General features: G+C 41.0%; 43 protein-coding genes. 30 read left to right on the forward strand and 13 right to left on the reverse strand.

Features of this window, described 5'->3' with window-relative positions; genetic code table 11:
- Positions 1 to 123: 123 nt before the first annotated feature.
- Positions 124 to 1,284 carry a serine hydrolase domain-containing protein gene (locus AB4135_RS18855; RefSeq protein WP_371994987.1) on the reverse strand — a complete coding sequence of 387 codons (1,161 nt, stop codon included), beginning with the start codon at positions 1,282 to 1,284 and terminating at the stop codon, positions 124 to 126.
- 362 nt (positions 1,285 to 1,646) lie between these two features.
- Here AB4135_RS18855 and serC point away from each other — a divergent pair, with 362 nt between their 5' ends.
- Positions 1,647 to 2,738 carry a 3-phosphoserine/phosphohydroxythreonine transaminase gene (serC, locus tag AB4135_RS18860; protein WP_371994988.1) on the forward strand — a complete coding sequence of 364 codons (1,092 nt, stop codon included), beginning with the start codon at positions 1,647 to 1,649 and terminating at the stop codon, positions 2,736 to 2,738.
- Positions 2,739 to 2,798: 60 nt separating this feature from the next.
- Here serC and AB4135_RS18865 read toward each other — a convergent pair whose 3' ends face one another.
- Complete coding sequence (locus AB4135_RS18865) at positions 2,799 to 3,989, reverse strand: amino acid aminotransferase (protein ID WP_371994989.1); 1,191 nt, start codon at positions 3,987 to 3,989, stop codon at positions 2,799 to 2,801.
- A gap of 428 nt (positions 3,990 to 4,417) precedes the next feature.
- Here AB4135_RS18865 and aroA point away from each other — a divergent pair, with 428 nt between their 5' ends.
- From aroA to AB4135_RS18935, 14 genes are all read left to right on the forward strand, one after another.
- Positions 4,418 to 5,698, forward strand: coding sequence for a 3-phosphoshikimate 1-carboxyvinyltransferase (gene aroA, locus AB4135_RS18870; RefSeq protein WP_371994990.1), 1,281 nt, complete (start codon positions 4,418 to 4,420; stop codon positions 5,696 to 5,698).
- Positions 5,699 to 5,878: 180 nt separating this feature from the next.
- Positions 5,879 to 6,571 (forward strand): (d)CMP kinase, encoded by a 693-nt coding sequence (gene cmk / locus AB4135_RS18875; RefSeq protein ID WP_371994991.1) that lies wholly within the window; start codon positions 5,879 to 5,881, stop codon positions 6,569 to 6,571.
- 97 nt (positions 6,572 to 6,668) lie between these two features.
- On the forward strand, positions 6,669 to 8,336 hold the full coding sequence (gene rpsA / locus AB4135_RS18880) for a 30S ribosomal protein S1 (protein ID WP_020912589.1): 1,668 nt from the start codon (positions 6,669 to 6,671) through the stop codon (positions 8,334 to 8,336).
- 72 nt (positions 8,337 to 8,408) lie between these two features.
- Entirely contained in the window at positions 8,409 to 8,696 is a 288-nt protein-coding gene (gene ihfB / locus AB4135_RS18885) for an integration host factor subunit beta (protein ID WP_044555860.1), read from the forward strand.
- Positions 8,697 to 8,818: 122 nt separating this feature from the next.
- Positions 8,819 to 9,127: a LapA family protein gene (locus tag AB4135_RS18890; RefSeq protein WP_371994992.1), complete on the forward strand. Its 309-nt coding sequence runs from the start codon at positions 8,819 to 8,821 to the stop codon at positions 9,125 to 9,127.
- 1 nt (position 9,128) lies between these two features.
- On the forward strand, positions 9,129 to 10,289 hold the full coding sequence (gene lapB, locus AB4135_RS18895) for a lipopolysaccharide assembly protein LapB (protein ID WP_371994993.1): 1,161 nt from the start codon (positions 9,129 to 9,131) through the stop codon (positions 10,287 to 10,289).
- Between the two features lie 63 nt (positions 10,290 to 10,352).
- Positions 10,353 to 11,048 (forward strand): orotidine-5'-phosphate decarboxylase, encoded by a 696-nt coding sequence (gene pyrF, locus AB4135_RS18900; protein ID WP_371994994.1) that lies wholly within the window; start codon positions 10,353 to 10,355, stop codon positions 11,046 to 11,048.
- Between the two features lie 95 nt (positions 11,049 to 11,143).
- On the forward strand, positions 11,144 to 11,956 hold the full coding sequence (locus AB4135_RS18905) for an SDR family oxidoreductase (protein WP_371994995.1): 813 nt from the start codon (positions 11,144 to 11,146) through the stop codon (positions 11,954 to 11,956).
- A gap of 17 nt (positions 11,957 to 11,973) precedes the next feature.
- Entirely contained in the window at positions 11,974 to 12,516 is a 543-nt protein-coding gene (locus AB4135_RS18910; RefSeq protein WP_371994996.1) for a DUF2058 domain-containing protein, read from the forward strand.
- A gap of 357 nt (positions 12,517 to 12,873) precedes the next feature.
- Positions 12,874 to 13,791, forward strand: a complete 918-nt coding sequence (locus AB4135_RS18915) for a hypothetical protein (protein ID WP_371994997.1) — start codon at positions 12,874 to 12,876, stop codon at positions 13,789 to 13,791.
- Entirely contained in the window at positions 13,784 to 15,460 is a 1,677-nt protein-coding gene (locus AB4135_RS18920; RefSeq protein WP_371994998.1) for an FAD-dependent oxidoreductase, read from the forward strand. The genes AB4135_RS18915 and AB4135_RS18920 overlap by 8 nt, the downstream gene beginning before the upstream one ends.
- A gap of 196 nt (positions 15,461 to 15,656) precedes the next feature.
- The gene (locus AB4135_RS18925) at positions 15,657 to 16,823 is read left to right on the forward strand and encodes a sterol desaturase family protein (RefSeq protein ID WP_371994999.1); all 1,167 of its coding nucleotides are present in this window, start codon (positions 15,657 to 15,659) and stop codon (positions 16,821 to 16,823) included.
- A gap of 107 nt (positions 16,824 to 16,930) precedes the next feature.
- A complete protein-coding gene (locus tag AB4135_RS18930) occupies positions 16,931 to 17,302 on the forward strand; it encodes an SIMPL domain-containing protein (RefSeq protein ID WP_371995000.1) in 372 nt (123 codons plus the stop codon).
- A gap of 24 nt (positions 17,303 to 17,326) precedes the next feature.
- Positions 17,327 to 17,593: a hypothetical protein gene (locus AB4135_RS18935; protein WP_371995001.1), complete on the forward strand. Its 267-nt coding sequence runs from the start codon at positions 17,327 to 17,329 to the stop codon at positions 17,591 to 17,593.
- Between the two features lie 435 nt (positions 17,594 to 18,028).
- Here AB4135_RS18935 and AB4135_RS18940 read toward each other — a convergent pair whose 3' ends face one another.
- The gene (locus tag AB4135_RS18940) at positions 18,029 to 18,670 is read right to left on the reverse strand and encodes a hypothetical protein (protein WP_371995002.1); all 642 of its coding nucleotides are present in this window, start codon (positions 18,668 to 18,670) and stop codon (positions 18,029 to 18,031) included.
- Positions 18,671 to 19,158: 488 nt separating this feature from the next.
- Between AB4135_RS18940 and AB4135_RS18945 the strand changes: the two genes are divergently transcribed.
- Positions 19,159 to 20,919, forward strand: coding sequence for an acyl-CoA dehydrogenase family protein (locus tag AB4135_RS18945; protein WP_371995003.1), 1,761 nt, complete (start codon positions 19,159 to 19,161; stop codon positions 20,917 to 20,919).
- Positions 20,920 to 21,033: 114 nt separating this feature from the next.
- Here AB4135_RS18945 and dacB read toward each other — a convergent pair whose 3' ends face one another.
- Complete coding sequence (gene dacB / locus AB4135_RS18950; RefSeq protein ID WP_371995004.1) at positions 21,034 to 22,479, reverse strand: D-alanyl-D-alanine carboxypeptidase/D-alanyl-D-alanine-endopeptidase; 1,446 nt, start codon at positions 22,477 to 22,479, stop codon at positions 21,034 to 21,036.
- On the reverse strand, positions 22,457 to 22,633 hold the full coding sequence (locus AB4135_RS18955) for a hypothetical protein (RefSeq protein ID WP_371995005.1): 177 nt from the start codon (positions 22,631 to 22,633) through the stop codon (positions 22,457 to 22,459). Before AB4135_RS18955 ends, dacB begins: the two co-directional genes overlap by 23 nt.
- Positions 22,634 to 22,883: 250 nt before the next feature.
- On the opposite strand from AB4135_RS18955, the gene AB4135_RS18960 reads away from it, so the two are divergent.
- The 4 genes from AB4135_RS18960 to AB4135_RS18975 all read left to right on the forward strand — a co-directional run bounded on the left by AB4135_RS18960 (position 22,884) and on the right by AB4135_RS18975 (position 25,761).
- Positions 22,884 to 23,216, forward strand: coding sequence for a DUF1904 family protein (locus AB4135_RS18960; RefSeq protein ID WP_371995006.1), 333 nt, complete (start codon positions 22,884 to 22,886; stop codon positions 23,214 to 23,216).
- 10 nt (positions 23,217 to 23,226) lie between these two features.
- On the forward strand, positions 23,227 to 24,540 hold the full coding sequence (gene pssA, locus AB4135_RS18965) for a CDP-diacylglycerol--serine O-phosphatidyltransferase (protein ID WP_371995007.1): 1,314 nt from the start codon (positions 23,227 to 23,229) through the stop codon (positions 24,538 to 24,540).
- A gap of 88 nt (positions 24,541 to 24,628) precedes the next feature.
- Entirely contained in the window at positions 24,629 to 25,390 is a 762-nt protein-coding gene (locus AB4135_RS18970) for a tRNA-uridine aminocarboxypropyltransferase (RefSeq protein WP_371995008.1), read from the forward strand.
- Between the two features lie 101 nt (positions 25,391 to 25,491).
- Positions 25,492 to 25,761 carry a hypothetical protein gene (locus tag AB4135_RS18975; protein WP_371995009.1) on the forward strand — a complete coding sequence of 90 codons (270 nt, stop codon included), beginning with the start codon at positions 25,492 to 25,494 and terminating at the stop codon, positions 25,759 to 25,761.
- An 18-nt stretch (positions 25,762 to 25,779) separates the two neighbouring features.
- Here AB4135_RS18975 and AB4135_RS18980 read toward each other — a convergent pair whose 3' ends face one another.
- Positions 25,780 to 26,019, reverse strand: coding sequence for a response regulator transcription factor (locus AB4135_RS18980; RefSeq protein WP_371995010.1), 240 nt, complete (start codon positions 26,017 to 26,019; stop codon positions 25,780 to 25,782).
- Between the two features lie 463 nt (positions 26,020 to 26,482).
- On the opposite strand from AB4135_RS18980, the gene AB4135_RS18985 reads away from it, so the two are divergent.
- From AB4135_RS18985 to AB4135_RS18995, 3 genes are all read left to right on the forward strand, one after another.
- Entirely contained in the window at positions 26,483 to 27,178 is a 696-nt protein-coding gene (locus AB4135_RS18985) for an RluA family pseudouridine synthase (protein WP_371995011.1), read from the forward strand.
- Between the two features lie 288 nt (positions 27,179 to 27,466).
- Positions 27,467 to 30,046: a M1 family aminopeptidase gene (locus tag AB4135_RS18990; RefSeq protein WP_371995012.1), complete on the forward strand. Its 2,580-nt coding sequence runs from the start codon at positions 27,467 to 27,469 to the stop codon at positions 30,044 to 30,046.
- Positions 30,047 to 30,436: 390 nt separating this feature from the next.
- Positions 30,437 to 32,431 carry a bifunctional UDP-sugar hydrolase/5'-nucleotidase gene (locus AB4135_RS18995; protein ID WP_371995013.1) on the forward strand — a complete coding sequence of 665 codons (1,995 nt, stop codon included), beginning with the start codon at positions 30,437 to 30,439 and terminating at the stop codon, positions 32,429 to 32,431.
- Between the two features lie 122 nt (positions 32,432 to 32,553).
- On the opposite strand, the gene AB4135_RS19000 is transcribed toward AB4135_RS18995, so the two are convergent.
- Positions 32,554 to 33,597 carry a tyrosine-type recombinase/integrase gene (locus AB4135_RS19000; RefSeq protein ID WP_371995014.1) on the reverse strand — a complete coding sequence of 348 codons (1,044 nt, stop codon included), beginning with the start codon at positions 33,595 to 33,597 and terminating at the stop codon, positions 32,554 to 32,556.
- Positions 33,598 to 34,005: 408 nt separating this feature from the next.
- On the opposite strand from AB4135_RS19000, the gene AB4135_RS19005 reads away from it, so the two are divergent.
- Entirely contained in the window at positions 34,006 to 34,512 is a 507-nt protein-coding gene (locus tag AB4135_RS19005) for a hypothetical protein (RefSeq protein ID WP_371995015.1), read from the forward strand.
- Between the two features lie 111 nt (positions 34,513 to 34,623).
- Here the strand turns inward: AB4135_RS19005 and AB4135_RS19010 are convergent, their stop codons facing one another.
- Positions 34,624 to 35,649 (reverse strand): phosphotransferase, encoded by a 1,026-nt coding sequence (locus tag AB4135_RS19010; protein WP_371995016.1) that lies wholly within the window; start codon positions 35,647 to 35,649, stop codon positions 34,624 to 34,626.
- 127 nt (positions 35,650 to 35,776) lie between these two features.
- Here AB4135_RS19010 and AB4135_RS19015 point away from each other — a divergent pair, with 127 nt between their 5' ends.
- The gene (locus AB4135_RS19015; protein WP_371995017.1) at positions 35,777 to 36,166 is read left to right on the forward strand and encodes a glycine zipper family protein; all 390 of its coding nucleotides are present in this window, start codon (positions 35,777 to 35,779) and stop codon (positions 36,164 to 36,166) included.
- 61 nt (positions 36,167 to 36,227) lie between these two features.
- Here AB4135_RS19015 and AB4135_RS19020 read toward each other — a convergent pair whose 3' ends face one another.
- The 3 genes from AB4135_RS19020 to AB4135_RS19030 form a co-directional block, all read right to left on the reverse strand.
- On the reverse strand, positions 36,228 to 36,725 hold the full coding sequence (locus tag AB4135_RS19020) for a DUF6702 family protein (RefSeq protein ID WP_371995018.1): 498 nt from the start codon (positions 36,723 to 36,725) through the stop codon (positions 36,228 to 36,230).
- Between the two features lie 3 nt (positions 36,726 to 36,728).
- On the reverse strand, positions 36,729 to 39,182 hold the full coding sequence (locus tag AB4135_RS19025) for a M1 family metallopeptidase (RefSeq protein WP_371995019.1): 2,454 nt from the start codon (positions 39,180 to 39,182) through the stop codon (positions 36,729 to 36,731).
- 347 nt (positions 39,183 to 39,529) lie between these two features.
- The gene (locus AB4135_RS19030) at positions 39,530 to 40,411 is read right to left on the reverse strand and encodes a hypothetical protein (protein ID WP_371995020.1); all 882 of its coding nucleotides are present in this window, start codon (positions 40,409 to 40,411) and stop codon (positions 39,530 to 39,532) included.
- 434 nt (positions 40,412 to 40,845) lie between these two features.
- Here AB4135_RS19030 and AB4135_RS19035 point away from each other — a divergent pair, with 434 nt between their 5' ends.
- The 4 genes from AB4135_RS19035 (at position 40,846) to AB4135_RS19050 (ending at position 43,563) form a co-directional block, all read left to right on the forward strand.
- The gene (locus AB4135_RS19035) at positions 40,846 to 41,397 is read left to right on the forward strand and encodes an N-acetyltransferase family protein (protein WP_371995021.1); all 552 of its coding nucleotides are present in this window, start codon (positions 40,846 to 40,848) and stop codon (positions 41,395 to 41,397) included.
- Positions 41,398 to 41,417: 20 nt separating this feature from the next.
- Positions 41,418 to 42,758 carry an NAD(P)/FAD-dependent oxidoreductase gene (locus AB4135_RS19040; RefSeq protein WP_371995022.1) on the forward strand — a complete coding sequence of 447 codons (1,341 nt, stop codon included), beginning with the start codon at positions 41,418 to 41,420 and terminating at the stop codon, positions 42,756 to 42,758.
- 68 nt (positions 42,759 to 42,826) lie between these two features.
- Positions 42,827 to 43,102: a hypothetical protein gene (locus AB4135_RS19045; RefSeq protein ID WP_371995023.1), complete on the forward strand. Its 276-nt coding sequence runs from the start codon at positions 42,827 to 42,829 to the stop codon at positions 43,100 to 43,102.
- 131 nt (positions 43,103 to 43,233) lie between these two features.
- The gene (locus tag AB4135_RS19050; protein ID WP_371995024.1) at positions 43,234 to 43,563 is read left to right on the forward strand and encodes a hypothetical protein; all 330 of its coding nucleotides are present in this window, start codon (positions 43,234 to 43,236) and stop codon (positions 43,561 to 43,563) included.
- Positions 43,564 to 44,014: 451 nt separating this feature from the next.
- Here the strand turns inward: AB4135_RS19050 and gap are convergent, their stop codons facing one another.
- Together gap and AB4135_RS19060 are read right to left on the reverse strand one after the other, a co-directional pair.
- Positions 44,015 to 45,025, reverse strand: coding sequence for a type I glyceraldehyde-3-phosphate dehydrogenase (gene gap / locus AB4135_RS19055; protein WP_371995025.1), 1,011 nt, complete (start codon positions 45,023 to 45,025; stop codon positions 44,015 to 44,017).
- A 216-nt stretch (positions 45,026 to 45,241) separates the two neighbouring features.
- On the reverse strand, positions 45,242 to 46,078 hold the full coding sequence (locus AB4135_RS19060) for a DUF2989 domain-containing protein (RefSeq protein WP_371995026.1): 837 nt from the start codon (positions 46,076 to 46,078) through the stop codon (positions 45,242 to 45,244).
- 220 nt (positions 46,079 to 46,298) lie between these two features.
- On the opposite strand from AB4135_RS19060, the gene AB4135_RS19065 reads away from it, so the two are divergent.
- Positions 46,299 to 47,735 carry a glyceraldehyde-3-phosphate dehydrogenase gene (locus tag AB4135_RS19065; RefSeq protein ID WP_220738477.1) on the forward strand — a complete coding sequence of 479 codons (1,437 nt, stop codon included), beginning with the start codon at positions 46,299 to 46,301 and terminating at the stop codon, positions 47,733 to 47,735.
- Positions 47,736 to 48,331: the final 596 nt, after the last annotated feature.

The following is a 48,331-nucleotide window of genomic DNA, read 5'->3' on the forward strand; positions in this document are numbered from 1 at the left end:
TGCTGCGTTGCATTATCTTAAAAGGGAATAACCATTTCTTCCACAATGCGCCTTGAATTGAAAGCCCTGAGAAAGCTCTGAATTGATCACATTTTTAATGGAATTGGTATAAAACAGGAAACACTATTGTTTGCCGAGTTTATCTGCTTGTTTGAAAACATCACGCCAGTACTGAGAACTTAGCTTTGCAATGACTCTTGACTCGCCATTTAAAAGCATAGCCATTCCGATATTTAACTCTGGAGAGTAGGAAATTTCTGCAACGTAACCCGCGACCCATCCAGCATGATAGATTAAAGGTCGACCTTCAAATTCATAAACACGCCAACCCTTTCCGTAATGTGCGCTATCAAGATAGGCGCGCCAATCTCTGCGTCGCAACTCTCGAGTGGTTTTAATGCCAGGTGTAGTGACATCCTTAAGCACGCTCTCTGATATTACACTTGGGTTTTGCCCAAGATTTGCCATAAGCCATTTGGACATGTCGTTAATGCTGGCGTTGACACCAGCAGCAGGTGCGAGTTGATAGTAGTTCGCTTTAACTTTTACTTTTTTGAAACCAGATTTTGTTTTTACATGAGGTTCAGCTCTGTTTTTCGTATTTTGAAAAGCGTCGTAGCCTACCGATGCCGTTCCCATTTTTAGCGGCGTAAAAATTCTTCGTTTTAAAAGTTCCGCATAGTCTTGATGGGTTTGTGTTTCTATCGCAGTTTGAATAAACGAAAAGGCTACATTTTGGTAGCCATAGCAGACGCCAGGGCTACACATTGGTGTAAGTTCATCAAACTTGGAGATAATTTTAGGCATTTTTACATTAGCATTTATTAAGTTGTCATAGCTGTTGGGCCATAGACCCGTACTATGTCCAATAATATGGCCTAGATTGATCTGTTTTGCTGCTTGCTTATCAGCAAGGTCAAACTCAGGAATATAGCTTATAACCGGTTGCTTCCAATCGAGTTTGTGTTCTTGGACTAGCATTGAAGCAAGTGTTCCAGCGAAAGTCTTAGACACTGATGCGAGTCTAAATACTGTTTCCGAGTTTACATTTTTACTCCCACCTTTAGTGCGCTTTCCGTATGTACTTAACTTAAGTATTGTGTCTCCCTCAACGATAACAAATGCACCACCTGGTACCTTATTGGCTTTCATTTTACTGTGGAAATTGTGTTTGAAATTATCGGCAAGGACTTTGTATTCAGAGGTACTAGCAAAAGCTGCAGTGTTTGGTAACAAGGTAGCAATCGACAGAGAGCTGAATAATAAAAAGGGTCTTAAAAACATGTATGGATCCAATGAAAAATTATAATCATTCTTATATGGCTATTGTTGAGCATAAGGTTCCACAATACTAGTGGCTGTCTGTCGTTTAAGGCTAGTTTTTGTTCAAATGAAATGACTTTAGTATTTTTAATATAAAAGAGGCTGTAAAGCTCCTGTAAAAAGCAATAATACGAATTTTAAAATGGGCAGCTAAAGTAAGGCGTTTAAATTATTACCTCATTACTCAATACAGCAATTTTACAAAACAGTGATTTATTAAAGTGAAACGACTTTTTCGTGTTAGCCACCAGATCGTTACGATATACTAAGAAAAGAATCTAAAAAACCATGTATATACCGATCGATCATAAAAGGACAATACTGTGAGCGCTACTTTTAATTTCTGTGCTGGACCTGCCATGTTACCTCAACCAGTTATGCAAAAAGCACAAAGTGAGTTGTTAGACTGGAATAATATGGGAACCTCGGTGATGGAGATTAGCCACCGAAGTAAAGAGTTTATAGCGCTAACGACTCAAGCTGAAGCAGACCTACGACAGCTAATGGATATACCCTCAAATTATCATGTGCTCTTTATGCATGGCGGTGGGCGAGGTCAGTTTTCAGCTATTGCCAATAACTTTCTTGGAGATAACGGACAAGCGCTTTACCTTGTTGATGGCAGTTGGTCTTCAGCAGCAGTCGAAGAAGCTAAAAAACTGGCTGGTGAAGATAATATCGACACCATTAATATTGTCGAAAAAAGTAATGGCTTAAACAGCGTTTCTATACCTGAGTTATCAACTATCGATAAAGATTATCGATACCTACATTATTGCCCGAACGAGACTGTAGATGGTATAGAGATCTTTGAGACTATTAATAGCCCATGGCCAGTTATCGCTGATATGTCATCAAATATCTTGTCGCGAAAAATGGACGTAAGCCAGTTTGGCCTTATCTATGCTGGTGCACAAAAAAATATTGGCCCATCAGGTTTGAGTATTGTCATTGTCCGAGATGATATGTTGGCGCTTCCGAGCTTGCCGCAGTCTTCTATCATGGATTATAAGCTGGCAGTTAAACATGGTTCTATGTATAACACTCCGCCTACTTTTGCATGGTATCTAGCTGCAGAGGTTTTTGCTTGGTTAAAAGTGAGTGGTGGAGTAGAGGCTGTAGAACAAATTAATATTGAGAAAGCTAAGCGTCTGTATCACTGCATAGACGATCTTGATTTTTATGCTAGTGGCGTTGCTAGCGGTAATCGCTCTCGTATGAATGTCACTTTCCAGCTTGTTAATACTGAGCTTGATAACCTATTTTTGGAAGAAGCTAAACAGGCTGGATTGGTGGCACTAAAAGGGCACCGTAGTGTAGGCGGAATGCGCGCGAGTATTTACAATGCCATGCCTATTGAAGGTGTCATAGAATTAGTGACGTTCATGCAGGCTTTTGCTAAAAAACATAGCTAACGCGTAAATTAAAATATAAAAAGCCGCTATCAAAAGCGGCTTTTTAATGGCTTTTAAAGCTTAGAGTACTTTAGCAATCGATTTTGCTAAGTAATCAACATTCCCTGTTCCTATGCCTGCAATGCTTATACGGCTAGAGTCGACCATATAGATGCTGTAATCACTTTGAAGCTGCGCAACCTGCTTAGGGGTTATCCCTAAGAACGAGAACATGCCTTTTTGCTCAGTGATGAAGTCGAAATTACGAGTCACGCCTATCTCTTTTAGCTTATTAACTAACATGGCACGGTTGCCGTTAATGCGATCGCGCATCACTGTTAACTCATCCAGCCATTCTTGTTTTAGCTCATTTGAGCCTAGAATAGTTTCAACTATCGCGGCGCCATGGGCAGGCGGCATCGAATAGATACAACGCACAACATAAAGTAACACTGAGAAAGCAACATCACTAGCGGCAGCATCTTTACCTATGATGCTACAGGCACCTATTCGTTCGCGATAAAGGCCGAAATTTTTTGAGCAAGAACTGCATAAGATCATGTTGTCGACAGTCGTAGCCATTTTGCGAACGCCGTATGCGTCTTCATCTACACCGTCCCCAAAACCTTGATAGGCCATATCAATTAGTGGGGTAAAACCTTGCTCGGCGGTAAGTTCGATAATCTCATCCCATTGTTGTTGGTTAAGATCCATTCCGCTTGGGTTATGGCAACAAGCATGCAGCAGTACCACATCATCACTGCCTATTTTAGATAGTGCAGCTTTCATCTCTGCAAATTTTAGCGATTTAGTGTCGTAATCATAATAAGGGTAGGTTTTAACAGTGATCCCAGCCGCTTCAAATAAGCCTGTATGGTTTGCCCATGTTGGATCGCTAACCCAAAGTACAGAGTTTGGATTACAGCGCTTAATAAAGTCAGCTGCCACTCTTAGTGCACCTGTGCCGCCTGGAGTAGACACCGTTCGTACTCTGTTAGCAAGAACAGCTTGGTTTTCTGCACCAAAAGCCAGTTCAGACATTAGGCGATTAAAGTCAGCAGAACCCGTTGGGCCGATGTAAACTTTTGTTGACTCAGTGTCTAAACGATACTTCTCTGCTTTCTTTACACAGGTAAGAATAGGGGTGTGACCTGATTCGTCTTTATATACCCCGACACCAAGATCAACTTTCTGTGTATGATTGTCTTCACGGTATTTAGTCAGTAATCCTAAAATTGGATCTGCAGGCATAGCGGTCAGTTTGTTGAACATAGCTCCATCTACCTCTTTGTTTATTGGCCTACTTTCTATAGCAAATAATGCCAATTTATTCAGTTATTCTTATATGCTCTAGAGTAACGTAATTTTGTAGTTATTTAATAGTGATCATCATGAATTTCGTTTAGTTAAAAATTGGCAATAATATATTCCAATACGTCTTTTTTTGAGCAGATGTGTCATTTTCATCCCTGATAAATGCTTATTTCTACCACTTGAATAACTAATAAGCCTTAAAGGTGAGTTTTTAGCAAAAAAGTGTTGAATACTTCGCAGCAATCAGTAAATTTGTAACTACGAAGTTCAAACAATCGCTAAACCGCTGTCATTTTGTCGTGGTGACCTAACAAGCATTTAGCATGAACGTCTACTGTTAACCCGCAGGTGAGTTTGACTCCTGCAGTAAATTAAAGAAGTTATCAATGAATCAATTACGTTTAGAGCCTATCGAAAAAGTAAACGGGACCATTAATATCCCAGGATCTAAAAGCATTTCTAACCGCGCGCTGTTACTTGCAACGTTAGCCGAAGGGACCACGACATTAACAAACTTGCTCGATTCTGACGATATCCGCTATATGTTGGCATCACTCAAGCAATTAGGCGTGAACTATCGTTTATCAAATAACAACACAGTTTGTGAAGTTGATGGGCTAGCTGGCACGCTTAGCAGTGATGTTGCACAAACATTATTTTTGGGCAATGCAGGCACTGCTATGCGTCCACTTTGCGCAGCACTTACATTAGGCAATGGAGAGTTTACCTTAACTGGTGAACCTCGAATGGAAGAGCGTCCCATTGGCGATCTGGTCGACTCATTACGCCAACTTGGCGCTGATGTTAGCTACTTAAAAAATGATGGTTTTCCGCCATTAACCATTAAAGCTACGGGCTTGAGTGGTGGTGATGTTGAAATAGCCGGTGACCTCTCTAGTCAGTTCTTAACAGCTTTGCTAATGGTTGCACCGCTAGCGAAAGGTGATGTCAATATTAACATTAAGGGCGAACTAGTATCTAAGCCTTACATTGATATTACTTTAGCGTTAATGGCGCAGTTTGGTGTAAACGTTACCAATAATAATTACACCTCTTTTGAAATCAAAACTGGCCAACGCTATACCAGTCCTGGAAAACTATTGGTAGAAGGTGATGCGTCTTCAGCTTCTTATTTTCTTGCGGCAGGTGCAATTAAGGGCGGCGAAGTCAAAGTGACCGGTGTAGGCAAACTCAGTATTCAAGGTGATGTAAAGTTTGCTGATGTATTAGCGCAGATGGGCGCCGACATAGAGTGGGGCGATGATTACATCATTGCGCGAGGATCGAAATTAAACGCTGTTGATCTTGATTTGAACCACATTCCGGACGCCGCGATGACGATTGCAACAGCGGCACTTTTTGCAACCGGTACCACCCATATTCGTAATATTTATAACTGGCGCATTAAAGAAACCGATCGCTTAGCGGCGATGGCGACTGAATTACGTAAGGTAGGAGCTATTGTTGATGAAGGACATGACTACATTAGTGTGACGCCGCCAGCCAAACCGCATACCGCAAATATTGATACTTATAATGATCATCGAATGGCGATGTGCTTTTCAATGTTAGCCTTTGCTGATTGTGGCATAACGATTAATGAACCTGAGTGTACCTCTAAAACTTTCCCTGATTACTTTAATCAGTTTAACGCGCTTGCAAAATAAAATACCTCCTTTAGTACATTAGGTTATATGGTTCAGGTTTTTGTCATAAATCTGAACCATATCTTAATGAGATCTCCGTTTATTTGAATTAGATGCCGCTTTCTCGCGTTACATGGTTTATAATGCGCGCGCTCATTTTCGGTTATATCAAGGAAGATTGAATTTCTTGTGGAGGATTTTATGTTAGAACGGGCTCCTGTTGTCACTGTTGACGGCCCTAGCGGTGCGGGAAAAGGTACTATTAGTCAATTACTTGCTGAGAAGTTAGGTTACAAGTTGTTAGATAGTGGTGCAATTTATCGCGTATTAGCATTAGCTGCTATTCATCACAACGTAGAACTTGATAATGAAGAATCGCTAACATTACTAGCAGCACATTTGGACGTGCAATTTATTACTGGTAATGAAAGCAAAGGCATTAAAGTGGTGCTAGAAGGCGAAGATGTATCAACGACGATACGCAGCCAAGAGTGCTCAAATGCTGCATCAAAAGTAGCGGCTTTCCCGCGTGTTAGAGAAGCATTGCTGCGTCGTCAGCGTGCTTTTGCTGAATCACCAGGCTTGATAGCTGATGGGCGTGATATGGGAACGGTTGTTTTCCCTGCAACGCCAGCAAAACTTTTTTTGACTGCCAGTGCAGAGGAAAGGGCGCAAAGACGCTATAATCAGTTGCAGGACAATGGCTTCGATGTTAAAATCGATCAGCTTTTGTCTGAGATAAAAGAGCGTGATGATCGCGATATGAATCGCAGCGTCGCTCCTTTGGTGCCAGCCGAAGACGCACTTGTTATCGATACGACGAACATTTCTATTGAAGATGTGTTAGCTATGGCGCTGACTCATATTCATAAAAGTTTTCAAGTACCTGCGTAAGCAGGTATTTAACTATTTGCTCCAAGGATGAGGCAAATTATTATACTGACTCCGCGTCCAGGATGGGCTGTGGTTTATTAAAGAAAGTAACTTAAACATGACTGAATCTTTTGCTGATCTATTTGAACAATCCCTTGAAACTTTGGAGTTCCGTCCAGGTTCTATCGTAACTGGTGTAGTTGTACGCATCGAAAACGGTACTGTACTTGTTGACGCAGGTCTTAAGTCTGAAAGCCCAATCCCAGCTGAACAGTTCAAGAACGCTTCTGGTGAACTTGAAATTTCTGTTGGCGATACCGTGCACGTTGCTCTTGACTCTGTTGAAGATGGCTTCGGTGAGACTCAACTGTCTCGCGAAAAAGCTAAGCGTCACGAAGCTTGGATCGTTCTAGAAAAAGCGTACGAAGATGCTGAAACTGTAATCGGTATCATCAATGGTAAGGTTAAAGGCGGTTTCACTGTTGAATTAAACGGTATCCGTGCATTCCTACCAGGTTCTCTAGTTGACGTTCGCCCAGTTCGCGATACCGCTCACCTAGAAAACAAAGAATTAGAATTCAAAGTTATCAAGCTTGACCAGAAGCGCAACAACGTTGTTGTTTCTCGTCGTGCAGTTATCGAATCTGAAAGCAGCGCAGAGCGTGATGCTCTTCTTGAGAACCTTCAAGAAGGTCAATCAGTTAAAGGTATCGTTAAGAACCTTACTGACTACGGTGCATTCGTTGATCTTGGTGGTGTTGACGGTCTTCTACATATCACAGATATGGCTTGGAAGCGTGTTAAGCACCCATCAGAAATCGTTAATGTTGGTGACGAAATCAACGTTAAAGTTCTTAAGTACGACCGTGAGCGCACACGTGTATCACTAGGTCTTAAGCAACTTGGCGAAGATCCATGGTTAGAAATCAGCAAGCGCTACCCAGAAAACACACGTTTGACTGGTCGCGTTACTAACCTAACTGACTACGGTTGTTTCGTTGAAATCGAAGAAGGCGTTGAAGGTCTTGTTCACGTTTCTGAAATGGATTGGACTAACAAGAACATCCACCCATCAAAGGTTGTTAACCTAGGTGATGAAGTAGAAGTTCTAGTTCTAGACATCGATGAAGAGCGTCGTCGTATTTCTCTAGGTCTTAAGCAATGTAAGACTAACCCATGGGATGACTTCGCAGAGCGTTTCAACAAGGGCGACAAAGTTTCTGGTAAGATCAAGTCAATTACTGACTTCGGTATCTTCATCGGTCTTGACGGCGGCATCGACGGTCTAGTTCACCTTTCTGATATCTCTTGGAATGGTACTGGCGAAGACGCAGTTGCTGAATACAAGAAAGGCGACGAAATCAACGCAGTTGTTCTTTCTGTTGACCCAGAGCGCGAGCGTATCAGCTTAGGCGTTAAGCAAACTGAAGACGATCCATTCAATGCATACCTTGCTGATAAGAAGAAAGGTGTTGTTGTAAATGGTGTTGTTACTGCAGTTGACGCAAAAGGTGTTACAATTGAACTAGCTGAGACTGTTGAAGGTTACCTTCGCGTTTCAGATATCTCTCGTGAGCGCATCGAAGATGCATCAACAGTTTACTCTGTAGGTGATAAAGTCGAGTCTAAGTTCATGGGTGTAGATCGTAAGAACCGCACCATCAGCCTTTCTATCCGTGCTAAGGATGAAGCTGAAGAGAAAGAAGCAATGGCTAGCTTGAACAAGCAGGAAGACGCTGTCATGAGCAGTGCGATGGCTGAAGCGTTCAAAGCAGCTCGTAAATAATCGCCTTGAAGTTCAGGGGTGCATGCACCCCTAAAAGGTGACTGTGTTTGGCTTGATAATAGAGGGTATAGGATGACAAAATCCGAACTGATCGAAAAACTTGCCACTAGGCAGTCGCAGCTGTCTGCGAAGGAAGTGGAAAGCGCTATTAAAGAAATGTTGGAGCAAATGGCTGATACATTAGAGGGTGGAGATCGTATCGAAATCCGTGGCTTTGGTAGTTTCTCACTTCATTATCGTGCACCGCGCACTGGCCGTAACCCAAAGACTGGTACTTCAGTCGACTTGGAAGGCAAGTACGTTCCGCACTTTAAGCCAGGCAAAGAACTGCGCGAACGTGTTGACGCGGTCAACGCGTAATTTACACTGTAATAAAAGCCTCCCTCGGGAGGCTTTTTTATATCTAAAACTTAGGTAACACTAGCTAGTTCACTCTTTTTCTTAGATAATCAAAGCTTACCAACACGTGTATGGAGCTTAACGTGAAGTCATTCATAATTGCCGTTTTAGTCGCCGCATTTTTTTTCTTAGCGCTTATCTTCGGTGCCCGTAACGAACAAATTGTTAATATTAGCTATTTTGTTGCACAGGGTGAGTTTAGATTGCCTGTTGTGCTTGCATGCGTATTCTTAGCAGGCTTTTTAGTGAGCTGGGTGTTCGCGATGTACCATATCGCCGGACTTAAACTGGCTATAAGGCGTTTAAAGAAGCAAGTTGCAGCTAATGAAACTTTAACGGACGACAAGGCCAACTCCGTGACGGAAAGTGCAACAAAAGAAGTAGACGCGTAATATGTTAGAGATTTTATTTCTGTTGCTACCGATTGCCGCCGGATATGGCTGGTACATGGGGCGCAGAAGTGTCAGACAGAAACAGACAAATCAAAGAAAACAGCTCAGTAGAGACTATTTCACTGGCTTGAATTTTCTACTGTCTAACGAATCTGACAAAGCGGTTGACCTGTTTATATCTATGTTGGATGTAGATGATGAAACCATAGATACTCACCTTTCTTTAGGTTCCCTTTTTAGAAAGCGCGGTGAAGTTGACCGCTCGATTCGAATCCACCAGAACCTTATCGCCAGACCTAGCTTAACCACAGAGCAAAGAGATATCGCGATGATGGAACTGGGTAAAGATTACCTTGCAGCCGGGTTTTACGATCGCGCAGAAGAGATTTTTATAAACCTTGTTAATCAGGAAGATCATAGCGAAGAGGCTGAAACTCAGCTTATTGCCATTTATCAAGTCACCAAAGACTGGCAAAAAGCGATTGATATTATCAAAAAGCTAAAACGTAAACGTCAGCAAGTGCTAAAACACGACAGTGCCCACTTTTATTGTGAACTTGCAGCAGAATCTACTGACGACGCAATAAAATTAAAACGGTTATTATCGGCGAACAAAATTGATCCGAGTTGTGGCCGGGCACAACTAACACTCGCCGAGCTTTACTTGAAGCTTGAAGACTTTAAGTCTTGTAAGCAGTATATAGAGAAACTGCTCAATACTGATATCGACCTTTTTCCTGATAGCCTTCCCATTGCTAAGCAAGTTTACTTACTGACTAATGACAACGTTGGCTACCAAGAATTACTTCGAGAAGCGATAGAGAAGGGCGCCGGCGCAAGTATCGCTGTAACGCTAGCCCAGCACATGATTTCTCAAGGAAATGAGAAAGATGCAGAGAAACTAATTTTAGAAGGCTTAATAAGACACCCAACGATGAAGAGCTTTCAGCATCTGATGAAGATGCATGTTAAGCAAGCTGAAGATGGCCAAGCTAAAAAAAGTTTATCAATGTTAGAGCAATTAGTTGAGCAGCAAATTAAGTTTCGCCCAGGATATCGCTGCAGCGAATGTGGCTTCCCATCTCATAGACTGTATTGGCATTGCCCCTCTTGTAAAAGTTGGGGAAGTATAAAAAGAGTACGAGGGCTAGACGGAGAATAGTTACTCTTTTGTCACCCTAAAACATATTAATAGTATTAAAAACGCAAAGTGATTGGAGAAAAAATGACGAACAAACCTATTTTGGTAGCATTAGATTACGACAATAGAAACGATGCTTTGCAGCTGATCGATAAGCTTGACCCTGATATGTGCCGTCTTAAAATTGGCAAAGAGATGTTTACCTTGTTTGGCCCTCAAATCGTGACCGATATTCATAGCCGCGGCTTTGACCTGTTTTTAGATTTGAAATTTCACGATATCCCCAACACGGTTGCGAAAGCCGTTTCAGCTGCAGCAGAGCTGGGGGTTTGGATGACAAACGTTCACGCTTCAGGCGGGTTGGCGATGATGGACGCGGCTAAAAGGGCGTTAGAACAATATGGTGATAAGGCGCCATTACTTATTGCTGTCACGGTCTTAACATCAATGAGCAATGATGAGTTAACATTACTGGGTATTAACGTACCCGCATCAGAACATGTACTGCGTTTAGCAGCATTAACTCAACAAGCTGGGTTAGATGGTGTGGTTTGCTCTGCTCAAGAAGCTAATTTATTGAAAGCTAGATTCGGCCAACAATTTAAATTGATCACCCCAGGGATAAGACCTGTTGGTAGTGATAAGGGCGATCAGCACCGAGTGATGACGCCGCCGCAAGCTCTGGCCGCGGGGTCGGACTATTTAGTTATAGGCCGTCCAATCACGAAAGCTGCTGACCCACTAAAAGCTTTGCAAGATATACATCAATCAATTGTATAACTGTTTAGATTAAATGCTTTAAAAACAGAGTGTACTGCTATAAGTTAGAAATTAATGACTAATTTAAAATTGATGTAGCAACCGGAGTGCACTTTATGTTTGATTATCAGGGAAAAAATATTGTCGTTGTTGGTGGCACTAGTGGTATCAATCTTGGTATTGCGTTAAGTTTTGCAAAAGCTGGCGCGAATGTGGCTGTTGCTAGTAGAAGCAAAGATAAAGTCGATGCTGCGGTGGCACAACTGGCGAGCGTAAACCCTGACGGCAACCATATTGGCGCTTGTTTTGACGTACGAGATTTAGACGCTTTATCACTCGGCTTTGAATATATTGCCGCAGCGTTTGGTACTGTCGATGTACTCGTTAGCGGAGCCGCAGGAAACTTTCCAGCGAGTGCTGAAAAGCTGTCTGAAAATGGCTTTAAATCAGTAATGGATATCGATCTACTCGGTAGCTTTCAAGTTTTAAAGCAAGCCTTGCCTTTATTGAAAGGCAAAGGCGGTGCGATTATCCAGATCTCTGCGCCTCAAGCTTTTGTCCCAATGCCGATGCAGGTACATGTTTGTGCTGCCAAAGCGGGGGTAGACATGTTAACCAAAACGCTGGCGATTGAATGGGGTTACAAAGGTATTAGAATTAATTCGATTGTACCGGGCCCTATAGCAGGCACAGAAGGATTTGATCGGTTAGCACCAACACAAGCGTTACAGGAACATGTTGCTAAAGGTGTACCACTGAGACGCAATGGTAGCTGCGAAGATATTGCGAATGCCGCGTTGTTTTTAGCCTCCGATATGGCGTCCTATATAACAGGTGCCGTATTACCTGTTGATGGCGGCTGGTCTCTCGGTGGTGCAGGCGCCGCAATCGCAGAAATTGGTCAATTAGCGAAACAAAAACAAAGTTGAATTAGAGAATATTAGATATGGCAAACCCTTTTCAGGAACAGCTGCTTAAAGCTGGTTTGGTTAGTAAGCAAAAAGTAAGAGACACTAAAACTCAAAAACGTCGAGACAAGAAAGCAAAAGTCGATGACGGTAGCGAAGCGCTTAAGAAAGAGATCGCGGCTAAGAAGCAAGCGCAAATCGATAAAGATAAGCAGTTAAATGAGCAGCGATTTAATGAAGCCTCAGAAAAAGGTCTTGTTAGAGGCTTAGTTACTGAGTTTAAAAAGTTTGCTATTACCCCGCCAAAAGAAGCTGATATTAAATTTAACTACACTTTTGAGAAGAAAATTTATTCTCTTTATGTCGATAAAAAAATGCAAAGTGAGCTGTTAAAAGGACACTTGGGGATAGTAAGACATGAAGATATCAGTTACTTGGTGCCTCACAAACTTGTACAGCGAGTCAATCTATTAGTTCCGGCGTGGGTTGGTTATTTGTGGGCCCAGGAAGATAACGTTGAAACAGTAGAAGAGGATGATCCTTACGCTGATTACGTTATTCCTGATGATCTTATGTGGTAATCAGTTCGATAGCTTAGTTAAGAGTTTTAACTATTAAAGCCGCAAACATTAGTTTGCGGCTTTTTTGTGAAAATCTGGATGACCATCTGCAGTCAACGGTGAGGGACAAGGTCCGCTCTATCTTACGCCTCACAAATAGCCTCGCGATTTCCTTTATTAAATAAAGCTATTTCACTTCTAAACTTGGTCGCAAATCATCATTAAACGTAACTGACTAATTATTATGAATAATGACAGGGAGTCATATCGTAGTTTCCCTGCTCATTAAGCGTCAACGTTTGAGCTGCTGAGTTGCTATTTATAGCGCTTTGATGCCTGCGTTGACTTCATATTGATTAAATTAAAGGACGTACTCGCATGAAAAGGAATACAAATAATCTAGGTTACTATCAAGAAGGTGTATCAAGAGTTGGGCAGTATGATGTGGAAGAAATTTCTAATCCGTTAACACGAGATAAACAGATAAATCAGCGTGTTGTCAAAGATATACAACAGCTACTCCTTAATATTTACGCTAAGGGTCAAACCCATAGAGAGCAACTCCAGCTAAGCACATTTTGTAACGCAAACGTACATAAGTCTTCGATGGACTCCGATCATCTGTGGCTAATCTTTAATAAGGGAGGTTTATGTGCTTACGCGTCAGGTCGCTATATCTACACAGCCTCTGCAGAGCAAGTATACGTGTTCAAGGCTTGTATGATCTCCGCAGAAATCGAAAATAGAGCTGAACTTTATTCGTGGCTTTATGCACGTCAAATTATTCGTGGTGTTTTATGTTATTGGAATAATAGCCAGAACATAGGTAGGCCGCTGCCATTTATTACCCGTACGCTTAATCCTGTTGTTGCGCAAACTCTCTATCATATCGGATCAAATATGTATCCAGGATTAGATGGTAGTTCAATTAATGACACTGTACGGTCACGTTATCGAGCTTTTGAAGCAGTGATCAATGAAGCCATTCAAGACGACGGTATTCTTGTTAATTCGTTTATGAAACATAGTGATTACAGCTTAAAGCAGACGAAAGGTAAATCCTTGCGCTCAAAAATACACAACCTTTGTCGAACGCTTGGTGATTCTGACGGTGTCGCGATTACCGGAGAGATTAATTTTGAACAATGGCTTATTGATCATCTCTACGACAAGAGTGCTATTGACCAAACAAACATTAAGGACATCAATCTAATTCAATTGTTACAAAGTTCAGCCGTTGAAAAGGTCAGTCAGATTTCTAAGCTGGAAGTTGAAGAGGGTGGCGACTATGTATAGTAATAATAAAGCCGCTACAGGGACCGCAGATCTGTTCTCATTGATCACAAAGCAGCTACAGCAACTGACGAAAGGACAAGTTACTTGCTTGGATGCGCAAAAAGCGTTGAATCGATATGGCGCAAATACCATGGCGATATCACGCTGTATTGGCGGTGCCTTTATTGTACGGCAAATTAGTGCAGATCATGACCAAGCTGTTGAAGTGGCCAATATTGGTCACATAGTAAAAGTCGCCAATAAATACGGTACTCCACTGCAAGTTATTAGCAGCGGCCAAAATTGGGGATACGGATCCGCAATGGCTACCGATGATAGCAGGGCGCATTTTATCTTAGATTTATCTGAGCTAAAGCGAATAGAACTTGATGAGCAACTGGGAATAGTTCGGTTACAACCCGGCGTTACTCAACAAAACCTTAGAGACTATTTAGATAATTGCAATGGTGCATTCATGGTGCCAGTTACTGGCGCTGGTCCAAGTTGTAGTATTGTTGGCAATGCGCTTGAGCGAGGCTACGGCATCACTCCACACGCGGACCATTTTGCTGCTGTGACAAGTATACAAGCGGTGCTAGCTGACGGCTCTTACTATCGTTCGGCTATCGCCTCGTTAGATCTTACAGAACAAAACACCGTTGATATGGCTTATAAATGGGGCCTAGGTCCTTACTTGGATGGCATATTTACCCAAAGTAATCTTGGTATTGTTACGTCGATGAGCATTAGGCTGGCACATGAACCTGAGGTGGTTGAGTCATTTTATCTATTTTGCGCTGAAGAGTCAGATCTAGAGCGGGTGTTTCCGCTCGTGCAACAGCTACTAAGAGACTTTGCCGCTGTTGTTGGCTCTATCAACATACTGGATAGCCGCAGAATGTTATCAATGATGGTTACCAACGCTGATGGACTATCACTGGCTAGGCAAACCGATGTCGATCGCTTAATGCAAGAATACAAAGTGAGCCAATGGACCTGTATTGGCAGTTTGTATGGAAGCGCAAGGGTGGTTAAAGCGGTTAAAAAAGAGATTAAGCACAAACTTAAGGGCAATACAGCAGTTAAACGTTCACTATTTGTCTCCGCCCGAGAGATCGCCTTAGCGAGTCATTTTATTTCTCTACTGCCTGATAACCTGTTCGCAGGGCCAAGACGACAACTGGCAACACTGAAGAAAACGACTCAGATAATGCGCGGCATTCCAAATGAAGTTGCTTTGCCATTAGCATATTGGCGTAACCCAGATAAACCTACACCATTACATGGGCTAAACCCGGCCAAAGATAATTGCGGACTGCTTTGGTATGCACCGTTGATCCCAGCAACAGAAGGTAAAATCCGCGAGTTTATTGATATGGTGCGAATGATTTGCCTTAAATTCGACATTGAGCCGTTAATCACCCTGACAGCGTTAAAGCATGACTGTATCGACAGTACGGTTCCGCTGCTGTTTAATCGAGCGGATCCGGCTGCTATACGCGCGGCGAAGTTATGCTTAGATGAATTATTCACTAGCGGATGCAAGTTAGGCTTCGTGCCATACCGGTTGAATGTAGAGCAACAGCGCCGTTTACTGTCAGTCGAGGAGCCGCATTGGACTATCGTGGATAAAATTAAAAATGCTTTAGATCCAAACAATATTATCGCTCCACGGCGATATAACCCTTAACTCTCGTCAAGCGTAATTAAAGTTGGGTCTTGTCGGGAATCAGTGATGTTTTAAACCTGATAAGGCCCAAGCAGGTCAGCGACTATAGTCAGCGTATAATTCATGTTGCTTGTTATTTTTCTTCAAGTCGTTTAAGTTTCCCCCAGTTTACTTATAGCAAGGAATGCACACTCTCAAAGGAGAGTGACGATAAACGATGACAACTCAATATCAATATGAAGCAAGAAAAGTCAATAAAGACCCAAGTAAAGAATTTCGTTTAGGTGAAGGTCGTATAAGTGGTTATTTATCTTTGGTTCTTGGAATATTAAACCTACTTGCGGTACTCGCTTATTTATACCCCTCCTATCTAACAACGACTGAGCTACGACAAGTGTATGATGCTGGTCAGTTACAGACAATATTAAAATACAGTATGTATTTTGCGCTGTTTTTAGGAACTGTTAGTTTTATCTCTCATCGAGCCAGAAGCCGTTATTTGGGTGTTGCCGGTAGTGTGTGTACTTTAGTCGCTTTCGCTTTGGGAGGTTATAAGGTACCCGTTGGCGCTGTAGAACCAAAAGCATTGTCGCTGGGAGTAGACTGGCTTATTTTAGCCTTTCTAGGCTCGGCTGCAGTATTTATGCTATTGGAAAAGCTATTACCTAAGTACCGCGAACAACTTATTTTACGACCGGAGTGGAATGTCGATCTGTTCTATTTTAGTTTTAACCATTTGGCAATTTCTGCCATTTTAATCTTTGCCAATAATCATGCCGAGCACTTTAGCTGGGCAGTCAGTCCACAGTTGCAGCAAACAATTCAGACGGCGCCGATTGCTTTACAAGTCGCCATCATTATTTTGTGTGCCGATTTTGTATTGTACTGGGAGCATAGGCTTTACCATGAGATCAAACTATTATGGCCAATCCATGCTGTACATCATTCAATTGAAAACTTAGATTGGTTAGCGGGTTCCAGAGGCCATTTTGTGCAAGTATTCTCGGAGCGGGCGATGGTGATGGTGCCGCTTTATCTACTTGGCGCAGATCCGACAGCACTTAATATTTATGTCACCTTTGCCGCATTACAAGCAGTCATGATCCACTGTAATACCTCACTGCCTTTTGGCCCTTTGAAGTACGTTTTTGTGACGCCGCAGTTTCACCACTGGCACCACAGTTCGGAAAAGCCTGCCATAGATACTAATTACTCGGCGCATACTGTGTTATGCGATCGAATCTTTGGTACTTATCATCTGCCTAAAAAGCACTGGCCAGCCCATTATGGCACCACGGTGAGACTGCCCAGAACGATTGTTAAGCAAACGTTATACCCCATTAGTGCCAATCTAAAACGTTGGATCCGTCATCGCTCAGACTAGCAAATCAGCAGTGTTTACCCTGGGAAATGGCTATTTTGTATGGCTAACTAGACAGAATATCTACCGCAACGTTAGAGTTTTTAAAAATAACAAAAAAGGACGTTAAGATGAAAATCATACTGATCGTATTGATAAGTTTACTGCCATTATTTGCTAAAGCTTCGCCGCTACCTGACTTTCCGTTTGTCATCGTAAATGAAAAAATTGAAAAAGAAATAAAGCCTGATATCGGCACAATCCATTTTAGTTTCATGGCTTTTAATCAAGAATCGATATTAGCAATGGAAGCGTTGAGCCGCTCAACGGCTCAAGTTTTAGCATTACTGAAAAAATATAAAATACCGCAGTCTCAATTATCGTCATCGCAGGTCTATAAATCAGCAAAACGAGCGCATAGAGAGGGTGCTTATAAATTAGAGATCTTGGGCTACACCGTTACACAGGCGTTAACGTTAGAGTTAGTGGATCTTAGCTTTTAACCTGAGCTGATGGTAGAGCTGTTAATGATTGATGGCCTCGAGGATATTCAATCGGATTTTAAATCAACCAAAGAAACCGAGTTTAAGGCTAACTTACTTGCTGAAGTGAGTGTAAAAGCAAGAAAAAAAGCCGATGCCTTGGCGAAAGGGCAGTCTAGACTGGTCAAGTCTGTTTATGGGATCACAACTCAAAATTCCTTCAGCAGTAGTTTTGATGGTTTTTCTTTAAGCAATAGAGGGTACTTATACCCGTTCTACTTGAAGATGCTCGTTTCAGAGGCATTGTGCTAGTTCAATTCTAGGCGCATTAATGTAGAAATGGTTATTCCCTTTTAAGTGAGTGCAACAACGAAGTGGGCTGGCACAAGGCCTTCTGCGATGGGTTTTAATGGGCTTTACTCGGTGTTATTGATTTTACTAAGGGAGCGACCATTAATGGCAATCAATGCCTTGATTAAAGCCCATTAAACTCCCACTGAATCCTGCATCTTCAGGTAGCACGGGTATATACAGGGCTGGCAGTACAAACAAAATGCAGATTGTAACGACCATTCCAGAGACTATTACCATCCATCAAACAATATTAGCGATATACGAACTGAAATAAAGCAGACAAATAGTGGGTATATTGTGCAGGTGGATTAGGCTTACTTATATGCTAAGTAAACCTAATCATCATTAGCGGCTAGGGATGTGCTAGCTCTGGTTTATAGCGCTGGCTTACCGTTATAGCTCGTAGCTATAGGAAATACTGAGCTTGTTATCAGTGCGGTAGTTATCTTCTGAATATGACCCCATGAGTCTGATACTGTGTTTAGGGGTAAATTTATAACTTGCTCCTGCACCTAGCCAATAACTTGAATAGTCATTTGAGCCAATTGAGCCACCCGCATAAGTAACTACCGACCACTGAGCGTCAATAGGGCGAATGGCAAAAGCACCTAAATAGGCGCCGGTACTGTTATCGTTGTCTTTCTTACCGTCAACAAAGCTAACACCAGCCATTGGAAATACCATCCATTTGCCCGTATCTACGCCCATTAATGACAATGATACATAAGTACCAAGATTATACGTCGTGCGTTCTTCATGGCCATTGAGATAAGCATTTAATATCCCTTTTTCAAATAACCATGAACCGCCCAACTGCCATTCACTCGCGTCAGCATTGATCTGTCCCCGCAGCATCCTGGTTTCATCTAACCCAATGGAACCGTTAATAGTCAGCTCGCCATCATAGCCGGCACCCATTTTTGTCATTATCCGTGTCGGGTCGTCTAGGTGTTTTTCTGTTTGGGTCTCAGCCGCATAAACTGACATAGAGCTCAGTAGTGCTGTAATAGCGATATAAGTGGGTATTAGTTTCATTGTGTTCCATTTGGATTGCCAAACCTCTGCTAATGCGCCGTGTACAAGCGATTGAAAAGTTTGTTTTGTGATTTCGACTTGTTTACCTAAAAGCGTAACTGGATGACTTTAGCGATTTGGTAATAAATGCATAGATGAAAGATTGACCGGTAAGTTCAATGCTATGTATTTGGTTATGGCTGCAGGGTAATGGTATTGCTAGAGACTAACAACTAGGGGATCTTCCAGTTACTGTCGTTATGATAGATAGAACCACTTGGAGACTTTTACGCTGCTCGTACTTGTTGCAGTGTCATCTAATCACAATGTTTTTGGATTTGAAGTGTAATAAAGGGGTTTTTATTCTTAATTTGCCCTGGAGTAAAGTCGCCATTAATTGGCCAATATTAAACCAAATAACTCATTTTTTTATCGTTAAAAGCTTTCTTTTTTTGCGTTATCTGTTAGATTTGAAACAACTGTTTTAATCTATCGTTTAAGAGTGCAATATGAATCCCTACAATGCCCCATTAGCAGAAATGCGCTTTCTACTTGAAAATGTATTTGATGCACCTAAAACTTGGTCTGAACTACCTGCGATGGCAGAGTCCGTAGATATAGATACCGCCGCAGCGATTTTAGATGAAGCAGATAAAATCAGTAGAGAACTAATCCATCCTATAAACCGCAGCGGTGATGAGCAAGGTGTTCGTCATCAAGCTGATAAGGTGATCACACCTGATGGCTATAAAGCGGTATATGACCAGTATGCTGAAGGCGGATGGGTCGGTTTGTGTGGTGACCCTGAACTTGGTGGCATGGGAATGCCAAAAATGCTCGGCGTGTTAGTCGATGAAATGGCCTACAGTGCCTGTAATGCTTTTACGCTTTATGGCTCGTTAACTGCAGGTGCAGCCTTGGCTATTCACGCGCATGGCACTGAAGCGATTAAACAGCAGTATTTGCCGATGATGTATAGCGGAGAATGGGCTGGAGCGATGGATATGACAGAGCCTCAAGCAGGTTCAGATCTGCGCAATATTCGCACTAAAGCGGTGCCAAACGAAAGCGGTAGTTACAATATCACGGGTAGTAAAATCTTTATTACCGGTGGCGATCATGATTTAACAGAAAATGTTATCCACCTAGTGTTGGCAAAACTGCCAAATACCAATGGTATCTCGCTGTTTTTGGTGCCTAAGATAAAAGTCAATGATGACAATAGTCTAGGCGAAAATAATGGCGTTACTGTGGGCTCTATTGAACACAAGATGGGCCTTAAAGGTTCTGCAACCTGTGTAATGAACTTTGATGACGCAGAAGGTTATCTCATTGGTAAGCCGAACCGCGGCTTGGTTTGCATGTTCACTATGATGAATTATGAACGACTAGCCATTGGGATCCAGGGCTTAGGCACTTCTCAAGCGGCTTATCAAATGGCCGCTGATTACGCCAAAGAGCGAGTGCAGGGTGTTGCGGCAGGAGGCTCGCCAACGGACGCGACCAGTGATCCTATCCTAGTCCATGGTGATGTCAGACGTATGTTGTTAACGGTAAGAACGTTAACTGAAGCTGGACGAGCACTCTCTGTTTATACCGGTCAACAATTAGATTTAGCTAAATATTCGGATAATGCTGAGCAGAAGGCAAAAGCCAGTCGTTATGTAGGTTTACTGACCCCCGTTTCAAAAGCATTTTTAAGCGATCGAGGCTTAGATGCAGCGATTATGGCGCAGCAAGTCTTTGGTGGCCATGGTTATATTCGTGAAACAGGTATTGAGCAACTAGTCCGTGACACTCGTATCGCTCAGATCTACGAAGGAACCAATGGCATACAAGCAATTGATTTCTTAGGTCGTAAGGTAACTGGCGACAATCTCAGCGCACTCACTGAATTTTTAGCAGAGCAAACGACCAATATTACCCAGTTCGATAACGTGTCTGCAGATGATAAAGCAGCAGTATTGCAGTTGTTTGAAAAACTAATCAATGTAGCCAATGGCGTCAATGAAGTAAAACTGACACAGCCAGCGTTAATCAATGCCTGCGCAGTGGATTTCCTCGATGCGTTCGGCTATAGCCTATACGGTTATTTTTGGCTGGCGATGACAAATGCGGCGCATGATCATGAAGACGATAATTTTAAGCAGCAAAAGAAACACCTAAGTCGCTTCTATTTTGATAAATTGTTAGCGAAAGCGGATTACCATCTATCACAAGTCGCTGCGGGTGATGCCTCTATCATGGACATTGACGAGTCTCTATTTTAAATCGAGTTTAACGAATTAAGTTAAAAAGCCAGCATTTAATTTATTTGAACGCTGGCTTTTTTGTATCGGTTAAACGAGTAACGATTAAATCAGAAGGGAACGATTGTCAAAAAATTACTGCTCGATAAGCTGTCGTAGCACGGAAACATCAAAGCTAGCTGTGGCAGTTTGCTCCTTGTCAGGGCTTACACCATTTTGTAACACAACAAAAGTCGCAGTAAGTTGACCGGCTTGCTTAATGAACCCAGCCATATTTGATACGCCTAACATCGACCCTGTCTTTGCTATAACCTTTCCTTTGAGAGTGGGGGATGTGTAGCCTCTTCGGTATCTAAGTGTACCGCTTTCTCCCGCAACAGGCAGTGAGGTTAAAATGTTTGCGTAGGCAGGTTTATCTTTAATTAATGCTAATACTTCAGCAAGCTGATTTGCACTTAGCAAGTTATAGCGGGACAAACCTGAACCATCGACTATATGAGCGCTTGTTAAGTCCACCCCTTGTTGGCTGAGAATAAGCTTCATCGCAGCGCTACCATTAGAAAATGTCCCTGGTGCACCATAAATTTGTTGCCCTAAACGCTTTAGAAGGCTGTCTGCGATTAAGTTATCTGACTTTAATAACATAGTCGCAATCAGCTCTGTTAACGGCTCAGATTGATGCTGGGCAATTGCTAGTGATTGAGAAGGGAACTGATTGCTGAGTAGAACTTGACCGCCAAGTTTAATATTACTGCGGTTAACGGATTGAGTCAGTTTATCTTGAGCGAAGCGAGCGGGATCAGTAATGGCAATGTTTAGCTTTAGAGGTTTACTCCCCGGGTAACAGCCATCTAATCTGAAATGGTTATTTTCAAGGCGAGCCAAGGTCAAATTGCAAATAGGCTGTTGCAAGTTTTTATCAAATACAGCTCTGCTTTCTATTATTACCGGTTCGCTACCAACGATCTTAACCTCCCCAGCATCATCAGCAAGCTTGGGTATAAATTGTGCTTTAAAGCAGTTTTCGTTAATGACGTAACTTGAAACTGGTGCGGAGTAACAGATCCCTAAATCATCCCAAACTCTTCCTGGTGCATGTTGTAGCTCGTACTGGTCGCCAACAAGGTAGATATTACCGGTAATAAGCGCTAGCCCCTGTTGTTGCAACTGAGCAAACAAACTCTCAATATCTAGGGATGTGAGTGTTGGGTCGCCTGAGAATACAATGTAAACGTCGCCGTCTATCCTGCCATTCTTTATCGCCGTCTTGGCAAACACTTTTGTTTGATACCTGAATTCACTACCTAGCGCTGCAGTCGCTGTAACTGCGGTTAGAAGCTTCATGGTGCTAGCAGGAATAAACAGTTTGTCAGAATTCTGCTGCTGCCTGACGCTGTTTTGATGATTACTGTAGCTAATTGCCGTAAGCGCGCTGGTGTCTGGCAATTTGAGCTTGATATCACTGGCTATAACGTTACTTGATAACGTAAGCATTACGGCCGACGTAAATATATTTCCGAGGTTCAATAGGGTTTCCTTAGCTGAAAAACGAACAGCATTAATCAGGCTTATCTGAGTCATCTTTTTCCATCAAACGATAAAGCTTTAGCGTTACAAATAACACTAAACCAAAGAAAAGCGGCAACATGAGTAACCCTAACTTTGCTTTAAAGTGAAATATAGCCCAAGCACCTAACAAAACGGCTAAAAGAGTCAATAAAGATTTTAAATTCATCATGATCTCGGTGGTATTAAGTAGGTTTAAATTGTACCAAAAGAACATTATAGATGTTGTGATCACTCAGTTAATTGCACAATTAGCAGACTAATGTTCACTACCATTAAGTATTAGTTTTGGCTAAAAAATTACCTAAACAGCAATCTAGATGCTGTTTTATGCGTACTACAGCGTTATTCAGTAGAAAATACTTGCCGAAAGCGTGTTAAATCGGTAATTTCTATGCCCTTATCTAAGAGGATTCTTGATGCCGCATATTAGAGTTTATGGAATGTCCCAAAGTGTAGTTGCCAACTTAAGCGATACACTCATTGACGTTCTAGCTGAAATTTGCCAGGTGAAGGCTGAATCATTCATTATCGATTGGATTAATAGTCAAAGCTATAGACGCGGTAAAAGCGTAAACGATATAGCTCAAATCGAAGTGTTATGGTTCGCTAAAGATCCCGAAACACGCCATCGTGCTGAAAGGGCTATTCGTGAAGCTGTTACTTGTGCTTATCCGGAGCTTAAACATACCGTCGTTATGTTTAGAGAATTAACGCCTAGCACTTATTATAAAGATGGTAAGCATTATTAAGGAGAGAGCCTTGCTGAGTCAGCTAGGTGGTATACCGTTACAATCTGAATCCCTACAGTGGTTGTTGACGCCTAAAGCGTTAAGAGCAGAACTGTTAAAGCGTATTGAAAGCGCTACCCATTCGGTTTACATCGCAGCACTTTATCTTGAAGATGATGAAGCGGGTAGGGAAGTACTCAGTGCTTTAATGGCTGCCAAGCAGCGTAACCCTAAGCTTGATATTAAAGTGTTAGTAGACTTTCACAGAGCTAGACGTGGGTTAATTGGGCACAAAGGCGACAGCGGTAACTACTTCATGTATCGCAAAGTCAACGAAGCGGCTGAGCATCAGATAGATATACTCGGCGTTCCAGTGAAATCTCGCGAGTTTATGGGTGTGCTTCACTTAAAAGGCTTCATTGTCGATGATGCTGTTATTTTTAGTGGCGCAAGTCTCAACAATATCTACCTTCATCAAAATGATAAGTATCGTTTTGACCGTTATCATGTGATTGAGTCTGCTGAACTTGCTCGTAGTATGCGCGAGATGATCTTGACGTACTTAGTCAACGATGTCGCTGTCAGTTCATTAACTCAACCCAAAGATGCAGAACGGTTACCGACTAAAGTTGAAGTCAGTAGTTTAAAGCATCGTCTGTCCAAAGCAGAGTATAAGTTTGCGTCGACTAAGATAGGCAACCGTGTTACGCCACTTGTTGGCTTGGGTCGAAAGAAAAACCTTTTAAATAAAGTTGTGGTTGCGATGGTAGAGGAGTCAGAAGATGCACTATTTATCTGCACACCTTACTTTAATCCTCCCTACATATTAGTTAGGGCTCTTGCTAAGCATTTACGCAATGGCAAACGTATTGATATCGTGGTCGGCGATAAGACCTCTAACGATTTTTATATACCGCCTGAAGAGGAGTTCTCAACCATTGGTGCATTGCCTTATATGTACGAGCAATCGCTCCGAAAATTTGCTAAACGTCAGCAATGGGCAATTGAAAATGGTCAACTCAATATTCATCTCTGGAAAGATGGTCGTAACAGTTACCATTTAAAAGGGGTGAGTGCTGATGGTAAACGCCACCTCATAACCGGCAGTAATCTTAACCCTAGAGCTTGGGCATTAGATCTCGAAAATGGATTGTTAATCCAAGATGATAATGAAAGCTGGAAGCGTCAGTTCGAAGAGGAGCAAGCGCATATACTTGAACATACAGAAAGGCTGTACCATTATTCTCAAATCGAAACTTTGCATAACTATCCTGCACCGGTTCGAAAAATAATGAAGCGTATTAAACGTCTAAAAGCAGACTTTCTATTAAGACGTATACTGTAAGCAAGATGCATTAATACTGATAAAAGCCTACCTGTGAGTAGGCTTTTTCTTTATCAGTCTCTACTGAAACCGGATAAATATCTAATACATGACTCTAGCAAAACATGCCATTCATCGTTTATATGAATACCGTAAAGCCATCTCTTCTAAGCCGTTCACCGCTAGAGGAAAAAACGTTGTGCGCTGTCAATCTTGTCTACTAGCAGAACAATTTTGTACTTGTTGCAACCGCATGCAAGTTAATAGTGAATTGGCATTTATGCTAATCATGTATGACGATGAAGTGCTAAAGCCCAGTAATAGTGGCCGTCTAATTGCCGATATCATACCGGATACCCATGCGTTCATTTGGTCGAGAAACGAACCCAATAGAAAAATGTTGTCGATAATTAACGATCCTAAATATCAAGCATTTGTGATCTTTCCGGAAGAGTATGCGGTTGAGAACCAACGGGTAGTTAGCCAGATTGATAAAACGGACTTGTTGAGTGACAAAATACCATTACTTATTGTACTGGATGGCAGCTGGCGAGAAGCAATAAAGATGTTTCGCAAGAGCAGCTACCTACATCAGTTACCTTTACTGTCTTTTACACCAGAGTCGACGGCGAGTTATGCGTTAAGAAAAGGCGCTAGAGAGTTTCAACTTGGCACTGCAGAGGTGGCCGCCCTTGCATTAAGTGCCGCAGGAGAGCCGGCAAATAGCCGGGTATTAGAAGCTTGGTTTGAGCTGTTTGTGGAGTCCTCTTTGCACGGAAGGAGCCGTAATCGGCGTGATGGTGCAATACTGAATGAACTTCACAACCGATTTAAAGATGCACATATGCGCTCATTAGCGGCAGATAAGTAGTTGCTACGTCCAGCTTAAATCACTTTAGCTAATATCAAAACATTGAATTTATTGTGTTTTACGATATGCTTTAACTTAGAACAGCAAATTGGGCGGCGACTATGGCGAAATGTAGCACAACAGGGGGCAAACCGATCGCCAAGATCCATGCATCATTCAACCTTGCTATTTTATTATTTGTCGTAGTGTTGAGTATGCTTTACTCAAGTGCTTTCACCCTTTTTAATCACCACCTTGTTGATGCTAAAGAAGGGCAATTCATTATCGCTAAAAGTCGTTACAGTGCTGGTTTAGTGTGTAGAGAAAGAGGATGGGAGTTCTGTGCTACTTGGGCAAATACAACTCGGATCCCAGGTAGTCGCATCGCTTAATGACTCTAGATTGATAGACTACAGTTCAGCACTTTTCCCCATTAAAAATGCAAGTTCGGCTACATTGTTAACTTGCATTTTTTGCATCACTTTCTGACGATGCAACTCCAGGGTTCTTTGCGCCACATTGAGTTCCGCCGCAATCACTTTATTTAGCTTGCCTTGTAGTACTTTTTCCATGACTTCCATTTCCCTAGGCGTCAGTGTAGCGAGCTTTTTATCTAACATCTCTTGAACCACATACCGTTGTAGCATCATTATTAAGTAGCTCAAAATATTCTAGGGAGCATGATCGTTTATTTGCTGATGTTAAGCAATATTCAGATTTTGACGATACCATTGCAAGTATTGGTTTTAGAATAGACTTCTAAAGTACTGGAAATAAATTACCCCATAGAAGGCGCAGGGAAGCGCATTCGACCAATTCATTTATCATCTGATGTGTTTTCTCCATACTTGCCAATGAATATTCTAAGTCGTTTTATACACATATTTGCTTGCTTATGCATTTTTGTTAGAAAAATCTCGGGATTACATTTTTAATACTGACTTTTTATGCGAAATTGTGACTGGTCGTCCTATTGCGTTAATACTAACGCTGTTAGGGGCAATATGGGTCATAGCAATGACGACTTACCAGTTAAACTATTACTTCTGTCGTTGAATCGCAAAGCATGCTGTATGATTGCTGCAAACTCAGTTGTTAGATGTGGTTTCAAAAATGCCGACAGTGGTTGATGATTTTATAGCACCTCCTTGTTTTGAAGAGATAACCATTCTTTATCAAGATGAACACTTACTACTGATCAACAAACCTTCTGGTTTATTATCCTTATCAGGCAAAAACCCAGCAAACCTTGATTCAGTTCATTACCGTTTAGTAAAAGATTTTCCGGGTTGCTCTTTAGTACACCGATTGGACTTTGGTACATCAGGCATAATGGTCATCGCGCTGAATAAACAGATTAATGCGCTACTGTGTCGGCAATTTAGTGAGCGCAGCGTGCTTAAGCGCTATACGGCTTTACTACTTGGGGAGTTACGTGAAACTACAGGAATTATAAGTGCCGCTATTGCCAAAGATAAACCTAATTTTCCATTGATGAAGTTATGTGAGCAAGAAGGTAAGGCCGCTCGCTCTGTTTACAATGTTCTGGCTATAGAGGGCTTTCAAGCAGACAGCTCAAACAAAGCGGTTACGGTTACCCGAGTAGAGTTAACCCCCAAAACAGGAAGAACCCATCAACTTAGGATCCACAGCCAATATATTGGTCACCCCATTATAGGCTGTGATCTATATGGTTCCTCTTATTCGCACCAGCTAGCACCGCGATTAATGTTACATGCTACCCGTCTAGAGTTCGACCATCCGATTACAGGCGTAAAAGTGCTTGGTTTTAGTCCATGCCCTTTTTGACAGGTATTATTGCCTTTTGGCATTAATCGCACCTCATTTAACCTTTATTGAATAACTTTATACTACTCCCTTAGTGCTAGTCATGAATTGTTACAACATGCTTTAACTCACCGCATGTTGTTGCTCACGTTGCTGTTAAATATTTGTTATCTTACTTGGGTAAAGCGTCCCCGCGGGTAAAAGTGTTAAACATTTTTACGCGAGTATCGCTACTCTCTTTGGCAAAAATCGATGCAGACAAACGCATGGAAGCTCGATTTAGCGCAAAACAAGAAAATAGGAATTTACATGTATAGAGTCGTCACGGCCTCTTTGGTCACACTTTCTTGTGTAACTAGCTTTAATACTCATTCTAACGAATACGTATTAAGTAAAGTTGCCGAGCCTATCACGCAGTCGGTGAAGCTTAATCTAGACCCACAAAAAGATAATTTCTCAGGTAGCACCTCAATAGAACTTATTGTTAAAGAGCCCACACAGCAACTGCAGTTAAACGGCTTAGAATATACTGCCAGCAATATCTTGTTAGCGGGTAGCAAAGACTGCCAAATGGCAGCAACTATGCAAGACACTGGCATAGTGTTATTTGATTGTAAGCATGTCATTGAACCTGGTAAATACCAGCTTTCTATGGATTTTACCGCACCCTATAATAGGCAGTCTGTTGGTCTTTATAAGACAATTGATGGTGGTCAGCCATATCTATTTACTCAGTTTGAAATGAGTGATGCGCGCCGTGCGTTTCCAAGTTTTGATGAACCAGGCTATAAAATTCCTTATCAAGTGACCATTACAGCGCCGAGCACTGAAAAAGTTTATAGCAATACCCCAGAGCTATCCGTTGAAGAAAAGAATGGTTTAACCACTCATGTATTTAAACAAACTAAACCTTTGTCGTCTTACCTCATAGCGTTTGCAATTGGACAATTTGAAGAGATAGAAGTTAAAGGCATGAAGGTCCCTGGTAGAGTGATTACGACTAAGGGTAAAATTGAGTTAGCGCAATACGCCGCTAAGAAGATGCCTGAAGTGTTGTCGGCGCTAGAGGACTACTTTGGTGTTGATTACCCTTATGAAAAACTAGATACCGTCGCAGTGCCTGAGTTTCCGTTCGGTGCGATGGAAAATGCCGGCTTAGTTACCTACAGAGAAGATATTCTGTTAGTCGATGAAAAAAATGCCAGTCAAAACAGTAAAGAACGCGCAGTATCGATAATTGCTCATGAGCTAGCACACCAATGGTATGGCAACTTAGTTACCATGCAGTGGTGGAATGATCTTTGGTTAAACGAAGCATTCGCCAGCTGGATGGCAGCAAAAATTACCCATCAAATTCACCCAGAGTTTGAATCTGACCTTTCTCTTTCGAAAAACTATGTGATGGCGATGGATGCAAGGGTTTCAACAAAGCCTATTCGTAAGCCTATTAAAACTGAAGCGGACATCATGGACGGTTTAGGCTTAGCTTATAGCAAAGGTGAAGCCGTGCTTGATATGGTTGAAAACTATATCGGCGAAAAAGAGTTTAAGGCTGGTATACGTCAGTACATTAAAGATCATGCTTTTAAGAATACTGAGGCGGACGATTTATGGAATGCACTTTCTAAGTCTTCAGGTAAGGATGTCGGTGCGGTATTAGGTACATTCATTGAGCAATCTTCTTATCCTTTAATTAAAGTAGGCGTTAAAGACAATAAGCTAACATTAACACAAAGCCGATTTGTAACTGCTGGAACTGAAGCAAAAGATCAAACATGGACAGTGCCGGTTTCTATCAAGTATGGTAAAGGTGACAAGGTTGAACATAAAACGGTTTTGCTAACGAAAGAAAGCCAGACTGTAGCGCTTGCCTTTGCACCTGATTGGATTTACCCAGATTCTGATGCCATGGGTTACTATCGCTGGCTATTGGAAGAGGCACAGATGCAATCTCTACTCGCCAATGCTAAAACACAGTTAACCCCAAGAGAGCGTAAAGCATTAATCTCATCTGCTGATGCATTACTTGATGCTGGTTTTGTTTCTGGTGGCGAACTACTTAATATCCTCGGTGAGTTCATTGACGATCAACATCCAGAAATAGTTTCAACTGCTTTAGGCTACCTTCAGTCCCAAAAGCGTACATTTATTGATGAAAGCAACAAAGCACAGTGGGCAAACTTTATCTCTAAGCGAGCCAGTAGTGCGATTGAGAAATATGGCGTACAAGCAAAAGCCAATGAAAAAACTGCAATTAGCAAACTTCGTCCTACTCTGATCAACTTATTGGCATTTGAAGCTAAAGACCAAGATATTATTGCAACAGCGACTAAGCAAGCTAAGGCCTATATTGCAGGAAACAATCAAGTTGATCCTTATCTTATCGGTACTTATCTTACTGTCGCAGTATATTACGGTGATGAGCAGTTGCTAAACCTTGTTAAGAGTGAGTTTGAGAAGACTAAAGATCCACAAAAACGTACTCGTTTAATGAATGCTTTAGGTTATGCTCCTACAGAAAAGCTCCAAGATGATATGCTCGCTTACTCATTGACAGATAAGATCAATGCTCCAGATTTGAGATATGTTTTGTCTGGACAATCTTATACTGAAGCGCGTCGATTACGCTTTAGAAATTGGGTTTATGCTAATTACTCAACGATAAAAGAAAAGCTGCCTCCATTTGCGGTTGCAAATATACCTTATTATACGGGGTCTGGTTGTGAGTTAAGCTCACTGGAAACGACCGATAAGTTTTTTGCACCTAAATTAAAGGCAAACCCAGAATTTAAGCGAACACTTGCCAAGTTAGATGAGAGCGTTCGCAACTGCGTAAGTCTAAAGCAACGTGAACAAGCAAGTGTTGCTCGTTACCTAAAGCAATTCTAAAATAAAACGCTTCGAAAAAAGCCAGCTAAAATGCTGGTTTTTTTTATAACATTTATAACACTATATGGAATTAGTAGTATTTTTATTGCTCACAAATAAGTAACTAATCCAGGCGTACTTTAAAACAATATTTCAACAGGAGTACGATTTTTCACATTTCAAAGTATCTGGTTAATCGACTAAATAAATCAACTACTGCTGCAGTGAGTTTCCATATTTCTAAAGTTATTCTACTGTTAGCTCTTTATACTTATTGTTGATATAAAATCTTTAGCAACTGTAACTAAGCTGTTGTATATGTTGGTTTTACAATGCGTTAACCACAGTGGTTTCTCTATATGACTTCTGCTATTTTGTCGGCGGGTCCTATATAAAAGAAGAAAACAAACAATGAAACTACAAAAAACACTCGTAGCAGTAGCCTTACTAGCGGCGCTTTCTGCCTGTTCAAATGATGATGACAACAATCAGACTGACGATGGATTCAATCTAACGATTGCACACATCAATGACACCCATTCAAATTTCGATCCGGTAAAATCTAGCTTTACCATGGGCAAAGATGGCGAGGTTGTCTTCAATGAATTCGGCGGTTACCCGAGACTACTTGAAGCTGCTAATGAGATTAAAGAAGATACTAGCCAACCATTGCTGTTTTTACATGGTGGCGATGCTTGGCAAGGTACCGCATATTTTAAACTGAATGAAGGAACTGCTAACGCCGATCTACTATCGCAAATGGGATTGGACGCAATGGCGCTAGGCAATCATGAATTTGATTTAGACACCACGAAACTTGCAGACTTTATCGATAGTGTTAACTTTCCAGTACTGGCCAACAACATGGATGCTGGATTAGACTCTGCACTGAGTGGCTCTGATAACCTCAAACCTTTCCAACTTTTTGCATTTGATGGTGTTACCAAACGTAAAATTAGTGAAGTGACTGACGCAAAAGAAAATGAGCAAATTGTTGCTGTTATCGGTGTCGTACTTGAAGACATGCCTACTATTGCTACTGGTACGGGTGATGTTAAGTTTGAAAATGAAATAGCGTTTACTCAGGTCACTATTGACGCACTAAAAGCACAGGGCGTAAATAAAATTGTTGTGCTTTCTCACATTGGCAATGCGCGTGATATCACGTTAGCAGAAGGTACGACTGGAATCGACGTTATTGTTGGCGGCCATTCTCATACATTATTAGGCGATTTTACTGACTTAGGTCATGGTGATAATGGTGTATATGCTCAACTGGTAAAACAAAAAGATGAAGTAGGGCAAACATGTATTGTTCAAGCGGGACAATACGCACAGGCTATTGGCAAGGTTGATGTAAAGTTCGACAGTAATGGTAAGCTTTTGTCTTGCGCTGGTCAAAATACGTTGCTGACTAATGAAGAGTTTTACAAAGACGGCAAACGTGAAGAAAGCGATCTGCTTACTGGCGCCGATCATGAAAAAGTCGAAGGCTTCATTGATGAAACTGCACTTATCGATAATGTCGACGAAAATGATGAAATGCGCGTACATATTGATGCGACTTATAAACCTGCGCTAGAAGAAGCTTATGGTGAGGTTGTTGCAAATGCTCCGAAAGAGATAAACCATGAGCGCCGCCCTGGTGATGGCGGAACAGATATTCACGGTTCTGATGTAGCACCATTAATCGCTGAAGGCATGGTCTATTGGGCAAACCAGAGTAATGTAAATTCAGTGATTGGTAAAAAAGTACAGATTGGTTTGGTTGGCGCTGGTGGTGTACGAACTGACATCTCATCTGGCGAGTTTAGGGAAGGACATGCAAGTCTTGAGTTGCTACCATTTTCAAACTACCTATCGGTGCTAACGATCAATGGTGAGGTGCTGATTAAACTACTAACTTCGACAATTGAAGCGACTCTGCCCGTTGGTAGTCATGCCGGTAAATTCCCTTATGTAGGTGGCATGCGCTATACCTTTACCGAAGAGGTCAAAAATACCAGTGGTAATATCAGTTCAATTGATATTAATACCGGAACCGAGATTGAACCGCATTGGGAAGCGATTAACAGTACGACTGACTATGTTGTAATCGTAAACAATTATAATGCAAGCGGTAACGACGGTTGGAATGCATTGGGTGACGCTCAACTTCAGGCAACTGATCGTGTCGATCTAGTTAAAACAGCGACAGGTTATAAAGCTTATAAAGTTGACCACTTAACTTATAATTCAACTGAAAATACCTATAGCGTTGTATACGCAGATAGTGCACCAAGTTGTGATGATAATGGCACTGATATCTGTAATACGGATGCGCTTTCCTTCATAGATTATGCTGAAGAAAAGGTTGTTTTAGAACCGCTATCTTTTGAATCTACAACAGTAGTTTATAAAGACTAAATACGTTTATATAATAACTTTATAGTTTAATAAATAGTAAAAGGGCACTCTAAAAGAGTGCCTTTTTTTATTTAAAGTAACAACAGCTTTGCGATTAAAAAGTACTAAAAATAAATAGTGCTCTAATCATTAGGTTTTAAATAATGATTCAACGATCTTGGGTCCGTATGGCCTGTACGCCCCATAATGTAAAGGTGATCTTTATTATTTTCATGTAGTTGCGTTACACAACCGCTCCTCAAACTATGAGCTCCATAGAACATTGGATCTAAATCCGCTTTATTACAGTAGCGTTTTATTAACTGATAAATATCATCACCGCGTAAAAAACCTTTGCCTGAGTGAGCATCTATTACTTGGTAATCTCTGATATATTTTCCATCTCGACTTAATGATCTAAATAAGTGACCTTCCTTTATTTTTGCAGCATCAAGCCATTCTTTTACCGGTTCATAAGCTGAAAATGTTTCATCTTTTGGGAGCACTTTCCACTCTCTTTGACCTTGTTGATTGCTTTTAGAGTAAGGGAGTCTGACTTTAAGTTTGTCCCTAAAAAAACTTAAATGGTTTACTTTTATATTCGCTAATTCCGAACGCCTAAATCCACCTTGAAACCCTAATAGGATAATGGCTTTGTCACGTTTTTTAGTCAAAGTCTGACTTTGACTTTCAATAGCTTGAATTAGTAATTCAAGTTCATCATACATGATCGGTTGTTGGTCATAGTCTGAAACTATTCGATTGTGATTACGCGTAAGTCCACGCATCACTCGGATAACCAAAGGGTGTTCAGTTGGCGAGGTTATACCAGATTGAATATGATAAAAACGTATCGCGGCTAATCGACTATTGATTGTTTGAGTCGATAGCTGGTGGCCACTTCTTGCTTGATAAAAATCTTTTTGATGACCGATAAATGAAATAACCGTTCTGGGATCGGCAGGGTTTGCGCTTAGCCCATGGGTTTCACAATAAGCTTTAAAAATGCCAAAGCTTGAACGATAAACCCGTCGAGTGTTGTCAGAAATTTCGTAACGAGTTTCTTTGGCTGCACTTTCAAAGTCATTAAGTATTGATATAGGAAGTTCTGCTTCTTGGTAAAAGCCATTGTCACTGTTTGTGCTCTCTACCTTATTGGAAATGGGGTTAATATGCCTGCGACTCATTTCCTAGATTTCCTCAATCGATATCGTTCATTTATGAATTTAGGGTAAATATAAGCAAGATAGTTTATCCATTTATAACGATATCTACCAGTGATAATCGTCATTATCACTGGTAGAGGTTAAGTTATAAACAAATTCGAACAAAACGACTAGGTTTAGGTGGAGTAATCAACATTGTGAGCTAGCGGCAAAAAATTTTGCCCTCGAAGAAGCTATTTTATATTAAGGTGTTATTTTGCGAAGTTAAGGTCACTGTACTTCTATGCAGACTAACCCAACCATTAATATGGTTATACCATTTTTATGTCGTCTAAAAGAATCACTGCAAACACTTGTTTATCTATGGGTTATTCAATATCATCTCTATATTAATGGTGATACCATACTTTAAAAATAGTGGCTAAGCTGATGGATAATACGAAGCAAGAGTGGCAATACCATAGTAATAAACCGACAAAGGGGCGTAAGCTGTTACTGCTTCAAAGAGATGAAATCGTTATTGCGTTCCCGCTGATCTTTAGACTTATACCCAGAGACCAAATTTTAAAGAGAGTAGAATGGTTTGAAAGTGGTGCGGAGTCAGAAACAAAATTTTTGAAAGTATCAGAGTTACTTTCATTAGTGACTCGAAAGAGAAAGCAAAATTCGGATCCAAGGGTAGAGTTAGAACAGCTCAATTTATGTTTAAACCAAATGTTTAGCGACTATGGCTGGCGCATGGTCAGGAAGGAGTTAGCACAAGTTAAAAAGCGCAAAAAGAAATCACACATAGAATTAAGTAATGATCTCATTCATAGGCTCAAAGCCTTTATGTCGATAAAACAACTAGACAGTTTTGATCAAGCGTTAGATTTTTTGCTGAGCGAGTGTGAGTCATTACAGATTGATGCCAGCAAAGAGGGCGAAACAACTTAAGTTAAACCTGTAGAGAAACATCCTTTAACTATCTTTTTGTATTGTAGCCTCTAGATAGTTAAAGAATACGTACTTTGGTTTGCGGAATAATTTTGTTGTAAAACGGTCAGCTTAACCACTATGGATTTTGTTAAGTGCAGCCATTGTTCGGCTTTGGCTAAAGTTGGTGCGCTTGGTATGTGTCGGCGCCCAACCTGCAAGAAATCGTTCAAAGTCAGCCCATGCTATATCTATTAATTCACGCCATTCATATTCAATATCTTTGAAACTATGTTTGTTGTTTAATGTTAAGAGTGTTGCATTTAATTCCTTAAAATAAACGTCGATTAAGTCGTCGAAATTCTGCTCTAGACTTGTTTCATCTAGACAACTACCCAGCAAATAAATAACGTCTTTCATGCCGCATCCGCCACCTACATATTGAAAATCAACCGCTGCTACTTCTGATAAATCATCAGAAAAACAGAAGTTTGCAATTTTGGCATCACCATGGACCAAAGTCTTAAACCGACAGTTATTAAGCTTCGCATCGAGTAGAGCTGCTGAACGTTTAAGGTCACTTTCCTCCATCGCGTCATACTCAGTAAGACGAGTATCTAAATACCAGTAAGTGCCAATCGGCCATAGATTTTTCGGCCAATCCTCAGAAACTTTAGACTGCAAATTAAGTGCATGAAATCTCGCCAGCCATTGTAGACAAGTACCTGCAACGTTAACCGATGCATTTGAAAGTCTTATTGGGTAACCCTCTGCATCTAAATCTGACATAACGATTATTTTAGAATTTGGGGATGCATTATCGAGGTTTTCCTGGGCAATAAACTTGGGAACTGCACAAGTCGGTTTAATATTATTTGCCCAATATTGATAAAACTCCGCCTCAACATTATAGGAGGTTAGCTTTCGTTGATGTGCTAGAGCTCCATTCCAGCCGCGTGGGTGTTGTTGGTTAGCCGGCGGTGAGATATGTTTTACAATAAAGCGACCGAAATAGCGATTCGATTTATCTGTATTTTCATAGCGGCCAATTTCACCATAACCTGACCAAAGTGATTGGATTATTTCAATTTTTTCAAACTGAGTTGTTGCCAAAAGCGTAGACAATCTTTCTTCGAGTTTTACTGCATTTTGTGTCAATTTAACAACCTAATCTAAACCTTTGTACCATAATTGATAATACTGGTACTTTTACGGGTGTGATGTGTTTTTGCATTCTGTTAGCGTACTTGTCAATTATTGAATTAGAACAGCTAAGGTGCACTCAATGAATAAAAGCATGCTCATGGTTATTTTACTACTGGTTTCATCAAATGTTACGGCAAATATTATTGTAGATAAAACAGGAGTAGATGAGAAAGATTATATCTATGATCTGCACCAATGCACTGAATTATCGACCCAAGTTCAAAAAACGGATAGCAGTAGTAGCGCGCTAGGTAGCGCTGCAAAAGGAGCAGCAATTGGTTCAGCGGGAAAAGCAATCGCCGGTGGTTCCGGAACTGACGGTGCCAAACAAGGTGCAGCGATAGGGCTTGGGCTTGGAGTGCTGTCTAACGGTAGAAGTCGACGCAATGATGCTGCAAAATTTGAAGCTGAACAGCAACAAGTGGTTAAAAACTGTATGGTAAATCGTGGTTATGTCGTGCTGAATTAGTTTGATTTTCTGCAAGTTTACAAAAGGGCTAACACTTTTTAAGAGTTAGCCCTTTTGTATGTTACTCAGCTAATGATACATTAAGCCATTGATCGCTATCGTTGAATAGTAAAGACTGTAGCTCACCTTTGCCTTCAATATTGACTAAATTTAACTGAGATGGCCAAAGTTCTTGTAGGGCTCCGTTTGAAATGGAAAGTTCAGTGACTTGCTTTGGTATTGCCGTTTCTTGGTAGATCCAAATGTACTTGCCATCAAGCTCTAATCCAACAAACTTAAGTGGTAGCTGTTTTGAATCATTAATCTCAATTGCAAATTGAGTCTGTACATATTCCGCAAAGCTATTCTGGGTTGCTTTACTACTTAAAATATCTGCACTGGGATCAAAAAGATCTCTTACCGCATGCTCGGCATCATGTAGATAAAACTTGTGCATCACCTCTATATTATCGACTCTATGATTAAAACTAACGGTAGTGGTAGCCATCTTCTGCTGGTGTGCACAGACTGCAGTCGAGATTAACCCCATGAAAATAAGTATGATTATTTTTACCTTCATCGCTTATCCAGCCTTTCCGGAATTAGACTCTTCATCTTCTTCAGTTTTAAGTTCTGTTTTAATATCCTGCATAATATCGCGTTTAACTTTTGCCTTACTTTTCTCTTTTTTATAGGCTTCAATTCTTGATGGAATAATCCTGCGTGGGAAGTAGTTGTTGTTTATATCAACATCCGCTGTTTGCCAACTAGGATCGATTTCAACTTCTCTTAGGACTTTGTCTGATACGATGAGTTTATTAACTGACTTCGGACTTCTACGCCAGATCTCTGCAGGAATGTTTAGCTGTTCGACACTGCCATCTTCATAGGTTAATTGCAGCAAAATAGGCATCACTAGTCCACCTAAGTTAGAGAATTCAAGTACGTAATAATTTTTATCTTCTTTAATTGCTCTTTGTATTACATCACGTTCCCAAGGTTCTAACTTCTTAATAAACTTGTTGTATTTATTCCGCTCTTTGTTGGTAACTGTATATTCATCGTTAGATTCATAAAAATCAGTCACATCTGGGTTTAGATCTATCCAGCTTTTAAGCCCTTGCTCTTTGTTTCTTTCTATCGCGATAGGAGTCGGTTTATCTTGCTCCATCTGGCGTTCACGAGCAAAATCGATATCAGGATTCTTAGTATTCATTCTAAGCTTGTAGACTTTGTCGATTGAGATATCAACATGATCCGTGCTGTAAAACCAGCCTCTCCAAAACCAATCCAGATCGACACCAGATGCTTCTTCCATGGTTCTAAAAAAGTCAGATGGAGTAGGGCGTTTATACTTCCAGCGATTGGCATACTCTTTAAATGCGAAATCAAACAGCTCTCGTCCAAGTACAACTTCCCTTAAAATGTCTAATGCCACAGCGGGTTTGGTGTAAGCATTTGGACCGAGCTTTAATACACTATCAGACTGAGTCATTACCGGAACTTGCACTGTTGATTTCATATATTCAACGATGTCGCGCGGCTCTCTAGCCCAATGAGATTCGGTTTCCCATTCTCTTTTTGCTACCGAGTCTAAAAAGCTATTTAGCCCTTCGTCCATCCATGTCCACTGCCTTTCATCTGAGTTTACGATCATCGGAAAGTAAATATGGCCAATTTCATGGATAACGACACCTATTAGAAAACGCTTTTCCGACAATGTATAGGTTCGGCTACCATCTTCTTGTAATTCGGTGCGAGGACCGTTGAAGGTGATCATTGGATATTCCATTCCGCCAACGGGTCCGTTAATAGATTGAGCGGTTGGATATGGGTAATCAAAAGAATACTTTGAGTACACCTCCATGGTATGGATGATAGATTCTGTTGAGTATTTCTTCCAAAGATCACCACCTTCCTTTGGATAAAAAGACATCGCCATGACTAAAGGCCTTTCAGCAGATTGCTGTTGGTAACCTTTAGCATCCCACATGAATTTTCTAGAGGAAGCCCATGCAAAATCACGGACATTTTCAGCTTCAAAATGCCAGGTTTTGGTACTATTCGTTGCCGCTAACTCATTCTCTAAAGCTTCAGCTTCGGTCACAATGAAAACCGGCCTTTTGCTGGTTTTGGATTTTTCAAAACGTTTGCGCTGGGTTTTATTTAATACTGAACTCGCATTGGTTAATTCACCAGTAGCCGCAACAATATGGTCGGCTGGTACTGTTATTTCAACATCGTAATCACCGAACTCCAAGGTGAATTCACCGCTGCCTAAGAAAGCTTTATTTGTCCAAGCTTCATAATCGGTATATGCATGTAATCTAGGAAACCATTGTGCAAGTTGAAATATGTCATTGCCGCCGTCACGCTTATCGTCAGGGAAGTGCTCGTAACCACTGCGACCGCCGACTGCTTTTTGATCGGTAATATTAAAAGCATAATTGAGTTCAAATTCTACTTCTTTACCGGGTTTTAGTGGTTCAAGAAGATCAATTCTCATATTCGTGCCAACTATTGTGACACGAAGAGGAGTGCCATCAACTGTCACGTCACCTATTTGATATCCGACTTCATTGTCAGCTAAAAACTGTTGACCACGTAATGTTTTTAAACTGATTTTAGTCGGTTTACCATTAACACTACTAGCCAGTTCAGATGGACTTGAGAAAGTACGTGTTCGAGTAGCGATAGAGTCCGCTTTATAGTAGTTCTGATCAAGTTGTAGCCAAAGGTACTTTAGCGTGTCAGGAGAGTTGTTGGTGTAAGTGACGGTTTGTTCAGCTTCAAGGCGCCTTTTGTCTTCATTCAGCGAGGCCTTAATTTGATAATCGACTTGTTGCTGCCAGTACTGATTCCCAGGTTCGCCCGCTGCATTGCGATATACGTTTGGCGTCGGTAGGTCTACATCTAGCTGGCGAAACTTATCTTCAAAATCACCCTTAGATTGTTTTATCGCTGAGGCTTGTACTGGCAAAGCTAAACCAGCTATTACTGCGCACAGTAATATTGATGAATTGTTGTTCTTATTCACTGGATACATCTCTTATTATTGCAAAGACATTGCGTCATTGCTTATTTTAATTAGGTAGTTTTATAAAATTATACAATAGACTCGATACACTAAGTTAACCTTGTTACTACAAGGTTTTTCGAGTGAATGGTTTTAGGATCTAGCGCTACAATGGCTTTCAAAAGGAAATTTGTTGCGACGCTCGTATTGATACCAGCATATTATTTCGCTAAACAACTAATATGTAGCGTCTTCCTTAAACTTAAAATACTAGCTATTAACAAAGGTTTACAATTTATACTTTTACCTTTTGACCTGTAAACTTGCGACTAATCATTTATACACATGCTGGTTGGTTTTAAATTAGATCAAAGTGGAAAAGCTGGAGACTGGCACACTTTCACCTCAAAATAATACCCATATGGTTTGGACATATCGGGACTTATCTCAAGAATTTCATAATCATTAAGCTCAACAATATGAGCATTATTAGAGATAGCGCAGCGTGACTTGCCATCCGCTTCTAATTGATAAGCAAAGTGAGCAATCAACTCCCTTGTTTTTTGAGAATAGAGTGCCCGTAATTGCAATGATTTATTAACACTGGTGTTAATCTCTTGCTCCAAGGCGTCTAAGGTTGAGTTGCTTGAATTTTGTTTTTCGTTGTTATTAGTACTGATTTCATCATCAGTGATTTTCTGCTCTGGCGCATCGGTCTCACCCAAAGAGTCAAGAATAATCTTCTCAAGATCTGCCTCCTTGGTTGAAGGCTGCTGGATACTGAGCAATTTCGGGTTATCAAGGTTTTCCTCTATAACAGAATCTACATCGCTTAAAAGTGCTAAGTGATAAAGCAAAATACTGGATAGAATTAGGCGAAGAAACATCGTCCATTTCTGATAATGTTGCAAATTAGTCAGGTTAAAGCCGTCGACACCGAAGGGTTTTAATAACAACAGAGTGAACAGGTAAAAAGGCACAAAAATTTGAAGCAGTAAAAGTGCAATAATGCTGATTGCCAATGTCCATGCGGGGAGATAAAGCAAAATAGCGAAGTTATGGGTATAGCTAAAATGACTCGAAGAAACACCAACAACTTCATTTACTACGGATGCGGCTCCAGCTAACGCAAAGTTAGCGATGACGGCGTAGAACAGTAGTAACACAGCTTTTCCTGCAAGAGAGTGCCAAACTCGGGCAAATAGAGGCCAGAATTCAGCGAGTAGCCCAACTACAGTAATGGCTGCCACTATGGCTAAACTATTGCTGAAACATAATAAAAGAAAAGCAAAAAGATAAAGTTTTTGAACAAAGCTAAGCTTACTAATAAAAGTAAGTAAGCCGTCATATACTCGATTGTTCATGTTTATAATATAACGCGCCAAACTATATGTTGGCCCTAAAAGCTTATCTTTAGACACTTAACTTATCCCTGTTCACTATCTTTTGATGGTTAATCATTGAATTTTTTCTAATAACATAATCGAATTGAACATATAAGTACAAACCTAGCTGCACAGTAGATCTACAATTGGACTTACTTGAAACCTAATTGCAAAGCTTTAGGGTACGAGTAAAGTATCGAAAAATGGCCGTTTTCGGAATAGAACCTGTCTGCGATTCAATATTTGGTTATGGGTATGCTATTGTGCCGAATAATCTTAAAAGGATATAAAAACATAAGATGATTATTGAAATTACTGACGCTCACTTTGACGAAGTGATCAACCTGGGCAATTTGGTTCATGGCGAAGGTTATTTAGACCATAGCACTTTAGCAACTATAGTTGAAAAAGGCTTCAAAAATGGCATTAATAGCTGCTTTGTAGCAAAGGAGTCTGACACATTACTCGGTTTTAGGTTGACCTACGCCGCTGAGCAATGGGATATAGATAAATGGTGTACACCAAGCGAATGGTCAGTTCCAACTAAGTATGTCGGTTACTTTAAATGCAACACTGTTGCACAAGAGGCTAGAGGTAAAGGCTTAGGTGGAATGCTATTACAGTATTCAGTGGCAGCGCTAAAACGTCAGGGGGCTCAAGCAGGAATTAGCCATCTATGGAAGCAAAGTCCAAATAATTCTGCTGTTCGTTATTTCACTAAAGCCGGAGGCAAGCTTATTAAAGAGCATCCAAATCGATGGAATGATACCAGTGATCACCCCGATTATATTTGTGTTATTTGCGGTTCAAATTGCACTTGTACCGCCAGTGAAATGCTACTGACCTTTTAACTAATACAATAAGCTTTATTATGAATAGTGAACTTTTTGACCCACTTTATAACAGTACTCCTGCTGGGCTAAAGCCTTGCCGTTCTTACTGGGCCAGTACCACATCATTAGGGGGAGTGAGTCCAATATTATCGGGTAATCGAAGTGTTGATGTTGCTGTAATCGGCGGCGGTTATACCGGCTTATTGAGTGCTTATTATCTAGCAACTGAGCACAATATCGATGTCTGCGTGTTGGAAGCCAACCAAGTAGGCTTTGGCGCGTCTGCAAGAAATGCGGGGTTTGTATTAAAGGGCTCAGGAAGATTGGGCTATAAGCAGATGGCAACAAGGTGGGGTCTTGATACAGCTAAAGGTATTTATAATGAATTTAGTGAAGCGGTATCAAGAGTCGATGAACTGATCGACGAGTTTAATATCGATTGCGAGCCACAACAAAAAGGCTATCTTAAAGTCGCACATAACAAGAAAGCATTAGACCAGTTACAAAGCGCTGCTGGGTTTATAAAGCGAGAACTTGGAGAGGACGCTGAGTTTATAACGGCTAGCCGTTTCAAAACTGAATTCATGGACCATCAACAAGCCCATGGTGCACTAAGATTAGCTGATGGATTTGGTGTTAATCCGTTAAAATTATTACTTGGTTATAAATCGATGCTGCAAGGGAAGGGCGTTGACCTTTATGAAAATACCTGCGTGACGGAATGGCTGACAGAAGGTAATAAACACCGTCTGATAACCGCTAATGGGGAAATCACGGCTAACAAGGTCATCACCGCAGGAAACGCCTATACACCAAAGTCGTTCAATGCAAATATTGATAACTGTTACTTACCTATTCTCAGCAATGTGATTGTTACCGAGCCTTTGTCGGAACAGGAGCTACTAAGTTGTGGACTCAATACGCATCAAGTAACAATGGACACCCGCATACTTAAGTATTATTACCGCTTGTTGCCAGATAACAGGCTACTTTTCGGTGGCAGAGGGGCGATACAAGGCAAAGATGCACACAACCCTATCTACCAAAAACGGTTAAAGTTTGCCCTTGATAAGTGTTTTCCACCATTGCGTAATAAGGCTGTCGCTTATAATTGGACTGGTTGGATTGCTGCTGCTCTCGACGACATGCCACACGTTTACGCTTCAAACGGCGTGGGTTATAGCATGGGCTATTGTGGCTCGGGTGTCTCCTTCAGCACACAAGCGGCGTATAGGTTAGCTGAACAAATCGCAGGAAAACCCGTTCCAGCCTTGCCACTCTATCAAGTACCGCTACCTAAATTCCCATTACCGCAACTTAGGCGTGTCGGTCAATGGGGATATTACCATTATGGTTGGTTAAGAGACCGATTTCTTTAACCTGCTCAACACAGCTCCCGCTAGTTGTGCTACCTTTATAGACTGATTTTTTTATTAGGACAAAGTTCGTGAAAACACCTGTAGACAAGATGCTAGATCAACACCAGCAGCTCGTTCACTCTGAAAATGTATCTGTTTTATCTCATGTTCAACGAGAAAAAGAAGACTGGGTGCTGCATACGGTCATGATAGAAAATTGCGATACACCGTTTAAATTTAAACGCCGTAAAAAATATAAATGCTTAAAAGGTGCGCGAGTCAATATGACATACTATAGCGCTACAGAAGGCATCGCAGGGTTTGAAATTGATGTGTTTAAAGTGGTACGTATAAAACGTAGTTAACATAGTCATGTGAATACATACAGTTATGCCTCTCATCCGATTAAGCCTAGGTACAGCTAACAAGCAATATAATCTCTTCTAGAAAGTGACTTCCATCGTAAGTGGAAAATCTTATTTTTGAGAGGTGTTAGATGTATACAAGTAGACAACTAAATAGGCAGCATGCAGGTTTAGCAGCTCAGATTATTGTTGATGAAAAACTATCGGTTTTATGCGACTCAGTCCAAACATCAATTAAGCTAACACAGCGAGCATTACTCAAACGATGTCTAGAGAGTAACCTTATCTCCTCAATGACATTACTCAGTCACAAATCTGAAGCGCTTGAACTACATAGAGCAATTTTGAGTGCTGAGTTAGGTGAAGTAGAACAAAAGATATTATTGGGTTATATCGACCAAAATATTGAAATGATAGATGACTACCTTTGTATGAATCCTAAAGTACAAGAAAAACACTAGTCCCTATTCTATCGTTCAATAATAGTTTAGCAGCTCAATCGTTGCTGCAGATTATAGTTCTACCTTGCATTGCCTGGCTGGCGCACATTTGATTAGTGCGCCAAAATTACTCGTAATCGTGTAACGCCTTGTATTGAATCTGATAAAATCCTGCTCTACGTGAACCCTTAGCCTTGCCACTCCTGCAATGCATTGGCAATAACCATTCCTTTACTAGTGCGCTTTGAATTGCAAAAACTGAGGGGCTGAACAGGTCAAATACTTAATAGGCTTTACTCGATGTTATTTATTTTACCAAGGGAATGACCATTCGTGGCAATCAATGCCGTGAATAAAGCCCGTTAAATCCCTATTGAATCATGCAGCTTCAGATAGAACGGGGATAGTTTATTAGCGCTAGACACAAAAAAGCCCAGCATTGCTGGGCTTTTAAATCTAAGCAGTTAGCTCATTACTTTGCAGACATTAACGCAACAGCGTTGTCTAGCATGCGGTTACTGAAACCCCATTCGTTATCATACCAAGCCATAACTTTAACTAGACGACCATTAACGCGAGTTTGAGTCGCATCAAAGTTTGAAGAGTATGGGTTATGGTTAAAGTCGATAGAAACCAAAGGTTCATGGTTTACAGCTAGCACTTCACTTAGTGGAGCAACAGACGCTGCTTTTTCAATGATAGCGTTAATCTCTTCAACCGTGGTATCACGAGCGGCTACGAAAGAAAGATCAACAAGTGATACGTTTACTGTTGGTACACGTACTGCTAAACCATCAAACTTGCCAGCAAGTTCTGGGACAACTAAGCCAACTGCAGCAGCTGCGCCTGTGCGTGTTGGGATCATTGACATTGCAGCAGCACGAGCGCGGCGTAAATCAGTGTGGTATACGTCTGACAAACGCTGATCGTTGGTGTAAGCATGAATCGTTGTCATAAGACCTGATTCAATACCAATCTCGTCATTTAACGGCTTAGCAAATGGTGCTAAACAGTTAGTAGTACAAGAAGCATTAGAAATTACCGTCATATCACTGGTAATTTCGTCATTGTTAACACCGTAAACAACAGTAGCGTCAACATTTTTGCCTGGTGCAGAGATGATTACTTTCTTTGCGCCGGCTGTTAAGTGTGGTTGTACAGACTCTTTAGAAGTGAAAATACCTGTACACTCGAAAACAACGTCTACGTCTAGCTCATCCCATGGAAGTTTCGATGGGTCACGTTCTTGGAATGTCAGGATCTTATCTTCGTTAACAAAAATAGCATCATCAGCGTGTTCTACTTTTGCATTAAAGCGTCCGTGAACAGAATCGTATTTTGTTAGGTGAGCGTTGATTGAAGCGTCGCCTAGATCATTTAACGCAACAATCTTGATAGGGTAGTTCTTTTCGCTTTCATATAGAGCACGTAGAACATTGCGGCCGATACGGCCATAGCCGTTAATTGCAACTCGGATAGTCATCTCATATCCCTCAGGTAAAAGTTTAAATAGAATCTGGTAGTAAAATTACCAAACTGACAGCTACCGTCAAGCAATATCGTCCAAATAGCGGCGATTCCCTTAACAAATTAGGTAATTTTTTTACATGGATCGCGTATTGGGCTATTTTTCTACTAAATGAAGAAAATTATTGTAAGTTGGCAAACATATTGCCGAATACAAATTACACGAGCCTTATTAATTAATTGCTTGATCTAAGTCCTGCTCCAAGACGATTTTTAGCTTACTTTGAGCATACATTCCAGATTCTAGTACATTAGCCAAATTTTCAGCTTCTTTATCTAACTTTTCCTGCAATATTTTATTACCTTGGATCATCGCTAACATCTGTTCCTCTACAAAATTAGCATCTGTCATGATGATATTGGTTTTTGACAGTAAGTAATGCATCTCGGGACGATGTTCGTTTCTATAGAGGGTAGCTAATGCTAACAACCAATCTGGGTCAAATGAATCTTTGTCGGCGTTAGATAGCGTTGCCGCGTACAGACGTTTAGCTTTGTTCGGATTGCTTTGCAAAAAATGGGCTGCGAGCTGTGCTTTAAGTCTAAAATCTTTAATCAATCCATTTGTCTCGGCGGCAAAGAGCACTTTGCCAGCCTCTGCATCGTTAAACCTAGACCAATGGTAATAGGCCAAATGTGGATCCTGGCTGTTTTTGGTTGTTTCCTGTAACTGTGCCAATGTTTGCGAGCTTAAGCCAAAGGCTCGGGCACGATCGTTAGTCCGTTCTGGATGCAAAATATGCTGTACACCTGCAGCGAGTTCAATACACTTATTATAATCTTCTAAGTACAATAATTGGTCGAATAACTGTTCGCCTGTCGGCTGCTCTGTCATTTTTAATTGGTATCGATTGCGAATTAGGTCGCCTTTTTCGAATCTACACCAACTATCTTTGTGTAGATCTGAACAAAGTTCAGGATTTTTGTTACAGATCTTCTGCGTATTTGAGGTCGGTTCGCAGCCAAATAGTCCAATAAAGGCCGTAATTCCAAGAAGTGATGTAAACATTACAAATTTTCTACTCAAAACAGGCTCCATGCTCATTTTTATCTAATTAAATTACATCGTTATATGAAATATCTGACTAGCCTGAAAGGCCAGTTTTCATTACAATAGCGCCGACCAAACGGGGAAAGACACCCTACATAACCTAGATTATTGGTCTTTTCTTTTTGTTACTCAAACATTTCTGATAGAAAATCAGAAAAGTGAGATAAAGGATCTGTTAATGAGCGCTGATAAACACCTACAAAGCTGGCAAGAACGTTTCGAAATGGCAGAGGCTATGCAGCCTTTACTTGGTAAATTATATCGTAACCAAGGTGTAGAGGTTGTCGTATACGGTAAACCTTTACTTAACGCTTCTACCATCGAAATCATTAAATCACACCGTTTAGTGCGCCGTCATGTCGGTGACAAACTAAGACTACGTGAAAGCTTTCCATTTATCGAAGCTTTAAGCAAGTTAGCGGTAAAACAGTGCAAAGTTGATATTGGTAAACTGGCTGTTAATTACTGGCGTGAATATAAAGACGCGAGCCAAATCGAAGCTTATATGAGCAGCGAATTGTCAGCCGCAATCACTCAAGAAGATACTGAAGAAGCAAGAGATGTTGTTCTTTACGGTTTTGGCCGTATCGGACGTCTTCTAGCTCGCTTGTTAATTGAAAGAACGGGTGTGAGCAACAAGCTTAGACTGCGTGCTATCGTCCTTCGTGGTGGCCGTAAGGGCGACCTAGAAAAACGTGCAAGCTTACTTCGTCGTGACTCAGTGCATGGACCATTCAATGGTTCTGTAGAAGTTGACGAAGAGAATAATGCAATCATTGCTAACGGTACTTATATTCAAGTCATCTACGCAAACTCTCCAGATGAAGTTGATTACACAAAGTACGGTATATCTAACGCACTAGTGGTAGATAACACGGGTATATGGAAAGATGAAGCTGGACTTGGGCTGCACCTTAAATCAAAGGGCGCAACTAAAGTACTGTTAACTGCTCCAGCAAAAGGCGCAATTAAGAACATCGTTTATGGTGTTAACGAGTCTGACATTCTTGACGAAGATACGATTGTATCTGCAGCAAGCTGTACTACTAACGCCATTACTCCGGTACTTAAAGCGGTTAATGATAAATATGGCATTGTTAATGGTCACGTAGAGACTATTCACTCTTACACCAATGACCAAAACCTTATCGATAACTACCACTCTGCTGATCGTCGCGGCCGTAGTGCACCTTTGAACATGGTAATTACTGAAACTGGCGCAGCTAAAGCCGTTTCTAAAGCATTACCAGTGCTTGAAGGTAAGTTAACAGGTAATGCGATTCGCGTTCCTACGCCAAACGTTTCAATGGCAATTATTAGCCTAAACCTTAATGGTGAAACTAATAAGCATGAAATGAATGAATACCTAAAAGATATGGCGCTGCAGTCTGAACTGCAAAATCAAATCGACTTCACTGAGTCTACTGAAATCGTATCTAGTGATTTGGTTGGTTCTCGCTATGCAGGTGTTGTTGATTCTCAAGCAACTATTGCTGACGGTAACCGTACTATTCTTTATGTTTGGTACGACAATGAATTTGGCTATAGCTGCCAGGTCGTTGGCGTGATGCAAAAAATGTTAGGTCTTAACTACCAGTCACTGCCACTTGGCTAAGGCTGGATAGAGTAAGTACTTTTAAAAACGCCTCTTAATAGAGGCGTTTTTTATTTTCCGCTAAGTAATGTTTTCAATAGTGGCTTAGTTCGTCAAGAGAATCCTTAGCAAGCTGATGGTTAGTTTAGGCCAGTTGAGTATTCACTCAATGGAATACAACAGCCCTAGGCCTCCTGCATAGCTCCTATGACCGACACTAAATTGCCAGCATTATAAAGGGGCAGTATTGGATCCCGCACGCTCAAAATCGTTTAGCTGAATATTGAAACCATTCCGCCCAGCAAAAGTAGCGATTTTGAAATCAAATAAATAAAATTTTACACACAATCTGAGTTTGTCTGTCTTTATAAAATCAAAAAATGTGCGCTCTAGTATTATTTAAAATGCGCTTAATAACATGGCAGGGCATTGATATTGTGCAACTAACGATCAATAAGAACAAAAAACGTTATCTTTGATGCTTTTAACGTCAAACAGTTATAAAAAGCATTTTTCTCGATTGACTATGCAGAGTAAATCGGTAGAATGCCATTCCGTAGTCAAGGGGAAGCGAACTAAGCAAGAACTTGATTACAAATTAAATTGAAATGCGACAT

It is taken from the genome of Shewanella sp. 10N.286.54.B9, from assembly GCF_041468565.1.
In the GTDB taxonomy this organism is placed as follows: domain Bacteria; phylum Pseudomonadota; class Gammaproteobacteria; order Enterobacterales; family Shewanellaceae; genus Shewanella.

Bases quoted from the DNA above. Each gene is read 5' to 3' on its own strand.
- AB4135_RS18855 (WP_371994987.1), bottom strand. From the start codon at position 1,284: ATGTTTTTAAGACCCTTTTTATTATTCAGCTCTCTGTCGATTGCTACC.
- AB4135_RS18865 (WP_371994989.1), bottom strand. From the start codon at position 3,989: ATGTTCAACAAACTGACCGCTATGCCTGCAGATCCAATTTTAGGATTA.
- aroA (WP_371994990.1), top strand. From the start codon at position 4,418: ATGAATCAATTACGTTTAGAGCCTATCGAAAAAGTAAACGGGACCATT.
- cmk (WP_371994991.1), top strand. From the start codon at position 5,879: ATGTTAGAACGGGCTCCTGTTGTCACTGTTGACGGCCCTAGCGGTGCG.
- rpsA (WP_020912589.1), top strand. From the start codon at position 6,669: ATGACTGAATCTTTTGCTGATCTATTTGAACAATCCCTTGAAACTTTG.
- ihfB (WP_044555860.1), top strand. From the start codon at position 8,409: ATGACAAAATCCGAACTGATCGAAAAACTTGCCACTAGGCAGTCGCAG.
- lapB (WP_371994993.1), top strand. From the start codon at position 9,129: ATGTTAGAGATTTTATTTCTGTTGCTACCGATTGCCGCCGGATATGGC.
- pyrF (WP_371994994.1), top strand. From the start codon at position 10,353: ATGACGAACAAACCTATTTTGGTAGCATTAGATTACGACAATAGAAAC.
- AB4135_RS18905 (WP_371994995.1), top strand. From the start codon at position 11,144: ATGTTTGATTATCAGGGAAAAAATATTGTCGTTGTTGGTGGCACTAGT.
- AB4135_RS18910 (WP_371994996.1), top strand. From the start codon at position 11,974: ATGGCAAACCCTTTTCAGGAACAGCTGCTTAAAGCTGGTTTGGTTAGT.
- AB4135_RS18915 (WP_371994997.1), top strand. From the start codon at position 12,874: ATGAAAAGGAATACAAATAATCTAGGTTACTATCAAGAAGGTGTATCA.
- AB4135_RS18920 (WP_371994998.1), top strand. From the start codon at position 13,784: ATGTATAGTAATAATAAAGCCGCTACAGGGACCGCAGATCTGTTCTCA.
- AB4135_RS18925 (WP_371994999.1), top strand. From the start codon at position 15,657: ATGACAACTCAATATCAATATGAAGCAAGAAAAGTCAATAAAGACCCA.
- AB4135_RS18930 (WP_371995000.1), top strand. From the start codon at position 16,931: ATGAAAATCATACTGATCGTATTGATAAGTTTACTGCCATTATTTGCT.
- AB4135_RS18935 (WP_371995001.1), top strand. From the start codon at position 17,327: ATGATTGATGGCCTCGAGGATATTCAATCGGATTTTAAATCAACCAAA.
- AB4135_RS18940 (WP_371995002.1), bottom strand. From the start codon at position 18,670: ATGAAACTAATACCCACTTATATCGCTATTACAGCACTACTGAGCTCT.
- AB4135_RS18945 (WP_371995003.1), top strand. From the start codon at position 19,159: ATGAATCCCTACAATGCCCCATTAGCAGAAATGCGCTTTCTACTTGAA.
- dacB (WP_371995004.1), bottom strand. From the start codon at position 22,479: ATGACTCAGATAAGCCTGATTAATGCTGTTCGTTTTTCAGCTAAGGAA.
- AB4135_RS18955 (WP_371995005.1), bottom strand. From the start codon at position 22,633: ATGAATTTAAAATCTTTATTGACTCTTTTAGCCGTTTTGTTAGGTGCT.
- AB4135_RS18960 (WP_371995006.1), top strand. From the start codon at position 22,884: ATGCCGCATATTAGAGTTTATGGAATGTCCCAAAGTGTAGTTGCCAAC.
- AB4135_RS18970 (WP_371995008.1), top strand. From the start codon at position 24,629: ATGACTCTAGCAAAACATGCCATTCATCGTTTATATGAATACCGTAAA.
- AB4135_RS18975 (WP_371995009.1), top strand. From the start codon at position 25,492: ATGGCGAAATGTAGCACAACAGGGGGCAAACCGATCGCCAAGATCCAT.
- AB4135_RS18980 (WP_371995010.1), bottom strand. From the start codon at position 26,019: ATGATGCTACAACGGTATGTGGTTCAAGAGATGTTAGATAAAAAGCTC.
- AB4135_RS18985 (WP_371995011.1), top strand. From the start codon at position 26,483: ATGCCGACAGTGGTTGATGATTTTATAGCACCTCCTTGTTTTGAAGAG.
- AB4135_RS18990 (WP_371995012.1), top strand. From the start codon at position 27,467: ATGTATAGAGTCGTCACGGCCTCTTTGGTCACACTTTCTTGTGTAACT.
- AB4135_RS18995 (WP_371995013.1), top strand. From the start codon at position 30,437: ATGAAACTACAAAAAACACTCGTAGCAGTAGCCTTACTAGCGGCGCTT.
- AB4135_RS19000 (WP_371995014.1), bottom strand. From the start codon at position 33,597: ATGAGTCGCAGGCATATTAACCCCATTTCCAATAAGGTAGAGAGCACA.
- AB4135_RS19005 (WP_371995015.1), top strand. From the start codon at position 34,006: ATGGATAATACGAAGCAAGAGTGGCAATACCATAGTAATAAACCGACA.
- AB4135_RS19015 (WP_371995017.1), top strand. From the start codon at position 35,777: ATGAATAAAAGCATGCTCATGGTTATTTTACTACTGGTTTCATCAAAT.
- AB4135_RS19020 (WP_371995018.1), bottom strand. From the start codon at position 36,725: ATGAAGGTAAAAATAATCATACTTATTTTCATGGGGTTAATCTCGACT.
- AB4135_RS19035 (WP_371995021.1), top strand. From the start codon at position 40,846: ATGATTATTGAAATTACTGACGCTCACTTTGACGAAGTGATCAACCTG.
- AB4135_RS19040 (WP_371995022.1), top strand. From the start codon at position 41,418: ATGAATAGTGAACTTTTTGACCCACTTTATAACAGTACTCCTGCTGGG.
- AB4135_RS19050 (WP_371995024.1), top strand. From the start codon at position 43,234: ATGTATACAAGTAGACAACTAAATAGGCAGCATGCAGGTTTAGCAGCT.
- gap (WP_371995025.1), bottom strand. From the start codon at position 45,025: ATGACTATCCGAGTTGCAATTAACGGCTATGGCCGTATCGGCCGCAAT.
- AB4135_RS19060 (WP_371995026.1), bottom strand. From the start codon at position 46,078: ATGTTTACATCACTTCTTGGAATTACGGCCTTTATTGGACTATTTGGC.
- AB4135_RS19065 (WP_220738477.1), top strand. From the start codon at position 46,299: ATGAGCGCTGATAAACACCTACAAAGCTGGCAAGAACGTTTCGAAATG.